General features: G+C 58.0%; 38 protein-coding genes and 1 riboswitch (1 of these 39 only partly in view). Of the genes, 23 read left to right on the top strand and 15 right to left on the bottom strand.

All coding sequences use genetic code 11. The features are described from left to right. A partial coding sequence (locus RGAI101_RS22260; RefSeq protein ID WP_217624958.1) for a hypothetical protein occupies positions 1-186 on the bottom strand: 186 nt, incomplete at its 3' end. Here RGAI101_RS22260 and RGAI101_RS19315 point away from each other — a divergent pair. From RGAI101_RS19315 to RGAI101_RS19300, 4 genes are read left to right on the top strand one after another with little or no spacing between them, the layout of a single operon-like run. Then, positions 124-1,521 carry a circularly permuted type 2 ATP-grasp protein gene (locus RGAI101_RS19315; protein WP_254655320.1) on the top strand — a complete coding sequence of 466 codons (1,398 nt, stop codon included), beginning with the start codon at positions 124-126 and terminating at the stop codon, positions 1,519-1,521. The two genes, RGAI101_RS22260 and RGAI101_RS19315, sit on opposite strands and share 63 nt — an antisense overlap. A gap of 4 nt (positions 1,522-1,525) precedes the next feature. After that, on the top strand, positions 1,526-2,467 hold the full coding sequence (locus RGAI101_RS19310) for an alpha-E domain-containing protein (protein ID WP_008229565.1): 942 nt from the start codon (positions 1,526-1,528) through the stop codon (positions 2,465-2,467). A gap of 12 nt (positions 2,468-2,479) precedes the next feature. Then, the gene (locus RGAI101_RS19305; protein ID WP_008229742.1) at positions 2,480-3,277 is read left to right on the top strand and encodes a transglutaminase family protein; all 798 of its coding nucleotides are present in this window, start codon (positions 2,480-2,482) and stop codon (positions 3,275-3,277) included. A gap of 56 nt (positions 3,278-3,333) precedes the next feature. After that, complete coding sequence (locus RGAI101_RS19300) at positions 3,334-4,086, top strand: proteasome-type protease (RefSeq protein WP_008229661.1); 753 nt, start codon at positions 3,334-3,336, stop codon at positions 4,084-4,086. 4 nt (positions 4,087-4,090) lie between these two features. On the opposite strand, the gene RGAI101_RS19295 is transcribed toward RGAI101_RS19300, so the two are convergent. The 4 genes from RGAI101_RS19295 to RGAI101_RS19280 all read right to left on the bottom strand — a co-directional run bounded on the left by RGAI101_RS19295 (position 4,091) and on the right by RGAI101_RS19280 (position 8,136). Further along, positions 4,091-4,843, bottom strand: a complete 753-nt coding sequence (locus RGAI101_RS19295; protein WP_037230128.1) for a glycosyltransferase family 2 protein — start codon at positions 4,841-4,843, stop codon at positions 4,091-4,093. Positions 4,844-5,103: 260 nt separating this feature from the next. Beyond that, positions 5,104-6,081 carry an NAD(P)H-dependent flavin oxidoreductase gene (locus RGAI101_RS19290; RefSeq protein ID WP_008229690.1) on the bottom strand — a complete coding sequence of 326 codons (978 nt, stop codon included), beginning with the start codon at positions 6,079-6,081 and terminating at the stop codon, positions 5,104-5,106. A gap of 108 nt (positions 6,082-6,189) precedes the next feature. After that, the gene (locus RGAI101_RS19285) at positions 6,190-7,350 is read right to left on the bottom strand and encodes an acetyl-CoA C-acetyltransferase (RefSeq protein ID WP_008229569.1); all 1,161 of its coding nucleotides are present in this window, start codon (positions 7,348-7,350) and stop codon (positions 6,190-6,192) included. A 24-nt stretch (positions 7,351-7,374) separates the two neighbouring features. Then, positions 7,375-8,136: an SDR family NAD(P)-dependent oxidoreductase gene (locus RGAI101_RS19280; protein WP_008229545.1), complete on the bottom strand. Its 762-nt coding sequence runs from the start codon at positions 8,134-8,136 to the stop codon at positions 7,375-7,377. Positions 8,137-8,407: 271 nt separating this feature from the next. On the opposite strand from RGAI101_RS19280, the gene RGAI101_RS19275 reads away from it, so the two are divergent. Then, positions 8,408-9,343 (top strand): acetamidase/formamidase family protein, encoded by a 936-nt coding sequence (locus tag RGAI101_RS19275; protein ID WP_037230125.1) that lies wholly within the window; start codon positions 8,408-8,410, stop codon positions 9,341-9,343. Between the two features lie 498 nt (positions 9,344-9,841). Continuing rightward, entirely contained in the window at positions 9,842-11,590 is a 1,749-nt protein-coding gene (locus RGAI101_RS19270; protein ID WP_008229657.1) for a sugar phosphorylase, read from the top strand. Here the strand turns inward: RGAI101_RS19270 and RGAI101_RS19265 are convergent. From RGAI101_RS19265 to RGAI101_RS19255, 3 genes are read right to left on the bottom strand one after another with little or no spacing between them, the layout of a single operon-like run. Next, positions 11,587-12,807 carry a glycosyl transferase gene (locus RGAI101_RS19265; protein WP_008229804.1) on the bottom strand — a complete coding sequence of 407 codons (1,221 nt, stop codon included), beginning with the start codon at positions 12,805-12,807 and terminating at the stop codon, positions 11,587-11,589. The two genes, RGAI101_RS19270 and RGAI101_RS19265, sit on opposite strands and share 4 nt — an antisense overlap. Positions 12,808-12,817: 10 nt before the next feature. Further along, positions 12,818-13,609, bottom strand: coding sequence for an HAD-IIB family hydrolase (locus RGAI101_RS19260; RefSeq protein ID WP_008229576.1), 792 nt, complete (start codon positions 13,607-13,609; stop codon positions 12,818-12,820). A gap of 53 nt (positions 13,610-13,662) precedes the next feature. Beyond that, the gene (locus RGAI101_RS19255; RefSeq protein WP_008229611.1) at positions 13,663-16,908 is read right to left on the bottom strand and encodes a Hint domain-containing protein; all 3,246 of its coding nucleotides are present in this window, start codon (positions 16,906-16,908) and stop codon (positions 13,663-13,665) included. 354 nt (positions 16,909-17,262) lie between these two features. On the opposite strand from RGAI101_RS19255, the gene RGAI101_RS19250 reads away from it, so the two are divergent. Continuing rightward, positions 17,263-18,681: a DUF6880 family protein gene (locus tag RGAI101_RS19250; RefSeq protein WP_008229558.1), complete on the top strand. Its 1,419-nt coding sequence runs from the start codon at positions 17,263-17,265 to the stop codon at positions 18,679-18,681. Positions 18,682-18,745: 64 nt separating this feature from the next. Here RGAI101_RS19250 and RGAI101_RS19245 read toward each other — a convergent pair whose 3' ends face one another. The 4 genes from RGAI101_RS19245 to RGAI101_RS19230 are packed head-to-tail and all read right to left on the bottom strand — an operon-like array spanning position 18,746 to position 22,847. After that, entirely contained in the window at positions 18,746-19,585 is an 840-nt protein-coding gene (locus RGAI101_RS19245; RefSeq protein ID WP_008229730.1) for an SMR family transporter, read from the bottom strand. 22 nt (positions 19,586-19,607) lie between these two features. Then, on the bottom strand, positions 19,608-21,290 hold the full coding sequence (locus tag RGAI101_RS19240; protein ID WP_008229501.1) for a Na/Pi cotransporter family protein: 1,683 nt from the start codon (positions 21,288-21,290) through the stop codon (positions 19,608-19,610). A gap of 2 nt (positions 21,291-21,292) precedes the next feature. Beyond that, positions 21,293-22,054, bottom strand: a complete 762-nt coding sequence (locus RGAI101_RS19235; RefSeq protein ID WP_008229754.1) for an inositol monophosphatase family protein — start codon at positions 22,052-22,054, stop codon at positions 21,293-21,295. Further along, a complete protein-coding gene (locus tag RGAI101_RS19230; RefSeq protein WP_037230224.1) occupies positions 22,047-22,847 on the bottom strand; it encodes a DeoR/GlpR family DNA-binding transcription regulator in 801 nt (266 codons plus the stop codon). The genes RGAI101_RS19235 and RGAI101_RS19230 overlap by 8 nt, the downstream gene beginning before the upstream one ends. Positions 22,848-23,040: 193 nt before the next feature. Here RGAI101_RS19230 and RGAI101_RS19225 point away from each other — a divergent pair, with 193 nt between their 5' ends. Then, the gene (locus tag RGAI101_RS19225) at positions 23,041-24,582 is read left to right on the top strand and encodes an alkaline phosphatase family protein (protein ID WP_008229739.1); all 1,542 of its coding nucleotides are present in this window, start codon (positions 23,041-23,043) and stop codon (positions 24,580-24,582) included. Positions 24,583-24,589: 7 nt separating this feature from the next. Here RGAI101_RS19225 and RGAI101_RS19220 read toward each other — a convergent pair whose 3' ends face one another. After that, positions 24,590-26,059 (bottom strand): M81 family metallopeptidase, encoded by a 1,470-nt coding sequence (locus RGAI101_RS19220; protein ID WP_008229701.1) that lies wholly within the window; start codon positions 26,057-26,059, stop codon positions 24,590-24,592. A gap of 477 nt (positions 26,060-26,536) precedes the next feature. On the opposite strand from RGAI101_RS19220, the gene RGAI101_RS19215 reads away from it, so the two are divergent. From RGAI101_RS19215 to RGAI101_RS19195, 5 genes are all read left to right on the top strand, one after another. Then, positions 26,537-28,576 (top strand): ABC transporter substrate-binding protein, encoded by a 2,040-nt coding sequence (locus RGAI101_RS19215; RefSeq protein WP_008229662.1) that lies wholly within the window; start codon positions 26,537-26,539, stop codon positions 28,574-28,576. A gap of 101 nt (positions 28,577-28,677) precedes the next feature. Then, on the top strand, positions 28,678-29,682 hold the full coding sequence (locus tag RGAI101_RS19210) for an ABC transporter permease (protein ID WP_008229601.1): 1,005 nt from the start codon (positions 28,678-28,680) through the stop codon (positions 29,680-29,682). Between the two features lie 5 nt (positions 29,683-29,687). Continuing rightward, a complete protein-coding gene (locus RGAI101_RS19205) occupies positions 29,688-30,830 on the top strand; it encodes an ABC transporter permease (protein WP_008229834.1) in 1,143 nt (380 codons plus the stop codon). Next, positions 30,827-31,828, top strand: a complete 1,002-nt coding sequence (locus RGAI101_RS19200; RefSeq protein WP_008229723.1) for an ABC transporter ATP-binding protein — start codon at positions 30,827-30,829, stop codon at positions 31,826-31,828. The genes RGAI101_RS19205 and RGAI101_RS19200 overlap by 4 nt, the downstream gene beginning before the upstream one ends. Then, entirely contained in the window at positions 31,825-32,820 is a 996-nt protein-coding gene (locus RGAI101_RS19195) for an ABC transporter ATP-binding protein (protein WP_008229546.1), read from the top strand. The genes RGAI101_RS19200 and RGAI101_RS19195 overlap by 4 nt, the downstream gene beginning before the upstream one ends. 292 nt (positions 32,821-33,112) lie before the next feature. Here the strand turns inward: RGAI101_RS19195 and RGAI101_RS21700 are convergent, their stop codons facing one another. Both RGAI101_RS21700 and RGAI101_RS19185 read right to left on the bottom strand, forming a co-directional pair. Then, positions 33,113-34,729: a methyl-accepting chemotaxis protein gene (locus RGAI101_RS21700; RefSeq protein WP_008229703.1), complete on the bottom strand. Its 1,617-nt coding sequence runs from the start codon at positions 34,727-34,729 to the stop codon at positions 33,113-33,115. After that, positions 34,726-35,568, bottom strand: coding sequence for a hypothetical protein (locus RGAI101_RS19185; RefSeq protein ID WP_157044755.1), 843 nt, complete (start codon positions 35,566-35,568; stop codon positions 34,726-34,728). The genes RGAI101_RS21700 and RGAI101_RS19185 overlap by 4 nt, the downstream gene beginning before the upstream one ends. Positions 35,569-35,799: 231 nt before the next feature. Beyond that, positions 35,800-35,888, top strand: a riboswitch (TPP riboswitch). Positions 35,889-35,932: 44 nt separating this feature from the next. Between RGAI101_RS19185 and thiM the strand changes: the two genes are divergently transcribed. The 10 genes from thiM to queE form a co-directional block, all read left to right on the top strand. Further along, complete coding sequence (thiM, locus tag RGAI101_RS19180) at positions 35,933-36,706, top strand: hydroxyethylthiazole kinase (protein WP_008229641.1); 774 nt, start codon at positions 35,933-35,935, stop codon at positions 36,704-36,706. Further along, positions 36,706-37,347 (top strand): thiamine phosphate synthase, encoded by a 642-nt coding sequence (thiE, locus tag RGAI101_RS19175; RefSeq protein ID WP_008229762.1) that lies wholly within the window; start codon positions 36,706-36,708, stop codon positions 37,345-37,347. The genes thiM and thiE overlap by 1 nt, the downstream gene beginning before the upstream one ends. Continuing rightward, a complete protein-coding gene (thiD, locus tag RGAI101_RS19170) occupies positions 37,344-38,153 on the top strand; it encodes a bifunctional hydroxymethylpyrimidine kinase/phosphomethylpyrimidine kinase (protein ID WP_008229838.1) in 810 nt (269 codons plus the stop codon). Before thiE ends, thiD begins: the two co-directional genes overlap by 4 nt. Before the next feature lie 7 nt (positions 38,154-38,160). Continuing rightward, entirely contained in the window at positions 38,161-39,099 is a 939-nt protein-coding gene (locus tag RGAI101_RS19165) for an ABC transporter substrate-binding protein (protein WP_008229768.1), read from the top strand. Next, entirely contained in the window at positions 39,096-39,782 is a 687-nt protein-coding gene (tenA, locus tag RGAI101_RS19160) for a thiaminase II (protein ID WP_008229625.1), read from the top strand. The genes RGAI101_RS19165 and tenA overlap by 4 nt, the downstream gene beginning before the upstream one ends. Beyond that, positions 39,779-40,504 (top strand): ABC transporter ATP-binding protein, encoded by a 726-nt coding sequence (locus RGAI101_RS19155; protein ID WP_008229769.1) that lies wholly within the window; start codon positions 39,779-39,781, stop codon positions 40,502-40,504. Before tenA ends, RGAI101_RS19155 begins: the two co-directional genes overlap by 4 nt. Further along, positions 40,501-41,232, top strand: coding sequence for an ABC transporter permease (locus tag RGAI101_RS19150; protein WP_254655316.1), 732 nt, complete (start codon positions 40,501-40,503; stop codon positions 41,230-41,232). The genes RGAI101_RS19155 and RGAI101_RS19150 overlap by 4 nt, the downstream gene beginning before the upstream one ends. A 191-nt stretch (positions 41,233-41,423) precedes the next feature. Beyond that, the gene (gene queC, locus RGAI101_RS19145; protein ID WP_037230214.1) at positions 41,424-42,125 is read left to right on the top strand and encodes a 7-cyano-7-deazaguanine synthase QueC; all 702 of its coding nucleotides are present in this window, start codon (positions 41,424-41,426) and stop codon (positions 42,123-42,125) included. Beyond that, on the top strand, positions 42,125-42,478 hold the full coding sequence (gene queD, locus RGAI101_RS19140; RefSeq protein WP_008229860.1) for a 6-carboxytetrahydropterin synthase QueD: 354 nt from the start codon (positions 42,125-42,127) through the stop codon (positions 42,476-42,478). The genes queC and queD overlap by 1 nt, the downstream gene beginning before the upstream one ends. Further along, a protein-coding gene (gene queE / locus RGAI101_RS19135) for a 7-carboxy-7-deazaguanine synthase QueE (protein ID WP_037230121.1) crosses the window boundary here: on the top strand, positions 42,475-42,680 show its 5' end (the start). It continues 514 nt past the right edge of the window; 206 of the gene's 720 nt are visible here — the first part of the coding sequence; its start codon is at positions 42,475-42,477; its stop codon lies beyond the right edge, outside the window. The genes queD and queE overlap by 4 nt, the downstream gene beginning before the upstream one ends.

The raw sequence follows: 42,680 nt of genomic DNA, 5'->3' as shown, positions 1-42,680 counted from the left end.
CTGTTTCACGTCCTGACGCGGCTTGAGGCCTGCTTGTGGAATCCCTAAATAAATCCTGCTTGTGGTTCCTGAATTGCGCTCTAACGTTAGAGTATGGAAAAAAATAAACAGCATTTCGACGAGATGATTGCCGGGGCCGGGGAAGTCAGAAGCCCCTATAGCGGGTACGATAAGTGGTTTGCCCAACAGGACCCCGATCATTTGACGCGCAAGTCCCAAGAAGCCGAAACATTCTTTCGACGCAGCGGGATTACCTTCAATGTTTATGGCCAGGCAGAAGCACAGGAACGGCTGATCCCGTTTGACCTGATCCCGCGCATCATCGCCGAACGGGAATGGGCAAAGCTGTCCAAAGGCATCGCACAGCGGGTAACCGCGATCAACGCGTTCATCCATGACGTCTATAACCGTCAGGAAATTCTGCGCGCCGGCATCGTACCCTTTGATCTGGTCGCCAAGAACGATGCATTCCTGCCTCAGATGATGGGGTTCAGCCCCCCCGGCAAGGTCTATACCCATATCGTTGGCACGGATATCGTGCGCACCGGTCCAGATGAATTCTTTGTTCTCGAAGACAATGCCCGCACGCCATCCGGTGTCTCCTATATGCTCGAGAACCGCGAAACCATGCTGCAGATGTTCCCCGAGCTGTTCAGCCAGGTGCGGGTCAAACCCGTCAGCACCTACCCCGGCAGCCTGCACCGCGCGCTGTGCGATTCCGCCCCGCCCGCGTGCAACGGCAAGCCCCGTGTGGCGGTCCTGACGCCCGGCATCCATAACTCGGCGTATTTCGAACACTCATTTCTTGCCGATCAGATGGGGGTCGAACTGGTCGAGGGCCATGATCTGCGCGTCGTCGATGGTCGTATCGCCATGCGCACCACCTTGGGCTATGAACCTGTCGATGTGCTGTATCGCCGGATCGACGATGAATATCTTGATCCGCTCAGCTTTAACCCCGACAGCATGCTGGGTGTGCCCGGGATCATGGATATTTACCGTGCGGGCGGCATCACGATCGCGAACGCCCCCGGCGCAGGGATCGCGGACGACAAGGCGATCTATTCCTACATGCCTGAAATAATTGAGTTCTATACAGGCGAAAAGGCGTTGCTGAAGAACGTCGAAACCTACCGTTGCGCGGAATCGGATGCTTTGAAATACACGCTCGATAACCTTAAGGATCTGGTGGTCAAAGAAGTACACGGATCCGGCGGATACGGCATGTTGGTCGGCCCCGCCGCCAGCAAGCAGGAGCTTGAGGATTTCGCGGCCAAGCTGAGGGCAAAACCTGCCAACTACATCGCACAGCCAACGCTGTCGCTGTCTACCGTGCCGATCTTTGCCGATAGCGGGCTTGCCCCGCGCCACGTTGACTTGCGTCCCTATGTGCTGGTTTCGCCCAAGGGCATCAACATCACGCCGGGCGGGCTGACACGGGTCGCGCTGACAGAAGGGTCGCTGGTGGTAAACTCAAGCCAGGGCGGCGGAACCAAAGACACTTGGGTTTTGGAGGAGTAGCACAATGCTAGGCAAAACCGCAGGAGGTCTGTACTGGATGTTCCGCTTGCTCGAGCGCAGCGAGAACACGGCACGCATGGTCGAGGCAGGGTTTCGGATGGCCCTGACAAGGTCCACCGACAGTGAAACGGAATGGAAATCGGTCGTCACGACATCCGGTGTGCGGCGCGGATATGACGAGGTCTATGACCATTATGGCGCGACAGAGGTCATAGACTATCTGCTGCGCGACACCCGCAACCCGTCAAGCGTCCTGTCCGTCAGCAAATCGGCGCGCGACAACGCACGGCTGGTGCGCACCGCGCTGACCACCGAAGTGTGGGAGGCCGTGAACGAAAACTGGATGGTGCTGACCGATCTTCTGAAAACACCAGTGCAGGAAAAAGACCTGCCCGCCGCGTTGGCTACGATCCGCCAGCATTCCGCATTGGTGCGTGGTGCCCTGCATGGCACGATGCTGCGCAATGACATCTATGATTTCTCGCGGCTGGGGACGTTCATTGAACGGGCCGACAACACGGCACGGATCATAGACGTGAAATACTATACGCTGCTGCCATCAGTCAGTTTCGTCGGGTCATCGCTGGACAATGTGCAGTGGGAAACGGTCCTGCGATCCGTGTCGGCGCATCGGTCTTTTCGCTGGCTGAATCAGGGCGACATGACCGCTTCGGCGATTGCGGATTTCCTGATACTGGACCGCCGCCTGCCCCGGTCACTGGCGTTCTGCATCAGCCAGGTGGTCGATCAGCTAGACGCTCTGGCCGACGATTATGGCGTCCGGATGCCATGCAACGACATGGCCAGCGCCTTGAAGAAAGATATGAAATCGCGCGACATCAGCACCATCTTCGAGGATGGTCTACATGAATTCATCAGCCAGTTCATCGGCAAGAACAATGCCCTTGGTCTACAGATCGAAACCGACTTCCGGTTCAACAAATAGGCGGATCCAGACATGCTTCTTCAGATCAGCCACACCACCAGATACAGCTATGACCAGCCCGTGGATTATGCGCTGCAACAGCTTCGCCTGACGCCGCAGGTCGTGCCCTGCCAAAAGATCATCGATTGGGATGTCACGCTTGAGGGCGGCGTGATCGAGGCCTTTTACACCGATCATCACGGAAACGATGTGCATCTGGTTAATGTCGATGCCGGGGGGCAATCGATTTCGATCACCGCCGCTGGTACTGTCGAGACAACCGATACCGCCGGCATCGTACCCCTGCCAAAGAACGGGCCGCCGCTGTGGTATTTCAGCCGGCCAACCGCGCTGACGACCCCGGGTGCCGAAATCAGCGCGCTGGCTTCGCAGACCGGCAAGGAACCCAATACCCTGAACCGCCTTCACAGCCTGTCAAATCTGATCGCTGAAAAAGTGAGCTACGGCAAGGACGGCACCTATGTCGCCACAACCGCCGAAGAGGCGATGCAGGGCGGCACGGGGGTTTGCCAAGACCATGCGCATATCTTTATTTCCGCCGCCCGGGCAAGCGGTATTCCCGCACGCTATGTCAGCGGATATCTGATGATGGACGGGCAGATCGACCAGGACGCCAGCCATGCCTGGGCCGAAGCCTATGTGGAAGGGCTGGGATGGGTCGGTTTCGACGTTTCCAACACCCAAAGTCCCGATGCACGCTATGTGCGCTTGGCGGTGGGCAGGGATTATCACGACGCCGCTCCATTTTCTGGTTTACGGGTTGGTGACGCAAAAGAAACTATGATTGTAAATCTTCAGGTCCAGCAGTAAGTCGGGCCATGGTTTCGGCGTGGCCGAGTTAGCAATTGTAAACGGATAAAAAGACAATGACCTATTGCGTGGCGCTTCGCTTGGACAAGGGGCTGGTTTTCATGTCGGACACCCGCACGAATGCGGGCGTTGATAATTTTTCGACCACTCGGAAGATGTTCACCTTTCAGGTCCCCGGCGAACGGCTGATCACAATCATGACCGCGGGCAATCTGGCCACGACACAGTCATTGATCAGCCTGTTGGAAGAACGCTCGAAGAAAGCGCTTGAGCGTGACCCGAGCATCCTGCACGCCCCGACGATGTTTCAGGTCGCCCGCTTGGTGGGTCAGACCCTGCGTGAAGTAATTGTCGAAATCCAAAGCAAAGGCCAGATGACCGCCGCGAGCTTTCAGGCCACGGTGATCGTGGGCGGCCAGATCAAAGACGGCTTGCCAACGATGTTTCTGGTCTACCCCGAAGGGAATTTCATCGAAATTACCGAAGACACGCCCTTTTTTCAGATCGGCGAGACGAAATACGGCAAGCCAATTCTCGTTCGTGCCTATGAACCCCACATGAGCCTGCAAGACGCGGTAAAGTTATTGCTGGTGTCGTTCGATTCGACCCTCAAGGCGAATCTGTCTGTCGGCTTGCCGATTGACGTGCAAACTTACGAGAATGACACCTTCGAGGTCGCGACCAGAACCCGCATCGAACAAGAAGACCCGATGTATCAGTCAATCTCGAAAGGATGGGGGGACGCCCTGAAAAGTGCTTTCCAAACCTTGCCATCCTACGATATTGAATCGGGGAAACGCGCGAAGTAACGCTTTAGAAGAATTGCGATACTTTGGAGAAATTCTTGCGCGCCAAAGTGCCAAAGCCACCCACACCATTTCTGCGGATGCTGCGATAATCTTCGCTGCTTTTGCGCAGGATATTTGCGAATGACCCGTTACTTTTTCCACCGCGGCGCATTTTGACCATAACCTCTGGCAGATAGGCAAGGTTGACCTTGCCTTTTACGAGATAGCGCAGCATCGCGTCATAATCGGCACCCACGAAGTAGGAAGTGTCGTATACACCCCAACTTTCAAAGACTTCGCGACGCAGATAGACTGTCGGGTGCGGGGGCATCCAGCCTTGGCGCAGACGGTTGGCGGCGTAATTACCGGACCGCCACTTGCGAATGATCTTCGAAGTGTCTTCCGCATCGACATAATCGAGATCGCCATAGACGCCATCAACTGCGGGATCTTCCATAAGTTTGGCGACTTTCTCAAGCACCGTGTCAGAAGCATAGAAGTCATCGGAATGCAGCAGTCCGATGATATCACCGGTCGCCCGCGCAATGCCCTTGTTGATCCCGTCGTAAATGCCGCCATCCGTATGACTGATCAACTTGGTATTTTCGGTCATCATCGCTTTGATAACTTCCAGGGACCAATCCGTTGATCCGGCATCCTGAATAATATGCTCAACATGGGGGTAGGTCTGATTCTGAACACTGCGCAAGCATTGTGCCAACGTCTCAGCCCGGTTAAACGTAGCCGTAACTACTGAAATCCGAGACGTAGGTGTCATGTGTCAATCCTTACCAAGGCAAACTCTTATGCCTGAAAGCAGTACTGTGCCGAGGCTTCCTCTGCAACAGGCTGATTAAAACTTTACACGCTTAGGTGATATAGGCAAGATATTTTGCAACCTATAGGCCCACAAGCCGACTCTAGGTAGCTTTTAGATTTTCCCCTTAGGGTCAGGTACCACGAAAAAGCGCCGACGCTTTGACAAAAAGCAATCGACGCTTTCCTATTTCTACAGGCCGTGACCCCTTCCAGCCAACCTTATGCGGTGAGGTCAAACAACCTTTTGCGCGCAGCTGCATATTCACCGACAAGACGGTCCACCAGTTCAGCGGCTGGCACGACGGACTTGACCGCACCGATGCCTTGGCCCGCACCCCAGATCTCTTTCCAGCTTTTGGGCTTTTGCCGGTCTGCGCCGAAATCCATGTTCGACGGATCAGACCGTTCCAGGTTGTCGGGGTCCATGCCCTGCGCCGCGATCGACGGTTTCAGGTAATTGCCCCAGACGCCGGTAAACAGATCGGAATAGACGATATCTGATGCACCTGATTCAGCGACCATCTGCTTGTACCGCTCGTCCGCGTTTGCTTCGGCTGTCGCGATGAACGCAGACCCGGCATACCCGCCGTCCGCCCCCATTGCCTGCGCGGCCAGGATGCTGTCCCCGCGCGCGATTGCACCAGACAGGAACAACGGCCCGTCGAACCATTCACGGATCTCTTGAACCAGTGCAAAGGGCGACTGAGCGCCCGCATGACCCCCTGCCCCGGCAGCAACGGCAATCAGACCATCAGCGCCCTTTTCGATCGCCTTGTGGGCAAAGCGGTTGTCGATGATGTCATGCAACACGACACCGCCAACACTGTGCACGGCATCGTTCAGCCAGGTCTGCGCGCCAAGCGATGTGATCCAAAGCGGCACCTCGTGCTTTACGCAAATCTCGACATCGCGCTCAAGTCGGGTGTTGGACCGGTGTACGATCTGGTTCACCGCGTAAGGTGCCGCCGGTGTATCCGGGTTGGCTTGGTTGTGGCGGTCCAGTTCTTCCTTAATGCGTGTCAGCCAACGATCCAGTTCAATCGGCTCCCCTTCACCCTCGCGGGCGTTCAAGGCGGGGAAACTGCCGACAATCCCGGCCTTGCATTGCGCAATCACCAGGTCAGGGTTCGAGATGATGAAAAGCGGGCTGCCGATCAGGGGGATACGAAGCGGGTCGAATAGGGCTGGCAATGTCATTGGGGGTCTCCGAAGACTAAAGGGCTTTGGGCACAGCGTCGCACCGCCGTACCCGATTGGGAATGGCCAACGTTGCGTCGGACACCCCCGTTTCGCTGCAATCAGAGCTTAAACAGCCTCTATGATGGTGACATTGGCGATGCCTCCGCCTTCGCACATGGTTTGCAGACCGTATTTCTTGCCATGCGCATGCAGGCTGTGCACCAGTGTTGTCATCAACCGCGCACCCGAAGCACCCAGCGGGTGGCCCAAGGCGATGGCCCCCCCGTTTACGTTCAGCTTTTCGGGATCAGCACCCGTATGCTTGAGCCACGCCATGGGGATCGGGGCGAAGGCTTCGTTTACCTCAAACAGATCAATATCGTCGATCTTCATAGCCGCACGTTTCAGCGCATGGTCCGTGGCGGGCAGCGGCTCTTCCAGCATGATGACCGGATCGCCGGCGGTGACCGTCAAATTGACGATCCGCGCCTTGGGCGTCAGGTTGTATTTCTTCAACGCCGCTTCCGACACAATCAAAACGCCCGCCGCACCATCGCAAATCTGCGACGCATTCGCGGCCGAGATCATGCCGTCAGGCTGCAACAATTTAACGCCGGAAATAGACTCCAGCGTCGCATCCTCGCGAATGCCCTCGTCGCGGGTGTGCAGGCCACCCTCGATATCAAGCGGAATGATCTCTGCATCGAACCGACCTTCGTTTCGCGCGGCCGTCGCGCGCTTGTGGCTTTCAAGCGCGTAGGCGTCCAGCGCCTCGCGGTCAAAGCCGTACTTTTCCGCGATCATCTCGGCACCGATGAACTGGCTGAAATTCTTGGTGCCGTAGCGCTCGGCGATCCGGTCGCTGAACGGGCCTTCGCCCAACTCTGCCTTGCCGTAAAGATAGACATTCGATCCCATCGGCACACGCGTCATGCTTTCGACACCCATCGCGACCACGACATCCTGCGTGCCCGACATCACAGCCTGCGCGGCAAACTGCACCGCCTGCTGGGAACTGCCACATTGCCGGTCGATCGTCACGGCGGGCACGGATTGCGGCAGCTTGGACGCCAGCACACAGTTGCGCCCGAAGGCAAAAGCCTGTTCGCCGCCCTGTGTCACGCATCCGACGATCACGTCGTCGATGATGGCACCGTCGATGCCTGTGCGATCCACAAGTGCATTAAGCACCTCTGCCCCCAGATTTGCCGGATGCCAGTCGCGCAGCGCGCCACCCCGACGCCCCCCTGCCGTACGCGCCGTTTCTACGATATATGCTTCAGCCATTTTGTTTCCCCTCCCAAAGAATGTTTATTTCGGTGCCATGCGGATCGCGCCATCAAGGCGGATCGTTTCACCGTTCAACATCGGATTATCAATGATCGCGCCAACCATCTTGGCGTATTCAGACGGATCCCCCAGACGGCTGGGGAACGGCACCTGCGCGCCCAGCGATTGCTGTGCTTCTTCCGGCAGGCTCGCCAGCAGCGGCGTCAGGAAAAGCCCCGGCGCAATCGTCACAACACGGATGCCATAGCGCGCCAGTTCGCGTGCAATCGGCAGGGTCATCCCCACAATTCCCCCCTTGGACGCGGCATAGGCTGCCTGCCCGATCTGACCGTCAAATGCAGCGACAGACGCAGTGTTAATGATCACACCGCGTTCTTCACCAACGGGGTCTGCCTTGTGCAAGGCGGCTGCGAACTTCGACAGGACGTTGAAGGACCCCAGAAGGTTAACATTGATGACATTGGAAAAATCGGACAGCGGCAGCGCATCGCCTTCCCGGCTGACAACCTTGGCTGGCGGCCCGATGCCCGCGCAGTTCACAAGGATCCGCGCCTTGCCATGCACCCCCTCGGCGTCTGCAATCGCGCTTGCGACCGCGTCCTCATCGGTCACGTTTACCTTGAAGAACGTACCGCCGATTTCGTTGGCCTTTGCCTGCCCCATTTCGTCGTTCATGTCGAAGATCGCAACCTTGGCACCTGCTTTTGCCAGCATTTCCGCCGTCGCCCCACCAAGGCCCGATGCGCCCCCCGTCACGATCGCCGCGTGTCCCTGAAGTTCCATTTCTCTTCTCCCGAATTCGTAGATTAAGCTGTTTGACGCGAATGTTGCGCGGCGTTGGCTGGAATTCAATCTAAATCCCGGCTTTGTGCAGAATATCGCGCTGGCTCAATTCAAACAGAACGCCGCGCCAGACAACATGGGCGACGACCCGAGGCGGAAACTGATGGCTTTTGGAGCTGATTTTCTGTATCTGCACCGACACCGCCCAAGGCCTGTTCAATGACCCAGCAACCTCAGGCACGTTAACATGACGGCACCGAAGGAAAGAATGATGACGCCCGAAATTCTCAAGGCTTCTGTGAAAACCTGTCATTGGGGCTTTTTTGATGCCAGCCTTGCCCCTGCGATGACGATCAACAGCGGCGACGAAGTGATCATCGACACCATCTCTGGAGGGCCGATGAGCCTTCCGCCTGCCAGCTTCCACGTGCCGCCCGAATTGTTGGAGATACATGCGGCGGGTGTTCCAGCTGTTCCGGGTCATATCCTGACCGGACCGGTTGCGGTTACGGGAGCCCTGCCAGGAGATGTACTGCAAATCGACATACTGGACGTTTCACTCCGGCAGGATTGGGGCTTCAACTTCATCCGTCCTCTGGCAGGCACATTGCCTCTGGATTTCCCCCGCTTGCATCACACCAACATCCCGCTTGATGCCGAGAGGGGTGTCGCCAAGATGCCTTGGGGTCTCGAACTGGATCTGGCACCGTTTTTTGGCGTGATGGGGGTGGCACCGCCTGCTGACTGGGGGCGCATCTCCACGATCGAGCCGCGGGTGCACGGTGGTAACATCGACAACAAGGAGCTGGTCAAAGGCACCACCCTCTATCTGCCGGTCTTTGCCGAGGGGGCGCTGTTTTCGTGCGGCGACGGTCACGGTGCGCAAGGCGATGGAGAGGTCTGCGTCACGGCCATCGAAACAGCCCTGCGCGGGCACTTCCGTTTGACGGTTCTGAAGGATCGCGATCTTACCTATCCGCAGGCAGAAACACCGACCCACTATATCACCATGGGGATGGCACCGGACCTTGATCGCTGCGTCGAGATGGCCCTGCGCGACATGATCGAACTTGTCTCCGAGCGGGCAGGGATCAGCCGCGAGGACGCCTATATGCTCTGCAGCCTTGCCGGTGACCTGCGCATCACGCAGACGGTGAACCGTGAAAAAGGGGTACATATGATGATGGCGAAAAGCTTGCTGCAATAGCATCGGCAATGCGGCGGACGAAACCTTCCGATACCGTCATTCAAGAAACAACGCGTCTACCTGCCGGCCGGCTATGCCACCAAAATAACGGCCTGATTACTGAAAATTGAGCCTGTCGCAATCGATCACAAACATCCGGCAATGCCGTTCAACACGTCCGCGCCATTTTGGACGCTCAACCGTCCGTCATCAATCTGCGCCAGCACCTCTATGCGTTTTTACCCGCGCTCGCGTATCATCACCCATCCCATGCGCAATCTCCCGTTGCGCATCTGAAGAAAAGAGTGACATTCCTGAATGGCACAGGGGGCGACCTTATCGCTTTGCGACTACGAAAACGTAACATCTGTAATTGTTAGTAAGGCAGTATAATTCGCATAAACCTTAGGCACTCGTGTCGCCTTGTCATGGGTCACCTGGTAGGTGATGCCCTTGCAGACCTTTGCTTTTTAGTTTGATTGGTTCAATCTGCTTTCAATTAATACAGGCAGTGCTTCCATGGCAGAAAAATCCCCTTCGATCAGCGTCAAGATCGCGCAGCTTGTGCAAGAGATCTATCCGGAACTGGACCCGGATATTCTGGCAAGCCACATCATCGACGCGTTTTGGCCGGATGAAATGCCGCGGCGCAAGCGGGGGCGCGTGCCGGGAAATACGCTTTGGTCGCAGCGGGACGCGTTGGTGATCACCTACGGCAATTCAATCATTGACGGGGCATTCAAGCCTCTGGATTTGCTGCATGATTTCTTGCTGCGTTATCTCAGGGGCGCGATCAACTCGGTCCATATCCTGCCGTTCTTTCCCTATACTTCCGACGACGGCTTTGCAGTGTCCGATTTCCGGGCTGTGAACCCGCAACTTGGGGATTGGCCCGATATCAACCGGATCGCGGGCGATTTCACGCTGATGTCCGATCTGGTGCTCAACCACGTGTCGAGCCAGGGAAACTGGTTCAACGCCTACCGCCAGGGCCAAGCGCCTTATGACAAGTTCTTCTTCGAAGCCTCGCCCGACGATGACCTGAGCATGGTGGTGCGCCCCCGCACGACACCCTTGTTGCAAGAGGTCGAGACGTCGAATGGACCCCGCCACGTCTGGTGTACATTCAGCCACGACCAGATCGATCTGGACTTCCGCAATCCCGAGGTCTTGTTGGAATTCCTGCGCATCATCCGGTTACACGTGGACAACGGCGTGCAGATCATCCGGCTCGATGCCGTGGCGTTCTTGTGGAAGGTGGTGGGCAGCCCGTCGATCCATCTGCCCCAGACCCATGCGGTGATCCGGCTGATGCGGTTGCTTTGTGACTACGCGGCCGAAAAGATCATTCTGCTGACCGAAACCAACGTGCCCAAAGCCGAAAACCTGAGCTATTTCGGCAAGGGGGACGAGGCACATGCGATCTACAACTTCCCGCTGCCCCCGCTGATCCTGCACGCGATGATGTCGGGTTCGGCTACATATTTGCACAAATGGCAGCGCACGATGCCGCCTGCGCCGATGGGCTGTGCCTATCTGAACTTTACCGCCAGCCATGACGGGATCGGGATGCGCCCCGCCGAGGGGGTATTGCCCGACGTCGAAAAGGAAAAGGTCATCGACACGGTCCGTGACCTTGGCGGGCTGGTGTCGATGCGCGCCTTGCCCGACGGCGGGCAGTCCCCTTACGAACTGAACATCACATTTTTCGAGGCGATGGGAGGCACCTTCAAGGGCAAGGACAGCCATCATTTCGACCGTTTCATCTGTTCGCAAACCATCGTCATGTCGCTTGAGGGTATCCCGGCCTTTTACATCCATTCACTGCTTGCAACGCCCAATGATCACGCGCAGGTCGATCATCGCGGGATGAACCGCGCGATCAACCGGCACCGCTGGGATTATCCGGCGTTGCAGGCCCTGCTGGCCGATCCGCAAACCGATCAAGCGCGCGCGCTTGGGGCGTTGACGGGACGGCTGAAGCTGCGCGGGGCGCAGATGGCGTTTCATCCCAACGCGACACAATTCACCGTAAGCCTTGAAGATCCGCGCGTGTTTGGCGTTTGGCGCCAAAGTCTTGACCGGCGTCAGTCGATCTTTGCCCTGCACAATGTCAGCGATCAGGCGATCACCGTGCCGACGACGTCGATCAACATGATCGAGGATGAAAACTGGGTTGATCTGCTGTCAAGCGAGGCGATCACCCACGATGCCCCGGCAATCACCCTTGCGCCCTACCAGTGCCGGTGGATCACCAACCGCGCCTAGACGAATTCGGCCTCGTCTGCGGCGGCGGCGGCGTGCAGGTCTGCCAGGAAATCCGGATCAGCCGCGTGAACGCGGTTCCATGTCGGGATAAACGGTGTTTCGTGGGGGTTTTCGATAAAGAAATTCCCCGCGCGCATGATGTTCTCGGCAAATAGTTCAATCGCCTGCTCTTCCTTGTGGCGGTCAATGGTCAGCCCGTTCATGATGGCATCGGCATGATACGCCTCAAGCAGATCCAGCGCCGTCCGATAATAGGTAGCCTTGAGCGTGCGGAAGATGTTGTTGGTAAAGATCGTGCCGTCTGCGGCCAGCTTGCGAAAGATCGCCTTGCAGATGTCGGTCGACATACGGCTGAGGCCCGCAGTGGCGTCCTCGGGTGACAGATCCTGGTGCTTGTGGTCGTAGTTGTCGCAAATCTCGACCTGGCAAACGGCCTTGGGGGCCAGATTGCGCCAGGCTTCGGACAACACGCCGATCTCAAGCCCCCAATCGGACGGGATGCGCAGATCGGGCAGAATGCCGGTGCGCATGGCAAATTCGCCTGACAGCGGATACCGGAAACTGCGGAGATATTCGATATAATCGCGGTCGCCGACGACCTTTTTCAAGGCAATCAACAGCGGGCTGACCAAAAGCCGCGTGACCCGTCCGTTCAACTTGTCGCTGCCGACGCGGGCGTAATAGCCTTTGGCCACCTGATAGGGAAAGTTGGGGTTGGCCACAGGATAGATCAGCCGTGCCAGCAGTTCATTGGTATAGGTCACGATATCGCAATCATGCAGGGCCATCACCGCGCTGTCCTGACAGGACATGAGATAGCCCAAAGCCGTCCAGACGTTCTTGCCCTTGCCTTGTTCGGACGGGGCAAGGCCCAACGCATCCAGCCGCGCGCCAAGTTCCAGCATTCTGGGGCTGTCATTCCAGATCACGATATGCTTCTGGTTCAGCCCTTTGAAAAACTCTTTGGCGTGGCGAAACTGCGCCTCGTCGGCACGGTCGAGACCGATGATGATGCGGTGCAGATAGGTCACCTTGGACAGTTCGGCCAGAATTTTGGGCATCGCGTCTGTTTCAAGCTCTGAATACAGGCACGGCAGGATCAACGCCATTTTCCGGTTCTGTGCAAAGGTCTCAAGCTCGTACGTCATTTCATCCAACGACCGGGTCCGCAGGTTGTGCAGCGTCGCGATGTTACCGTTTTGATGAAAGTCTGACATGCAATCGTTCCTAACTCAGCTTCAAGGTATCAAGTAGCGCCAGGATCGCCTGGTTCCAGCCTTGCGGCCCGGCAAGGGCGGTGCGCTGTATGCGGCCCGTCGCTTCGCCTTGCAGCAATGGCAAAGGCGCGCGGTGCGGATTGGCAACGATCACGCCGGTATCGGCGGCTTCCAGCATCTCAATGTCGTTGGGCGCATCGCCCAAGGCGATCGTGTGATCGGGCCGGTAATGTTCGATCAGCGCAGCCATTCTGTCGGCCTTGGTCCGGCCAAAGGATAACGTCAGGAAACGCCCCCCCTCGCGCGCAGTTACGCCCCGCCCGTCAAGATGGTCCAGAAACGCAGCCCGCTGCGCATCCGTCCCCAGCCACAGACCGGGTTCGGAAAAGGCACGGCTTTTGGCAAGGGCGGCAGCGTCGATGGACAGCCCTGTCGCCTCGGACACTTCGGTCTCGGTCATGTCACCAAAGCCGCGAAACAGAATGCGTAAAGGCTGCGGAACCGTGTCCAGATGGCCGCGCAACAGATCATATTGCGCTGTATCCCCCTGCCCCATGTCCCGCGGGGGTAACACCCCTGCGCCGTTTTCAACGATTGCAGGCCAGTCCGACCAGCCAAGCGCGTCCCTGATGCGCGCAATCTCGGGCCCAGTCTTGCTGCTGGCCATGACCAGACCAGCACCGCAGGATTCAAGCGCATCGAGTGCAGGCGATGCGGCATCAGCACTATAGGTTTGATGGTCGATCAACGTGCCGTCCAGATCGGAAAAAACCAAAAGCGAAAGCGGGGGCACAGAATTCATATGTTATTTTTTGCAACTCACCCCCGGAGTTACAACAGAGAAAGCGACATTCTTTAGCAGGCAATCGCCTGTTGCCCAAATCTGCGGCGACATGTGTTTTTTTGCCCGGCCTGCGTTTGCGCCAGCTTCGCGCTTTCCAGAAGTGTTGCGGGTGACGGCGTTTTCATCTTGGACCAGTCCAGCTTTGCCCGCGCGTCCGCGTTGGGTCCGGCAATCTTCAATAAATTCTTGCGCGTGATGAAGGGGCGTGCCGTCGTCCCATACGCTTTGACCACAGTGCCGGGTTCAACGGCACCCAGGCCAAACGCTGGCATGACATAGGAAAAGTTAAAGCGGTCTTGCGCCGTCATGGCCTTCAAGGCCATCGGACCCGGGTAGAAGCTTTCGGATGGGACATTCTCGGCAAAGATAACCTGATGCGCGTCGAACATCAGGTGAATGTAGGTCACTGATTTTTTGCCACGCGCGATACGAACGCCCTCTGTGCTTTCGGCCAGATGCTTGGCGCGCGCAAACTGGTCGCCCGCACGACCAAGCAGGATGCCGTGCTGTTGGGATACCCACAAATCACGCCCGGCACCGAAAAGCCCGCGCTTGATCAAGACCGGATGGATGTGTGTTGCAGCCGCCATCTGAGAGGGCCCATAGCTGCGGCTGTTGATCCAGCGGATGCGCTGCGGCCCGTTGTCCAACGTCGTGACAAGATCGCCAACCTTCAGGTCTTCAACCAGAACATCGCCGCTTGGCGTGCGAATGGCAGTGCCCTTGCCAAAACAGACGACGCCGGTGTTCTCTGCCGTAAAGCTTGACGGGCCCGCCCCCAGGAATTCAAGCGATCCGCCAGAGAAGAGCGTTTTACCAGTGTAGTCGACGGTGGCAAAGTTGGACTGATCCAATATGCCGTTGTCCGACAAGTCGGCCTTGAGATCAAAGATATTGCCGTAGTAGTCGCTGAGGTCGATGAAATCATTGTTCGTCGCGTCACCGTCATCCAGCGTGCCGGTGTTGCCCGTGTTGAAATCGGTAATGACATCGTTGCCGCCTGAATAGATGAAAACGTCATCGCCTGCACCGCCGGTCAGTCGGTCATTGCCAAGCCCGCCATCAAGCGTGTCATTCCCCGTGCCGCCATCGACCGTATCATCTCCACCGCCCGCGCTGATGAGGTCATCGCCGCCGCCACCCGACAGCAGGTTCGCAAAATCGCCCGTCGCGGTGATGACGTTCGCGCCATCGTTGCCCACAACGGTGGCGTCGATATTGTCGAGCTCGACGTTTTCGAAATTCAGCAGACTGCCGCGGCTGGCCCCCTGAAATTCAAGCTGGTTCGCGGCAAGGTTGATCGTGTTGATGCCAAGAGCGCCGCCTGCCACATAGGTGTCGGTGCCTGCGCCCCCGTCAATGACCGACGCGGCTTCGGTTGAATTGGTAACCTCTGTGCGGATGATCCGGTCATCCCCGTCGCCCGCATTGATGTCATAGGTGCCCGACCCGACCGAAATCGTGTCAGCGCCCCCCCCGGTATCAAGCGAGACAGCATATCGGGTGGCATCAACAATATCGTTGAAATTGCTGAGAAACAGGTTTTCGACCTGAGAAAAACTGACGCTGTTGGCACCGCTGGTGACGGTCCCTGCCTCGGCACCCGTGTAGTTTACCGAAACGGCACCGGTCAGCGCGCTGAAATCCAGCGTGTCGTTGTCCGTGCCACCCTCGCCACCGATAACGATATCAGTCCCGAAACCATCCTGTGCGACAAACAGATCAGCACCGTCACCGCCGGACATGGTGTCGTTGCCGGTGCCGCCGAGGATCGTATCGTTTCCAGCCCCGCCACTGATGCTGTCGTTATCCGCCCCCCCTGAAAGGGAATCGTTGCCGGCTTCGCCAAAGATCGTGTCGTTGCCGGCCCCGCCCGATATCGTATCATTGCCCGCGCCGGTCGTGGTGATCGGGGAAAGCGCAAGGTCGCCGATGCGCATCGCATGTGTCGTGTCACCGGGATTGGGGTTGTTGTAGTCGATCTCGATCCGGGCGACGGGACCGGCGATTTCGACTTTGACAAAGCCGGTCATCGAATCCGTGTTGCCGACACCTGCACCTGTGGAATACGCGCGTCCGGTTGCGTCATCCACGCTTAGGGTCGTCGAATTTCCGGCTGTCAGATTGACGGCCACCCGGTTGTTGTTGGCATCATAGGCACGGACAAAGATTTCGTCGTTGAAACCGTTGGCCTGGTCGATGTCGAAGATCCCAAAGGTGACCTTGCTGACTTCGTTCGACACATTCGCGTTCAGCGCGGTAAAGTTGATCGAGATCGTGGCCGTGTTGGGGTCGGCACCCGGTGCGCCGCCGAAAACTGAAATGGACGATCTGTCATTCAGACCGTTGTAATCGTACAACTGGTCCGTCGTTTCCATGGTCGCAGACTGGAAGTTGGCTTCTTGCGCGACGGTCATCGCAACGCGAATGTCGCCAGACGCGGTCGTTCCCGTCAGGCCGCCCGTTACGCTGCTGCCATCACCGATGCCTTGGCTTGCCCAGGAAAAGCTGGTTTCCGCCCCGATCGATGAATCCCCGCGCAACAAATCGGCACCGGCACCACCATTCAGGACGTCATCGCCCGCGCCACCAAACACCGTGTCGGCCCCGCCACCGGCATTGATCGTATCGTTGCCCGCCCCGCCGTCAATCGCATTGGCAGAGGCGTCGATCTGATCCGCTTCGCTGTCAAAATCGCCACTGTTCAAGGCATCCGCCCCGGCAGATCCGTCAAACCAACCATCAGGCTGCACATATTCCGCAGCGACCCTGCTGCCGCTCATGTTGCTGTTGGTTGAGACCGGTGCCCCGAAGGTTATCGACTGGATTGGACCTGCTTCAAGCGCGGCCTGGTAAGAGGTCGAGGGATTGCTCGAAGACGCCGGCGCGAGGTAGAGGTTGCCATTTGTGTCCTGAAACACGATCGCCACGACGGTTTGCGGTGGCATTCCGTTGGCGTAGGTGATCGTCGCATTGTAGGTCGCGATCGCATCAAAGGTCTGATCTGCGCCATCGTTGATCCTGAAGGTATCAGGGCCCCCGTTTGCGCTGTTGTTTGAATTGTAGGCATCAGCCGAACTGTTGCCATAGCCCGTCGATCCCGGCGACAGCGTTTGCACGTTATCATAAAGCGGATCACCCGAGGACCCAAAGCTTTGGGATTGCAGCGAAGCCGCGTTTTCGGTGACGGAATTGCCTTCGGTCGGGTCGATTGAATCGACATTTCCAAGGTAGAATACGGAATAGCGATCAGCCATTTGAATGCCCCTTCCCAGAGGTCTTCACATAGCGATCTGGCGCAGCCATTCGCTGAAATACCCTGAAACTCGTCATCTGCGCGTCCTCAACAGTTACCTTCCAGACGCGTCGGTCTCGTGCCCGTTTTGTCCTTTGGAAAGCTTGAGCGATTCCCGCGTTCAGCTTTCGTTAACCTCAATTATTGGTCGAATGCGGTAGGATTGCGGCAAGAAACAAAAACATTGTGGCGCAGGATCTTAGCGAGAATCCGCACCAATGGATTAGAGACTTTCCCATTCCACATCTGCTGGGCGCAGGCCCTATTCATCATCAGCGGCCTTTTCTTTGACCAAGTCAGGTGCGAAACATGAACCATGTCAAAGAAAACCCTGAACCAGGCCAATTTGGCCGCCTTGGGCGCACACCGGCTTGCCGCTCTGCTCATCGAGGTCAGCACCGGCAGCGCCGATATCAAACGCCGCCTGCGGCTTGAGCTGAGCCATAACCTTGGCCCGGAAGAGCTGGCGCGCGATGTCCGCAAGCGTCTGGTGTCGATCCGCAGATCCACAAGCTTTGTGGGGTGGCGCAAGCGCAAGGCCCTGATCAAGGACCTGACCACCCAAGCCGAAATGATCACCGAGAAGATTGCCCCCGAAGCCCCCGCCGAAGCATTCGAGTTGTTGTGGCAGTTCATCGAGATTGCCCCGTCCGTCTACGAGCGTGTCGATGACAGCAGGGGCGATGTCGGCGATGTTTTTCGCACTGCCCTGAGTGGATTTGTAGATATCGCGCAAAGGGCCGGGCTTGACCCGCAGGCGCTGGCGATGCGCGTCTGGGATGCCGTGCGCGACAACCGGTATGGCGAATTTGACGGGATCATCGGGCTCTTGGCCCCTGCTTTGGGCGATGCGGGGCTTGAACAGCTCAAGACCCTGGTGATGTTGCACAAAGGCGCGCCGGTGAAAGAGGTCAGGGATCACGCGGCGCTTCAGTTCTTGCGTGACTTGCGCAGTTCAGGCGGGAATTTCGCAGCGGATCAGAAGACGCGACTGGTCAAAATGTGCCTGCAGGAAATCGCAGCCGCCCAAGGTGATATCGACGCCTATATCGCACAGTATTCCGCCCAGGATTTGACCCGCCCGCGTATCGCGGCAAAGGTTGCAGGGCTGTTGGCCGGTGCCGCGCGCCCTCAAGACGCGCTTGATGTCCTGGCAGGTGCCGATCCGGTGGGCCGGGATGCGGACTGGGATGCCGCCTATATCGCCAATCTGCTGGCGCTGGACCGGGTGGCCGAGGCGCAAAGCCACCGGTGGGAGGTGTTCTGCGAAACGCTGGATGTGCATAGCCTGCGGGACTACCTGAAGGTCCTGCCTGATTTCGATGATATCGAATTCGAAGATGCCGCCAAGGCCCATGCCGCGCAATTTCCGGACATGACAGTGGCGCTGCGGTTCTTTCTGGATTGGCCTGACCTGCCTTCCGCCGCACGCCTGATCCAAGACCGGGCGTCAGAACTTGACGGCGACCTGTACCAGATTTTGACCCCGGCTGCCGAGGCATTGCGCAACAGGCATCCCTTTGCTGCGGTTCTGGTCTGGCGGGCGATGATTGATCACGCGCTTTGGGACGGCCGTTCAACCCGCTATGGGCACGCAGCGGATCATTTGATGGACTGCGCAGCGGCAGATGCCGAGATTGCGGATTACGGCAAGTTTCTGTCTCATGACGCCTATGTCGCCCGTCTGCGCGAGGTGCATCGGCACAAGTCATCATTCTGGGCGCGCGTCCCCTAGGGAGCCTTCATGTGCGTTCTGTTTCCGGTGCTCCGAATTGGATTGCCCCAAGTCCCTTTGCCGGTCAGGCGTACCGCCCGATCACGGCTATCCCGAATGTCATCAACACGGCGGCCCCCAACCGCCGCTGCCAGTTTCCTTCCTTGAGGACAAAAAAACCGATCAGCGTCGCGAAGATGACGGATGTCTCGCGCAGCGCTGAAACGGCCCCCAAGGGGGCGAAATTCTTGGCATAAAGCACAAGGCCATAGGCCGTCATCGACACCATCCCGCCCGCAATCCCGGTAACCCAGATGCGGACTGGCAACTGAACCAATGTCCTGCGGCGCAGCCATCCGGCGAAACCTGCGATGAACAGGTGCAAAAACGCGCCCCAGGCCCAATAGCTTAGGGTATTGCCCGACAGGCGCACGCCAATCCCGTCGACCAAGGAATAAATCGATATGCAAAAGCCGGTGGCCAACGACAGGACCAAGGCCGATTTGCCAACGCCGGTGCGCAGCGACGTCCAACTGCTCAGCAAGATGCCCGCGACGATCAGCCCGATGCCGATCCAGACCGGCGGGGGCAGGACCTCGCCCAACAGCAGCCATGCCCATAGCGACACCAGCGCGGGCACGATGCCGCGGGCAATGGGATATACGACGCTAAGATCGCCATGTTGGTACGCACGACCCAGCAAATAGAAATAGCCGAAATGAACCACAGTCGACAGCGCGATGTAGACAAAGCTTTCCGCGCTTGGCAGCGGCAGGACCGCGACCATGACGGCACCGGGAAGGACATGACCGAAGGCAACCAGCCCCAGCGTCGTCGTCCGGTCAACGGCTGACTTGACGATGGCATTCCACACCGCGTGCAGCAGGGCTGCGGACAGGATGATGGCAATGATCGTCAAGGACATGGCGAAATGCCTCGTTTGAGGTTTATGAGTCGGTCTGCCGGTCGGGCATTTCCTCGATCAGCCGCGTCTCGAGAAGCTGCCCTTTCGCATAAAGGATCGGGGTCGCAACCGCAGCGATATTGCTGTTGAAATCGCGAAAGGCGCGCAGGGTTTCCAGATGGATGTCACTGGTGGCAAAGCTTTGCGGGTCGCCGGATTGCAACCGTTTAAAGTGCTTCTTGCGGCTGTCACGCTCGGCGCGTTTGATTTCGGTCTTTTCCATGTTCAACAAGCGCGCACTTTCCAGATCGTCCGAGATCAGAACATTCGACGCCAACTTTATATTGGCGAGGATGTTCTCGTGCATGTGCTGCAACTCAGACCACCCTTCATCGGAAAACGCGCCGCCCGTTTTGCCCAGTTTTCCGGCCAGCCCCATCAACCGTTCGGCGACAACATCGCCCGCCGTTTCAAGACGCACGGCATATTCCAGCATTTCGCGGGCCACGCGGCCGTTTTCGGGGTCCATCATCTTGACCGACAGGCCCGCCGTAAAAGCACGGATGCGGGTGAGGCAGGCGTTCACCTCGTGGTCAACAGATTGCACCGCCTTGATATGCGACCTTTCGCCCGAGCGGTACAAATCCATGACGGGGCGGAACATCGTTTCGACCAGTTCGGTCATGCGCAATAATTCACGTTTCAAAGAAGCCACGGCTTGGGTCGGCGACCCGACGTTCATCGGATCAAGCGCGGTTTCCGGGCGGGACGGGATCAGAAAGGAACCGTCTTTTGCAGGGTCCGGCCATATCCGTTCAAACGGGGCCTGCAACCATGTGCAAAATGGCAAGACCAACAGCAGGACAGACGCGTTGAAGGACACATGCGCAATCACCAACACCTGGCTGCCGATCTCCGCCCCGATCACCGTCGGGTCCAAGGCAAGATTGACCGCAAACAGACAGATCACGGCCCACATTCCGCGCACCATCAGGTTGGCAAAGACGATCCGCCGCGCAGGCAGATCCATGCCGCGTGTCAGCCAGACAGGAATGAAAGCGCTGCCCAGGTTGGCCCCGAACACCAGCGACAGGCCCGCAGCAAAGGGGATCGCGCCGACCTGAACCAGCGTGACGCACATCAAGATTGCGGCCACCGAACTGTGCATCAGAAACGCCAGCGCCCCCCCCACCAGAAAGGCGGTGATATAGTCGCGCGCAAGGTAATCGGACACCGCCGGCAAAAAGGCGCTGTCGCGGATCGGCTCCATCGCGTCGCGCAGGAACTGCAGCGAAATCAGGATCAGGGCGATGCCCATGGCGATGCGCCCCGCCTGACGCAGTTTCTTCGAATCCGTCTTTAGGTACAGCCAGCCCCCAACGGCCAGCAGGACCGGTATAAGCCATGTCAGATCGGCAGAAAGCACCTGTACGATCAACGCCGACCCCAGATCACCGCCCAGAACAATCGCCAGCCCCGTGCCAAAGGCCAGCAATCCACTGGCTGCAAAACCCGCCGTCAAAACGGCAACCGCGGCCGAGCTTTGTAGCACAAGCGCCAGAACCATGCCCACCAGACCTGAGCGCAAAGGACCGCGCTGGCCCGTCATCACCCGCTGGAAAGAGGCCCCGTAACTGCGTTCAATTCCTGTACGCACAAGGCCCACGGCGAACAGCAGCAACATGGTGGCACCTGCGATGCTGACAAGAAAATTGATGATGACCACGTCTAGCGCCCCACCATCGCCAAAAGCCCGGCGTGTATTTCCGGCGTTGCGGCAGACAGAACACGCCCGTCCGATTTCAGTGTCAGGGGCTGCCCCGCCCAGTCGGTGATGATGCCGCCAGCCTCTTCGATCACGACCATCAGCGGCAGGTAATCATAGGGCTGCAGGTCGAAGTCCACGACCGCATCCACATGCCCCGCCGCCAGCAACGCATGCGGATAGCAATCATAGGAAAACCGGCGGGTCTGGCCGGCCTGCACGAGCGCGGCAAAAATCTCTGGGTGCTCTGCATAGATCTTTTCGCCTTCGTTAATGAACAAGATCGCCTGATCAAGGTCAGTCCGGGCCGAGCAGTGGATCGCAGTGCCATTCAGCGTTGCCCCTTGGCCTTTGATGCCCAGAAACACCTCGTCCAGCGCAGGCATACCGATTAGCCCGATTTGCGGCATGCCATCCCTAAGATGTGCCAGCAAAAACCCGAAAAGGGGATGGCCCGAGAGAAACGACCGCGTGCCATCTATGGGGTCGATGATCCACATCCATTCTTTGTCAGCACCTTCGATCCCGTGTTCTTCGCCAAAGATGCCGTCATCCGGAAAATGCCGCGCCAAATAGTCTCTCACCAGCGTTTCAACGCCCCTGTCCGCTTGGGTGACCGGGCTTGCATCATCCTTGAACTGTGTACCCAAAGGCCCCCGGAAATACCCCATGGCGGCCTTGGCTGCGAATTGCGCGATCGTGACCGCGTGGTCGGCGTTAGTCATTGGCTGCATCGTCGCCTCCGGTCGCGAGGCAGATTTCGATGCCCCAGTTCGCAATTGCCTGCGTCAATTCCGGGTCGGGCTGTTGGTCTGTCACGACCATATTCACGGCGCGCGGGTTCAGGCCAGAATGGGGGGCGGTCTGGTTGAATTTATGATGATCCAGCGCCACCAGCACCTGTCCCGCACAGTCTGCAACAACGCCTGCCAAATTCGCCTCTGCCGCGTTGAGGTTCAGGAAACCGTGCTGCGCCTGCAAAGCATCGGTGCTGAGGATCGCAAGGTCAAAGGCATATCTGCGACAATGCTGTTCCGTCACGAAACCGAATGTGCCGCGTTCGTCGGTCTGCATTTCGCCGCCCAGCAAATGAACATGGTTGCCGTTATGATTGGCCAGAACCTGTGCGACGCCAATGGAATTCGTCGCAACCGTCAGACGACAGCGATCCCGCAGTTTCTCAGCGACAAAGGCGGTTGTGGACCCCACATCAAGAAACAGGCTCATACCGTCGCGCACCTGTTGGGCAACCGTTGTCGCGATGGCGCGTTTTTCCTTTGAATGCCTGGCAATGCGGCGGACGAAACTGGGGGCATCGCGCGGGCCGGTCAAATAGGCACCGCCATACATCCTTTCCAAGACGCCGGATTTCGACAGCGCCTTGATCGTCCGGCGCACGGTTTCCTCCGACACATCAAGCGTTTTCGCGAGTTCAGCACTGCGCGCGGACCCGCCCAGACGGTGAAGCGCGTCTAGAAGCTCCCGCTCGCGGTGGGAATGTTTTGTTGCTTTATCCATGACGGCAGGGTCAATTATCCACAGGTTTCCACAAAGATCCACACATCTGACCGAAATTGCAAGCATATTTGGGGCCACATGTGTATCAATACACAGGAAATGCGCTTTGGGAGTCACAAGTCCCTTTTCACCGGGCGCTTTATAAGCGTTATTCGAACCCGTCGTCTGAAGTCGTCTGAAAAGGATTCTCGCTATGGGCAGCCCCCAGAACGTTCTGTTTATCGTGACGGATCAGCTGCGGGCTGATTGCGTTTTCGGTGATCTGGCCCAGCACATAGACCTGCCCAATCTACGCGCGTTGATGGCAGATGCGGTGACCTTTCAGCGACACTATTCAGTGGTGAACCCCTGCGGCCCGTCCCGCGCGTCGCTGCTGACTGGGCAATATTCGATGAACCACCGGTCCGTGCGCAATGGCACGCCGCTGCGCCATGATACCGCCAATATCGCAACGGAAATGCGCAAGTCGGGTTATACGCCGATGTTGTTCGGCTATACCGACACATCGCAGGACCCGCGGGCCTTTCATGAAAATGACCCTGCGCTGCGGACTTATGAACACCATATGAACGGCTTTCAGGAAGTCGTCGAAATGCGGTTCGAGATGTCTTATCCGTGGCGATCACATCTAATCGAACAAGGATATGATTTCGACAGCTATTCAAGCGTATATCACCCCGTGTCCCCCACGGGCGATGCCCCAAAAATCAATGATCCCGCGCTTTACCGTGCCAAAGACAGCGACACCGCGTTTCTGACAGACCGGTTCTTGGCGACGATGCCGTCCTACAAGGCAACGGACTGGTTCGCGCATCTGACCTACATTCGGCCGCATCCGCCATTGGTGGCACCTGCCCCGTACAACAACATGTATGATCCCGCGCAGATACCGATGCCCACCCGCCTTGATGATCCCGCGGACGAGGTCGCAAACCATCCATTTTTCGGGGCTGCCTTGGCCAATAAAACCCTGGCAGGGAATGTTGTTGGCTTTCCCGATCTAACGGCCACGGATGAAAACACCCAGACCCTGCGCGCGCTCTATTTCGGCCTGATCACCGAAGTTGATCTGCATATTGGCCGCGTGATCGACTTTTTAAAGAAGACGGGCCAATATGAGGACACCTTGATTGTGGTAACGGCGGATCATGGCGAAATGTTGGGCGACCGGCACAGTTGGGGCAAGTTCACGGTCCATGATGCCGCCTATCATACGCCGCTGATCATCCGCCAACCGGGCAACGGGGTCCGCGCGGGCAGCGTCGTGACGGAACCCGTCGAGACGATCGATATAACCCCGACGATCTTGGATTGGGTCGGTCAGGACATCCCCAATTCAATGGACGGCAGATCGCTGCTGCCTTTGCTGCAAGGCGAGGTGCCGCAGGACTGGCGCACATACACCTTCTCGGAATTCGACTTTTCCGAACCCGAGGCCCCGACGGTCTGGGAACAGGCCCTTGGCACAGGCCCCAGCGATTCATCGCTTTCGGTCCTGCGCGAAGCGCGGTTCACGCTGGTGGAATTTGCCGCCGATCTGCCCCCGATCCTTTATGACCATGACGCGGCGGGCGAAGCCGTCAATGTCGCCAGCCAGCCGGAGTATCAAGCCGATCTGAACAGGCTGACCCGATTGATGCTGCGGCACCGGATGAAGAATATGGACCACACGCTGTCGCTGTATTCGATCACGAACGAGGGTCCCCGCCTGAAACAGCGCCACGAAATGCCGTAGACACGGTTCAGTCCAAAGGAAACACAGGGCGGCGGACGTTCTTGTATCCCAGCGATCCATAGTTGAGTGTACACAGCGCCCCGCTGTCACAGACGATAATGCGCCCGGCGATGGGAGTGAAGGCAGCGCGAAAATGCTGCATTGATTTCAACGCGACAACGGTTTTCAGGGCGGGGTCAATCCCGAAAGTTTCGAACTGTCTCAGGTCCAGCATCTGGTGTGGCAGGGTCACGATCAATATCTCGATCCCGGCAACATCAAGAACAACTGTCGCGCCGAAATCCCGCGTAAGTCCGCGCATCATGGGTCCGCTGCCAATGACGTAGCCATCACCTTTCCATTTGACTGTACCCGTGACGCGCAAAGGGCCGCCACCGATGTCCGGCGCGGTGGTGCCGCCAATCTTAAGGCTCACGTTGGCCCCGATGTCTTGCGTATTCAGGAAAGCAGCGGCGTCAGGGTCCACCATCGGCCCAAAGCAAGCGTTCCGAACCCCGGCGTCAAGCAACGCCGCCAACAGATTGGTACCATCCCCATAGGCACCCGCCCCCGGATTGTCGGCATAGTCCGCAATGACCAAAGGCCCCGCGCAGGGCATCCAGGTCTTTGCGATCCCGGCAGCCTGTGCACTGCTGAGATAGCTGTTCAGGGCGTCATTGCGCCGTTCCCAGATATCATCGGCAAGCGTTTCCGCAATCTGGCGATGCGGCCCCGTATCGCCATCGCATGTGACCAGAACAGTCGGACCCACATCGGCAATGTCGGCGCAGGGAAAGCCCCCATTGATGCTGATCGCATAGACCCCCTTGCGGGCCTCGAACGCACGGGCAAGCGCATGGCGTTCAATCATCGGGCCTTGGTCGGTCCTGCCGCCATTGGCCTCCTCCAGCATGGGCCGGCGGGCACGCAGGGTCACGGGCCGGATGTCACCGGACATGGCGCGGTGCAGAATTTCAGCCGTGCGGCGACCTGTGGCGCGGATATCGACATGAGGATAGGTCGTGTAGGAAACTAGGATCTGCGCCAGACCGCACATGGCTTTGGTGACGTTTGCATGGGGGTCAAGCGTGACGGCAACGGGTATGTCCGGGCCAACAACGGCACGGACACGGCGCAAAATCTCGGCTTCGCCATCTTCGTGGAGATCAGTAACCATGGCACCGTGGAGCATGAGGAATACGCCGTCCCAGGTTCCATTGGCTGCAGTGATCAGGGGGGCCACCAGTGCATCAAAGGCATCGCGCGTCACGACCCCGCCGGGACCCGCGGCTGCGCTGATGGTGTGCGTGATATCCCAACCGTGGTCACGGCCGACGTCAAGCAATCCGGCAAGTTCCGTGTTTTGATCGCCGCGCTCTGCAATCGCCCGCGCCCCATCCAACAAGAAACGGCCCTCAAAGCTTTTCAGCGTCGTCGGGTGGATATTGAAGGTATTTGTCTCGTGGATAATCTCGGCAGAGAGAACTTTGAAACTCACGATTTATATCCTTTGGCACGGCGTCTGACACCGATCTGGGGCGGGCTTGCGTCGGTTCGCATCAACGGGACCGGTACTGCAAGAAAACAGAATTTGTTGACTTGTTGAAAACTTTATTCCTAAGTTTCTTCATCTGCGGGGAAATTATCCATGATAAAGCAACTGCCAGGCACCCCTTGGGGACAAGATTTTCTGCGGTCAGCGCGGCCTTTACGCTGCCGGTCCGTGTTTTGATCCTGCCAAATCACATTTCGGCCCAAGGTCACGCCTTGGCCATCACTTTGTTCAACGTCTCTTCGAAACCATTCCCGCCAGCATGCATAAAAAGCAGGCATCTCACTTTTGAGATGCCGTAAAACTGTTGACGCTTCTCGCCAACTTCGGATTTGCGGGTAGTCTTTTTAAAAAACCAACGATGGCATCAAGCCCAAAAAATAATTGCCGGTACGCGGTGAAAACCCAACAAGGAAGCACCTTATGAAAAAAATACTTTTATCCAGTGCGGCGCTGATGGCCATGTCAGGGGCCACGATGGCCGCGTGTCCGGCCGTTACCATCGCGGATCCGATGGGCCTGGATGCCGGGGCGTTCCCGCAGCAATATGAATTGTCGGAATTTCAAACCCTCGCCAACTGCACCCTCGAGATGTCCGAGAACCCGGAAATCGCTGCACTGAACGGGCGTATTCGCGGCAACCCCGACATGCCCGCATTGGCAGACCGTATGCCCACCGAACCGCTGGTCGTTGCCCCCTATGACAAGATCGGCAGCTATGGCGGCACCTTCAACGCGCTGTCCAACGCAACCGAGGCCGGCACATCCGACTTTATGTCCGTGCGCCACGTCAACCTTGTACGCTATGCCGATGATCTAACCACAATTGTGCCAAATGTCGCAAAAAGCTGGTGGTGGAATGACGATTACACGCAACTGACATTCGTGCTGCGCGAGGGTCATAAATGGTCAGACGGCCAGCCCTTCGGTGCCGAGGATGTCGAATTCTGGTACGAGAACCTTGCCCTTGACCCCAATGTGATCGAAAGCCCCAAGGATTATGTCCTGGCCGGTGGCGAACCGATGACCGTCGATGTGATTGATGCGCAGACCGTGCGGTTCAACATGCCGTCGCCCAAGCCTGGCTTTCTTGCGCATTTCGCCAACCACTATGCCCAAGGCTTCCAGCCCAAGCATTTCCTTGGCCAGTATCACCCTGCGATCAACCCCGATGCGGATACGCTGGCGCAGTCGCTGGGGTTCGAAAACGGCTATGACCTGATCAAGGCCTATTACGGCAGCTCTGACTGGATGGACACGCCGACGCCCATGTTGGCCCATCCGGACAAGGTCGCGAACCTGCCCCTTGATGCGGCACCGACCCTTGAAAGCCACATCGTCATCTCCGAAACCACCGAAGGCCGCCAGTTCGTCGCCAACCCCTATTACTACATGGTCGACACGGCCGGAAACCAACTGCCCTACATCAACGAGATGGACGAGATCTTTGTGGGTGAAAGCGAAGTGCGGTTGCTGAAACTGGTCAACGGCGAAGTTGATTACAAGGCGCAGGCCTTGCAGATCGACTATGTGCCGCTGCTGATGGAAAGCCAGGAAAAAGGCGGCTTCGTCGTCGATCTGAAACCTGACATCACGATGCCGACCTTCGCGTTCAACGTCACATCCGAAGATCTTGAAAAGCGCAAAGTCTTTGGTGATCTGAAGTTCCGCCAGGCAATGTCTGTCGCGATGAACCGTGACGAGATCAACGAAGTCGCGATGTTCGGTCTGGGCAGCCCCCAGCAATATATCGGCTTTTCGCCGACACCTTCGTTCGTCACCCCGGAATGGGAACAGCATTACGCCCAGTTTGATCCTGAAATGGCCAAGTCATTGCTGGATGAAATCGGCGTTGTGGATACCGACGGCGACGGCATGCGCGAATTGCCCAACGGTGATCCGCTGACGCTGAACCTGCAGGTTGCCACGCAAGGCATTTCGATCAAGATCGTCGAACTTGTCGGGCAAAGCTGGCGCGACGTGGGCATCAACAACACGGTGAAAGAAGTCACGACCGACGAATACCGGTCGTCCCAGTCGTCAAACCAGCTGGATGTGACAATGTTCGAAAAAAGCGTGCCGTTGGCCGTTGTTCTGGGCAACGCGGAAATCTTCATCCCGCCGTATGACAACTACTTCAACATGCGCACCGCGATGCTTTGGGGTGAATATGTGCAATCCGACGGCGCTGCCGGGGTCGAACCGCCCGCCTATGCCAAACAGATGATGGAGGACGTAAAAGCGTTTCAGGCCACGCAGGTGGGTACCCCTGAATCCGACGCTTTGGGTCTGAAGCTCGTCGAAAACATGACGGGCAACCTGCTGTTCATCGGTACGGTGAAAGAACAAAAGCCGCTCTACTATTCGGCGGCGTTGAAAAACGTCACACCGTTCAAGACGGCATCTTATGCCTATTACCGGACGTACCCCTACCGTCCGTCGCAGTGGTTTCTTGAAGAATAAACCCTGACCCAACCTTTGTTGCGGGCCGCTCGCGTGGCCCGTAACTCACGACATAAAAGCGAACCCAAACGGGTCGCATTCTTCGACGGGGCAATCATCTGATGGTACAGTTTCTTCGGTTCGCGTTGATCCGCGCCGCGCTTGCCCTTTTCACGCTGTGTCTTGTGTCCTTTATCGTATTCTCGCTGATGGAATTGGTGCCGGGGGACTGCGCCGAACGCTATCTTGCCTTCAAGAACAGCCAGGGTGCCCAGATATCCATCGCCGATATCGAGGCCGAACGCGTTCGTCTGGGGCTGGACCGACCCTATCTTGAGCGTTGGACAAACTGGATATTCAACGCCTTTCAGGGCGAATTCGGCGACAGCTGCATCCTGCGCCTGAACATCAACCAATTGCTGGGCCAGAAAGTCTGGCTGAGCATCGGCATCTGCCTTGGGTCGCTGTTTCTGGCGTATCTCATCGCCATACCGGTTGGCATCATCGCCGCCACATCGCGCAACCCTTTCCTGAACAACAGTCTGCGTCTGGTCAGTTATCTGGGGCTGGCCCTGCCGAACTTTCTGCTGGCGCTGATGATCATGCTGTTTTCCACGGTTATGTTCGGAAACAGTTTAACGGGGTTATTCTCGCCCGAGTTTCGGGATGCCGCATGGGACTGGGCCAAGATCAAAGACTTTCTTGGGCATGTCTGGCTGCCTGTTTTCATCCTTGGCTGGTCGGCGACCGCCTTTGCTATCCAGACCGTGCGCGCCCTGATGTCCGACGAAATCAGCAAGCTTTACGTGACCGCCGCCGCCGCCCGCGGGGTGTCGGGGCGACGGCTGCTGATGCGGTATCCTGCCCGTCATGCGCTTAGTCCGATCATCAATTCGCTCGGCTTTGACTTGAACCGCATCTTCAACGAATTGCCCATCGTTGCCCTGATCCTGACCTTGACCGAAGCCGGATCGCTGTTGATCGAAGCACTCGCACGGTCGAACGATCAACAGCTTGCAGGGGCGATCATCTTTTTCCTGACGGGCAGCATCGTGGCGATCAACTTTATCACGGATATCGCGCTGGCGCTGGTCGATCCGCGCATTCGTCGCAGCATATTGGGGTAATAGAGATGACTGAAACCAATATTTACGACGCATCTGTCGACCAAACGGCCAAGGACGCCTATTTCACCGCCTCCCAGGGCCAGCTGATCTGGACCCGTTTCAAAAAACAAAAAGCGGCGATGGTCGGCGCATGGGTATTGGTGATCCTGATCCTGTCCGGAATCTTTGCGTCGTTCTTGACGCCCTATGACCCCACCATTGCCGGGCGCGACAAGGATTACTTGAACGGTGCCCCCACGATCCCGAAATTCTGCGATGACAACGGCTGTTCCCTGCGGCCCTTCATCTATGCGCTTGAGCGTGAACGATCAGCCAAGACCAATTTCAGATGGGTCACGACCGTCAACACCGACAAGCGGCTTTATGTTCAGTTCTTTTTCGAAGGGGCAAAATACAAGTACCTCGGGATGACGTTCAACACCCATCTTTTCGGAATCGAAGACGGCTATATCCACCTGTTCGGGACCGATTCCACAGGCAAGGATATTTTTTCGCGCACCTTCCACGCGATCAACACGTCGCTTGCCGTGGGTACCATCGGGGTGTTTTTGTCTTTCGTGCTGGCGCTGATCATTGGCGGCATATCGGGGTTCTATGGCGGCTGGGTCGATAGTTTCATCCAGATGGTGACCGATGCCGTTCGCACCATCCCCGCCATCCCGCTTTTCATGGCGCTGGCCGCCTTCATCCCGGACACCTGGAGCGCGGAGGAAAGGTTTTTCTTCATCTCGATCATCTTGGGTTTCATCGGATGGCCCACGCTTGCGCGACGGGTGAGGACGCACCTTTTGACAGAACGGAACCAGGAATACGTGCTGGCCGCCCAGCTTTGCGGGGCCTCAAGCGGGCATATCATTCGCAAGCATCTGCTGCCCAGTTTCACCAGCTACATCATCGTCGATCTGGTGATCTCCTTTCCGTATATGGTGCTGTCCGAAACCGCGCTTAGCTTTATCGGGCTGGGCCTGAAAGACCCTGTGAATTCGCTGGGGGTCATGCTGCAAAACGTGACCAGCGCGGATGTTTTGCTCAATTATCAATGGTATTTCATTCCGGTGATCTTCTTCATCGTGCTTGTCATGGCCTTCGTGTTTGTCGGCGACGGGCTGCGCGATGCGGCCGATCCCTATGGAGACACCAAGAAATGAGCCGACTGATCGACGTTGAAAACCTGACGCTGCAATTTGACACCGACGAAGGCCGCATCACCGCTGTCGACAACGTGTCCTTCAGCCTCGAAGCAGGCGAGGTCATGGGCCTTGTCGGTGAAAGCGGGTCGGGCAAATCCGTGACGGCCAAGTCGTTGATGAAACTGAACCCGCGGAATGCTGTCTACGGGCCAGATACCAGGATCACGCTACATCTTGATGAGGGTCCCGTCGACGTCATGTCCCTGCAAACCGACCGCGAGATGAAGATCGTGCGCGGCGGGTCGATTTCGTTGATTTTTCAGGAACCGATGGCCAGCTTCGCGCCCGCGATCTCTATCGGGGACCAGATGGTAGAGCAGTTGTTGATCCACACCAATTATTCCAAACCTCAGGCCAAGGAGGTATCGATCGAAATGCTGGACCGCGTCGGCATTTCGGACCCCCGCACGCGCTTTGGTCAATATGCGTTTGAACTGTCCGGCGGCATGCGCCAGCGCGCGATGATTGCCATGGCGCTGTCGACCAAGCCCAAGCTGCTGATTGCAGACGAACCGACAACCGCGCTGGATGTGACCATTCAGGCGCAGGTCATTGATCTGATGAAAGACCTCGTGTCGGAATTCGGCATGGGCATTATCTTTATCACCCATGATCTGGGCGTGATCGCGCAGACGGCGGATAAGGTCGCGGTGATGTATCTGGGGCGTCTGGTTGAACAGGGTACCGTGCGCGACGTGATCCGCCGGCCCGCGCATCCTTATACCCGTGGATTGCTGGCCGCCTTGCCGACGCTGGATGATATTGGCGCTCCGCTGACGCCAATCCCCGGTGACATCCCCTCGCCTTTGGAACGCCCATCGGGATGCGTCTATCACACGCGCTGCCAAGAGGTGATCGGCCCACGTTGCGCGGCGCAAGTCCCCGCCTTTTTGAAGGTAGACGCCGACCACGCCGCCGCATGCCACATCTATGATCCAGCGGGGGACAGCGAATGAGCCGATCCCCTTTGATCACCGCAAAGAACCTGTCGGTCCACTACCCGTTGCGCGGCAGTTTGATCGGCCCCGCGCCATTTGTGCGGGCAGTAAATGACGTCAGCCTTGAAATCGCGCCCGGCAGCTTCTTTGGCCTTGTCGGAGAATCCGGTTCCGGCAAAACCACCCTTGGCCGCGCTATGCTGCGTGCCGCGCCAATCAGCAAAGGGGACGTGCATTTTGATGATGGTGAAGTTGCCTATTCTCTTAAGAACCTCGGGAAAAAAGAGCTGAAGGATTACCGCAAACGCGCCCAGTTGATCTTTCAAGACCCCTATGCCGCATTGAGCCCGCGCATGACGGTGCGCGACATCGTCGCCGAGCCGCTCGAGGTGATGGGCCTGACCAGATCACGCGCCGATACCGATGAACGCGTGCGCGAAATTGCCGCGAAATGCCGGCTGAACGTGGAACACCTGCGCCGGTTTCCGCACGCTTTTTCAGGCGGCCAGCGGCAGCGCATATCCATCGCGCGGGCCTTGGTATCGGGGCCGAAATTCATCGTGGCAGATGAAAGCGTCGCAGCGCTGGACGTGTCCATTCAGGCGGACGTGCTGAATCTTCTGAAGGCGATACAGCACGATATGGGGCTGACGTTTCTCTTCATCAGCCACGATCTGAGCGTGGTCGCGCACGTCTGCGATCATGTGGCCGTCATGTATCTGGGACGCCTCGTTGAAACCGCGCCCACGCGCACTTTATTCTCTGGTCCGCGCCATCCTTATACCAAGGCCTTGCTGTCCGCGATCCCGTCATTGGACCCTGATGACCGGGGCAAGGCGCAAAAGCTTGAGGGGGAAATCCCTTCGCCCACCAACCCGCCACCTGGATGTAAATTCCAAACCCGTTGTCCCCACGCGATGGATCGCTGCCGTGTTGAAGAACCAGTTTTAGAAAGCGCAGGGGTCGAGCATAATGTCGCCTGCCATCGCTGGAAGGAACTGATCTTCTAAAAGGTGCCATCAGTCCAGATGAGGGATGCCGCCCAGATATTGACCGCTGCGGCAAAGCCTTTGATCAAGGCCGTCCTCTAATCGCGCGGCGTCAAAGCGCGCCTGTGATCCCGTCGCCCGCCCATTGGTCTTCGCTTTGGTCGGGCAAGACCACAAAGGGCGAACGGACGGTAAAAGCGTAACGAAAGGCGCGCAGCCGGATGGTCCAGCAGATTGACGGTAGCGGCCTGCCCCTCAAGATCAAAACCCCTGAGTATTTCCCTTTGCCATTTTCTACTTGTTGGTCCTGGCTTTAGGCTTTTCTTCTGGCCGTTACGTGTCGGGAATTGGAAACTTGGTTTTTTGCTGGGTCTCCGGTCGCCGTACCTGATCGAAACTTTGACACAGCTGCGGCCAATGCATCGGCTTCAGATCTCAAAGAATGGCTTGCTGCCGTGGTTTCTTCGAACATCGCTGCGTTTTGTTGCGTCACTTGATCAAGCTGGTTCACAGCCGTATTGATTTCGCTGATCCCCGTAGCCTGCTCTTTTGAAGAAACGGCAATGGCGGCGATCCGCTGTGATATTTCCGAAACTGCCTCGACGATCAAAGACAACGAGCTTCCAGTCTTGTCCACAAGATCCACACCTTGTTGAACCTGATCACCAGACCTTTGGATCAGCGCATTAATTTCCCCGGCGGCTTCCGAAGACCGTTGCGCCAAGGCCCGCACTTCGGTGGCGACCACGGCAAATCCGCGCCCTGCTTCACCAGCTCTGGCGGCTTCCACCCCTGCATTCAGGGCAAGCAGATTGGTTTGAAACGCGATATTCTCGATCACCGATGTGATTTTAGAAATTTCCTGTGAGGACGTCTTTATTCCGTCCATCGCACGGGCCGCAGAACGGGCAACTTCGCCCCCGTCTTCCGCATTGCGCTTGGCCTGTTTGGACATCTCGCTGGCCTGGGTTGCGCCCTCCGCCGCTGATCGCACCGAACTGTTCAGCTCATCCATTGCGGCGGCGGTCTGTTCAAGCGTCGCCGCCTGCTTCTCGGTGCGCCGCGCCAAATCATCTGCGGCACTGCTGATATACGAAGTCTCATTCCGAATGGAGACTGCGTTCAGTGTCACCGCACCGATGGTTTCGCGTAGCGCCCGGACCGCAGCGTTGAAATCATGTCTGATTTTTTCATATTCGATCGGAAAAGCGGCTTCGATGTCGCTGGTCAGATCGCCGTCAGACAGACGTTTCAAAGATTTCCCCAACGTCTCGACAACCAGCGCTTGTTCATCTGACCGCGCTTTTCTTTCTGCCTCAGCCTGTGCCTGAAGCAGCGCACGTTCCTTCGTTACCTTCGCTTCGCGGTCCCGCTCTCGTGCCTCGATTTCAGCGATGCGGTCGCGTTCGGTTTCATCCCGCATGCGCGCCTCGTGCTCTTGGCGCGCGGCTTTCTCCTTTGCAGCGCTTTCGCGGGCACGGTCTTCTTCTTCGAGGCGTCTTTGAGAGATCATGCCGTCTCTGAATACGCTCAGGGCTTGCGCCATTCGTCCGATTTCGCCCCCTGTCCTTTCGAAACCCGTGACCGGTGCCATATCCCCATCCGCCAGGCGCTCTGTCACCTTGGTGACGGCGATCAAGGGACGCACGACCAAAAGAAATGCCCCCAAAATCGACATAATGGCGAGCGGTGCACTGATCACGGCAATTGTCGTCATTCGTGCGTTCCCCTCAGTTGCGGACTGGTCCAGACGGCCGCTTGCCCCGTCGATCGCGGAAACGGATCTTCGCCCGAGACCGCGGGCGGCTTCGGTGATCAACGCCACTTCGTCAGCAGCGGCCTTAGCCGCAGTCCCGGCAACTTCGCGCGCCTCGATCACGATCTGGCGCGCGGCAAGAACACCGGTCGATGGATCGGCCTGTTCAATCATGGTTTGAACTGACGCGACACGGTGGAATCCAAAACCAATTTTCTAAAACGATTCAATCTGGTTGACCAGTTCCGCGAGGAAACGATTGCAGATTGAAGACCCGCTTTGTCATCCGCGGAACTGCCAGTCAGAATAACAGAGAGCAATCCGCCGATTGCACCATCAAGGTCCGTGATATTGTTCACTTCTTCAAGTTTCGGGGCAATGGATTGAACGGTGGTGTCGGCTGGCGACATGGTGACCTGCTGCAACATTGACCGGCCACGTTCCGTAAGCGCCAGATGTGCCGTCACCGCCGCTGCGTTCAGGACATCAGAACCCGACAACGTCAATTCATCGTAGTTGATTTCTTGCGCCCGCGTCTCGACTAGCAATCCTATACTGGCAGATGCAGAGGCGATTGCTTCGAGAAGCAATCGTTCATCATCACCATTCAAGCCGGAGGCTGCGTCACGTAACGCGTCTAACAGCCGGTCTGCATCGGTTGCCTTTGACGACATTTCATCGGCACTTTCTGCGACCAGGATCGAAGACAGACTTTCACCCAACGCACCTGCAGTTTCGATCAGTGTCGAACTTTGCTTCAGATTTGGCACGAACTCTGTCTCAAATGTTCTGAGGGACTGCGAAAAATCCTGAAATACGGATTTTCCGACCCATATTGCGAAGCCGGTCAAGGACGCCATGACGATCAACATCGCGCTGAATTTTACCGCAATGCTGCCAAGGTTGGATGCTCTTTTCGTGTTCACCGGAGCCACTTTCAGGTTAAAAGGAGGTCTGCAAACCACCCGATTTGCAGAGCCGAATGAAAGTTCATTAAAGCGCACACCTTTCACTGATGTTAATTCCGGCAGATGAGAGCGGAATTATTGGGTGTCACCATCAGGCAAAAGGATCCAGGCAAACTGTGGTGATACCGCGCGACCACCCGTGAATAGCGCCTGAAACACAGTTCAACCTGACCTATTTTCCAAGCACTACCGTCGACACCAGTCACACGTGGCTCGCCCAAAACTCTGTTCCCCGACATCATTACATTTGACGCGGCGATCCGAAGCGACTAGCCATCACCTTACCAGGGGCGCTGAAAAGCTGAGATGTACCCTTTGAACCTGAACCAGATAATGCTGGCGGAGGGAGGTCGTATGTCTTGTATTTGCACATGCGTTGTCTCTTTTTTCGCCCGAAAAAGGAGACAGAATGGCCCCCTCGGATCTGCTGATTGAACTGCGTGACCAAAAGCCGCTTGTGCACTGCATGACGAACTATGTGGCGATGAATATCGCGGCGAATGTCGTTCTTGCGGCGGGGGCTTCGCCCGCGATGGTACATGCCTTGGAAGAGGTCGATGATTTCACGCCAATTTGCAGCGCGCTGACCCTGAACATCGGGACGCTTTCTGCACCTTGGCTGGCCAGCATGGCGGCGGCGGCCAAGGCCGCGCAGGCGCATGATATTCCTTGGGTACTGGACCCGGTTGCGCATTTCATTTCGGGTTACCGCAAAGAGGCGGCACAGGAATTGCTGGCCCTGCGCCCGACGATCCTGCGCGGGAATGCTTCGGAAATATTGGCCCTCGCGGGCGAGGCCGGCGCAGGTAAAGGGGCTGATAGCGGTGACAGCGTCGAGGCCGCGCAGGGGGCCGCAAGGGCGCTGGCTGCACGGTTCGGCAGCGTTGTCGCGATCACCGGACCCGTGGATTACGTGACCGATGGCACGCAAGAGGCCCGCATCACCGGGGGATCATCTTTGATGCCGCAGGTGACCGCCTTGGGGTGTGCGCAGAGCGCGTTGATGGGGGCCTACGCTGCAACAGGGCCCGCATTTGACGCCGCCTTGGCATGTCTTGCGCATTTCAAGGTGGCGGGAGGTGCGGCTGATGGACTGGCGAAAGGTCCGGGCAGCTTTCAGATGCATTTTCTAGACGCGCTTGCTGCGACCCAGCCCGAGGATTTGGCACAGGTCATCGCGTGATGCGGGATCTGAAGGCGCAGCTTCGCCTCTATCTGGTAACAGATGCCGACCTCTGCGCAAGGCTGGGCGTTGTCGAGACTGTGCGCCGCGCCGTGGCAGGCGGCGTCACCATGGTGCAACTGCGCGACAAGACCGCGACCACCGCCGAACGACGTGCACTAGCGATCAGGCTCAGACACGCATTGGAGGGCAGTGGCGTGCCGCTGGTCATCAACGATGACGTGGCCGCAGCGGTTGCAGCGGATGTGGATGGCGCGCATATAGGACAGGGCGACATGTCGCCGGAACGGGCGCGCGCATTACTCGGGCCGGACAAGATCCTTGGGCTGTCGTGTGAAACGCCCCAAACCGTGCGGGCGGCGGACCCCTTGATTGTGGACTACCTCGGGCTCGGCCCGGTGTTTGGAACGGCAACAAAAACGGACCATGCCAAGCCTGTCGGTTTTGAAGGTCTGGCTGATTTGGTGGCGCTGACCCGGTTGCCCACTGTTGCCATCGGTGGATTGAAATCGGCACATCTGCGCGATGTACAGGCCAGCGGTGCGGATGGCATGGCCGTCGTGTCAGCCATCTGCGGGCAGCCTGATCCGTGCGCGGCAGCACTGGCGTTCGGCAGCACGAAAACACAGGTTCCCACATGATCCCGAACGTGCTGAGCATTGCAGGCTCTGATCCGTCCGGCGGCGCGGGCATTCAGGCCGATATCAAGGCGATTTCCGCGAACGGGGCCTTTGCCATGGCGGTGATCACCGCATTGACTGCGCAGAACACGCAGGGCGTCACTGGCGTTCATCTGGTGCCACCCGATTTTGTGCAAAGCCAGATTGACGCGGTCTTTGCCGATATCCGCGTGGATGCCGTCAAGATCGGCATGATCGCGAACGCGGAAATTGCAGCGGCTGTCGCACAATCGCTGCAAGAACATGGCGGCATCCCGGTCGTGCTTGATCCGGTGATGATCGCCAAGGGTGGTGCCGACCTGCTGCAACCAGACGCCATGATGACCCTGCGCGATGCCCTTTTACCACTGGCCACGCTGCTGACCCCGAACTTGCCCGAGGCGGCGCATCTGCTTGGCACGCGCACCGCCACGACGCGGGCCGAGATGGTCGCGCAGGGTCGCGCACTTTGTGCCCTTGGTCCGCAGGCGGTGCTGATGAAAGGTGGCCATCTGAACGGACCCGACAGCCCCGATTGTCTGGTCACGCCGCACGGCACCACATGGTTCGAAGCTGAACGCACCCCGACCGCGAACACCCACGGCACCGGCTGCACATTGTCATCCGCTGTGGCCGCCGGGCTGGCCCACGGTCTGGCCCCGGCCCGGGCCGTCGCTGTGGCCAAGTCCTATGTCGCCAAGGCGATTGCCAATGCCGACGCCTTATCCGTCGGTTCCGGCCATGGTCCGACCCACCACTTTGCCGCCCTCTATGCCAATAGAAAGTGAACGCCTTATGAAACCCGTTGTCTTTGCCACGATCCTATCGCTTTTTGCGGCCCCACTTTGGGCGCAGGATCAAGTCACCTTGCTGCTGGACTGGTTCGTCAACCCCGACCACGGCCCCGTCATCATCGCACAGGAAAAGGGCTACTTTGCCGACCAGAACCTTGCGGTTACGGTGATCGCCCCGGCTGATCCCTCGGCCCCGCCCAAGATGGTGGCGGCAGGTCAGGCCGATCTGGCGCTTTCCTACCAGCCGCAATTGCATCTTCAAATTCACGAAGGACTGCCACTGCAGCGCGTCGGGACTTTGGTCGCAACACCCCTTAACTGCCTTTTGGTTCTGGCAGATGGCCCGATCAAGACGCCCGCCGACCTGAAAGGGCGCAAGGTCGGTTATTCCGTGGGCGGCGTCGAAGAGGCAGTGCTTGGGCAAATGCTCAAGACCCATGGATTGGCGCTGGATGATGTCGAGCTGATCAATGTGAACTGGTCCCTGTCGCCTGCCCTGATGTCGGGCCAGGTCGATGCCGTCATTGGCGCGTTCCGGAATTTCGAGCTGAACCAGATGGATATCGAAGGCGTGCCCGGCCGTTGTTTCTACGTCGAAGAAGAAGGCCTGCCGCCCTATGATGAGCTGATTTACGTCGCCAACAAAAACACCATGAACGTCGACAAGATCCGGCGTTTCCTTGCCGCCACGGAAAAGGCCACCCAATTCATCATCAACCACCCCGCCGAAAGTTGGGAGATGTTTGCAAATACCGCACCGGAACTGAATGATGACCTGAACAGGCGCGCCTGGGCCGATACACAGCCCCGTTTTGCGCTGCGCCCCACCGCAATGGACGCCGGTCGCTATGCAACGTTCGAGGCTTTCCTTTACGATGCGGGGTTGATCCCCGTAGTCAATCCGGTCAGCGACATCGCCATTGACGTGACCGCCCGATGACCGGATCACCCTACGGCACGACATTCGCGCTATGGCGCGCGGGGTGCGCCGACCCGTGGCATGCCTATACCCGTCACGCTTTTGTCGAGGGTCTGCGGGATGGAACATTGCCGCGCAAATCCTTCGTGCATTACCTTGTCCAGGACTACGTTTTTCTGGTGCATTTCGCGCGGGCCTGGTCATTGGGCGTGGTCAAGGCCGAAACGCTGGATGAAATGAAGATCTGCGCGGGGACCGTCGACGCGTTGGTCAATCATGAAATGGCGCTGCACGTCGAAACCTGCGCTGCCGAAGGGATCGACGAAGCAACCCTGTTTACCGCCAGCGAGGCGTTCGAAAATCTGGCCTACACGCGATATGTGATGGATGCGGGACTGCAAGGCGATTTCCTGGATCTGATGGCAGCCCTTGCACCATGTTGTTTCGGCTACGGCGAAATCGGCCTGCGGTTGGCGGGGTCCGCCGCCTCCGAAACGCCCTATCGGCCCTGGATCGATACCTATGCAGATGACGGATATCAGACGGTCATGGTGTCCGTCGGACAGATGATCGACGCAGCCGTCACGCGCCGACTGGGGGCTGACCCGTCGAACGCCGCGCGGTGGGCGCAATTGCAGGGGCGCTTTACCACCGCCACCCGACTTGAGGTTGCGTTTTGGGACATGGGGCTGCGCGGGGCATGACACCGGCCCCGACGATCCGTCTACGCGGCACCTACCACATTGAGGGTCAGCAGTTGTTCGGGCCAATCGATGTGACCTTGCCTGCGGGGCAATGGACCTGCGTCCTGGGACGCTCTGGCGTGGGTAAGTCGACGTTGGTCCGGTTGTGCGCGGGCCTGCCCTGTACCGGAGAGTTCGACGGGCAGATTACCGCATCTGACGGTGCCGACTTGGCCGAGCGCGTCAGTTTCATGGCGCAGTCCGATTTGCTGCTGCCCTGGCTTAGCGTTCTGGAAAACACGGTGCTGGGTGCCCGCCTGCGGGGCCAAGCGCCCGATATCCAAAAGGCGCAAGGTTTGCTGGACCGTGTCGGGCTTTCTGCGCACCTGCATAAGAAACCAAGCGCCCTGTCGGGGGGGATGCGGCAGCGGACAGCCCTCGCGCGCACCTTGATGGAGGATCGGCCCGTCGCATTGCTGGACGAGCCCTTCGGTGCACTGGACGCAAGCTTGCGCGCCGACATGCAGGAACTTGCCGCCGAGGTGCTGGCAGACAAGACCGTGCTTTTGGTCACCCACGACCCCGCAGAGGCTGTCCGGCTTGGGCATCAGATCATTGTACTGACCCCTGATGCTGCCGAAAAATGGCCAACCCCGCCCGAAATGCCTATCCGCGATCAATACGCGGTCGCGACGATATCTTGTCAGGCCGGATTGCTGGCGCGTCTGAGGCAAAGCCCGTGATCCAGTTGCGCTACGCAGTGGGGGCAACCGCATTTGCGCTTTTGCTTTGGCAAGGCGTGGTGTGGATCACCGGCGTGCCCGCGTTTATCCTGCCCTCTCCCCTGCGGGTCGCACAGGCCGCGATCGCCAACCGCGCGCTGATCGCTGAAAACGCGCTGGTGACCGCGACCGAAGTGATCCTGGGGCTGATGATCGGCACTGTGCTGGGGGCGATCACGGCAGTCCCATTGGCAGGCTCGGCACGACTTCACCGCGTGGTCATGCCCCTGCTGATCTTTACCCAGGCGGTGCCGGTCTTTGCATTGGCCCCGATCTTGACGCTTTGGTTGGGCTATGGCGTCGCGTCCAAGGTCGTGATGGCGGTTTTGATTATCTATTTTCCCGTGACCTCGGCGTTCTACGACGGGCTGACGCGGGTACCTGCGGATATTCTGGACATGGCCAGAACAATGGGCGGCACCAAGGGGCAGATCATGCGCCGGATCAAGATCCCCCATGCCTTGCCGTCGCTGGGCACCGGGCTCAGGCTCGCCGCTGTCTATGCGCCAATTGGCGCGGTGATCGGTGAATGGGTCGGCGCATCCAAGGGTTTGGGGTACTTGATGCTGTTGGCCAATGGCCGCGCCAAGACGGATCTGATGTTCGCAAGTCTCTTGGCCCTGGTCGTCATGACCTTGCTTTTGCATCTGGCCATCACCAAAGCGGCTGACAGCCTGGGGCGCAGGTAAAGAGCGTGCCGTATCAGACCATCTGATGGTTCAGTGAACCATCCACAGCGTAGCGTCTGCACGGCCCACCCGACCCAATGCCCATGCGTGGTTGTTTCATGCGCGCCCCCCTCTTGGCATCAAAGAAAACCTTCGCTATGTACCGGTTTCCCGGTCGCAGCCTACCCGGGCACCAAAACAAGGGTAAAAAAATGAAGACTATCGTAATCTGCTCCGGCGGTTTGGATTCTGTATCGCTTGCGCATATGGTGGCGCAGGAACATGAACTGACCCGCCTTGTTTCTTTCGACTACGGCCAACGGCATCGCAAGGAACTTGACTATGCGGCCCTGTGCGCCGCGCGTCTTGAGGTGCCGCATGACATCATCGATCTGCGCGCCATCGGGGCGGCGCTGACCGGATCCGCCCTGACGGATGACATTGATGTGCCTGATGGCCACTATGCCGAAGAAAGCATGCGCATCACCGTCGTGCCGAACCGCAACGCGATCATGCTGACCGTGGCATTCGGCGTCGCGGCAGCGCGCGGCGATCAGGCGGTCGCCACGGCGGTGCATGGCGGCGACCATTTCATCTATCCCGACTGTCGCCCGGCCTTCACACAGGCCTTTGAAGCCATGCAAAAGGCAGCACTTGAGGGCTATGCTGATGTGTCGCTCTATACGCCCTTCGTGAACCGGACCAAAGCCGATATCGTGACCGAAGGCGCACGCTGCGACACGCCATTCGCACAGACATGGTCGTGCTACAAAGGGGGGACCCATCATTGTGGCCGCTGCGGTACCTGCGTGGAGCGTCGCGAGGCGTTTCATCTGGCAGGCGTCACCGACCCCACGACCTATGAGGACCCCGATTTCTGGGCCGAGGCCATCGCCAGAAAGGACCATGGCTGATGTACCGGATCACAAAGGAATTTCACTTTTCAGCGTCGCACCAACTGTCGCATTTGCCTGACGGGCATCAATGCGCGCGGCTGCACGGGCACAATTACATCGTCGTGGTTGAACTGGCCGCAGCAGACTTGAATGCCGACGGGTTCGTGCGCGATTACGGCGAATTGAAACCGCTCAAGACCTATATCGACGATACCTTCGACCATCGCCATTTGAACGATGTGATGGACGTGGCATCGACCGGTGAAAACATGGCACGGCACTTCTATGACTGGTGCGTTGCGCTGTGGCCCGAGACGACTGCCGTCAAGGTCAGCGAGACACCCAAGACATGGGCGGAATACCGGCCATGACCCAGTTGCGGATCGCTGAAATATTCGGCCCCACCATTCAGGGCGAAGGGGCGCTGATCGGGGAACCCACGGTTTTCGTGCGGACCGGTGGCTGCGACTACCGGTGCAGTTGGTGCGACAGTCTTCATGCGGTGGATTCCGCCTTTCGCCACACTTGGGCACCGATGACAACCGAAGCAGTATGGGCCGATGTGGTGCGTCT

The organism is Roseobacter sp. GAI101 (assembly GCF_000156335.1).
GTDB lineage: Bacteria > Pseudomonadota > Alphaproteobacteria > Rhodobacterales > Rhodobacteraceae > Sulfitobacter.
Note: the sequence above shows the minus strand (reverse complement) of the source record. Positions and strands in the feature narration are given on the sequence as shown.

What these genes read in the sequence shown, in the direction of transcription:
- RGAI101_RS19315 (WP_254655320.1), top strand. Translation starts at nt 124, where the DNA reads ATGATTGCCGGGGCCGGGGAAGTCAGAAGCCCCTATAGCGGGTACGAT.
- RGAI101_RS19310 (WP_008229565.1), top strand. Translation starts at nt 1,526, where the DNA reads ATGCTAGGCAAAACCGCAGGAGGTCTGTACTGGATGTTCCGCTTGCTC.
- RGAI101_RS19305 (WP_008229742.1), top strand. Translation starts at nt 2,480, where the DNA reads ATGCTTCTTCAGATCAGCCACACCACCAGATACAGCTATGACCAGCCC.
- RGAI101_RS19300 (WP_008229661.1), top strand. Translation starts at nt 3,334, where the DNA reads ATGACCTATTGCGTGGCGCTTCGCTTGGACAAGGGGCTGGTTTTCATG.
- RGAI101_RS19295 (WP_037230128.1), bottom strand. Translation starts at nt 4,843, where the DNA reads ATGACACCTACGTCTCGGATTTCAGTAGTTACGGCTACGTTTAACCGG.
- RGAI101_RS19290 (WP_008229690.1), bottom strand. Translation starts at nt 6,081, where the DNA reads ATGACATTGCCAGCCCTATTCGACCCGCTTCGTATCCCCCTGATCGGC.
- RGAI101_RS19285 (WP_008229569.1), bottom strand. Translation starts at nt 7,350, where the DNA reads ATGGCTGAAGCATATATCGTAGAAACGGCGCGTACGGCAGGGGGGCGT.
- RGAI101_RS19280 (WP_008229545.1), bottom strand. Translation starts at nt 8,136, where the DNA reads ATGGAACTTCAGGGACACGCGGCGATCGTGACGGGGGGCGCATCGGGC.
- RGAI101_RS19275 (WP_037230125.1), top strand. Translation starts at nt 8,408, where the DNA reads ATGACGCCCGAAATTCTCAAGGCTTCTGTGAAAACCTGTCATTGGGGC.
- RGAI101_RS19270 (WP_008229657.1), top strand. Translation starts at nt 9,842, where the DNA reads ATGGCAGAAAAATCCCCTTCGATCAGCGTCAAGATCGCGCAGCTTGTG.
- RGAI101_RS19265 (WP_008229804.1), bottom strand. Translation starts at nt 12,807, where the DNA reads ATGTCAGACTTTCATCAAAACGGTAACATCGCGACGCTGCACAACCTG.
- RGAI101_RS19260 (WP_008229576.1), bottom strand. Translation starts at nt 13,609, where the DNA reads ATGAATTCTGTGCCCCCGCTTTCGCTTTTGGTTTTTTCCGATCTGGAC.
- RGAI101_RS19255 (WP_008229611.1), bottom strand. Translation starts at nt 16,908, where the DNA reads ATGGCTGATCGCTATTCCGTATTCTACCTTGGAAATGTCGATTCAATC.
- RGAI101_RS19250 (WP_008229558.1), top strand. Translation starts at nt 17,263, where the DNA reads ATGTCAAAGAAAACCCTGAACCAGGCCAATTTGGCCGCCTTGGGCGCA.
- RGAI101_RS19245 (WP_008229730.1), bottom strand. Translation starts at nt 19,585, where the DNA reads ATGTCCTTGACGATCATTGCCATCATCCTGTCCGCAGCCCTGCTGCAC.
- RGAI101_RS19235 (WP_008229754.1), bottom strand. Translation starts at nt 22,054, where the DNA reads ATGACTAACGCCGACCACGCGGTCACGATCGCGCAATTCGCAGCCAAG.
- RGAI101_RS19230 (WP_037230224.1), bottom strand. Translation starts at nt 22,847, where the DNA reads ATGGATAAAGCAACAAAACATTCCCACCGCGAGCGGGAGCTTCTAGAC.
- RGAI101_RS19225 (WP_008229739.1), top strand. Translation starts at nt 23,041, where the DNA reads ATGGGCAGCCCCCAGAACGTTCTGTTTATCGTGACGGATCAGCTGCGG.
- RGAI101_RS19215 (WP_008229662.1), top strand. Translation starts at nt 26,537, where the DNA reads ATGAAAAAAATACTTTTATCCAGTGCGGCGCTGATGGCCATGTCAGGG.
- RGAI101_RS19210 (WP_008229601.1), top strand. Translation starts at nt 28,678, where the DNA reads ATGGTACAGTTTCTTCGGTTCGCGTTGATCCGCGCCGCGCTTGCCCTT.
- RGAI101_RS19205 (WP_008229834.1), top strand. Translation starts at nt 29,688, where the DNA reads ATGACTGAAACCAATATTTACGACGCATCTGTCGACCAAACGGCCAAG.
- RGAI101_RS19200 (WP_008229723.1), top strand. Translation starts at nt 30,827, where the DNA reads ATGAGCCGACTGATCGACGTTGAAAACCTGACGCTGCAATTTGACACC.
- RGAI101_RS19195 (WP_008229546.1), top strand. Translation starts at nt 31,825, where the DNA reads ATGAGCCGATCCCCTTTGATCACCGCAAAGAACCTGTCGGTCCACTAC.
- RGAI101_RS21700 (WP_008229703.1), bottom strand. Translation starts at nt 34,729, where the DNA reads ATGATTGAACAGGCCGATCCATCGACCGGTGTTCTTGCCGCGCGCCAG.
- thiM (WP_008229641.1), top strand. Translation starts at nt 35,933, where the DNA reads ATGGCCCCCTCGGATCTGCTGATTGAACTGCGTGACCAAAAGCCGCTT.
- thiE (WP_008229762.1), top strand. Translation starts at nt 36,706, where the DNA reads ATGCGGGATCTGAAGGCGCAGCTTCGCCTCTATCTGGTAACAGATGCC.
- thiD (WP_008229838.1), top strand. Translation starts at nt 37,344, where the DNA reads ATGATCCCGAACGTGCTGAGCATTGCAGGCTCTGATCCGTCCGGCGGC.
- RGAI101_RS19165 (WP_008229768.1), top strand. Translation starts at nt 38,161, where the DNA reads ATGAAACCCGTTGTCTTTGCCACGATCCTATCGCTTTTTGCGGCCCCA.
- tenA (WP_008229625.1), top strand. Translation starts at nt 39,096, where the DNA reads ATGACCGGATCACCCTACGGCACGACATTCGCGCTATGGCGCGCGGGG.
- RGAI101_RS19155 (WP_008229769.1), top strand. Translation starts at nt 39,779, where the DNA reads ATGACACCGGCCCCGACGATCCGTCTACGCGGCACCTACCACATTGAG.
- queC (WP_037230214.1), top strand. Translation starts at nt 41,424, where the DNA reads ATGAAGACTATCGTAATCTGCTCCGGCGGTTTGGATTCTGTATCGCTT.
- queD (WP_008229860.1), top strand. Translation starts at nt 42,125, where the DNA reads ATGTACCGGATCACAAAGGAATTTCACTTTTCAGCGTCGCACCAACTG.